Origin of the sequence: Anaerostipes faecis, assembly GCF_910574135.1 — a bacterium.
In the GTDB taxonomy this organism is placed as follows: domain Bacteria; phylum Bacillota; class Clostridia; order Lachnospirales; family Lachnospiraceae; genus Anaerostipes; species Anaerostipes hominis.
This window is the reverse complement of record NZ_CAJSYK010000009.1, coordinates 57,055-114,725: the sequence shown is the minus strand read 5'-3', so window position 1 is coordinate 114,725 and position 57,671 is coordinate 57,055. Positions and strand designations below refer to the sequence as shown.

Sequence of the window (57,671 nt, the reverse complement as noted above, 5' to 3'; positions counted from 1 at the left end):
TTTGCTTTGTCAAAATGCTTTTACATCGTTATCTATTCATCATTCCCACCGTCAAATTCTAATCTGCAAGTATCTTCTCTGTTTCCGCAATATCCCTTTCAATTAGCGGACGCATACTGTCTTTATACTTGGATAAATCAGCACTGCGTAAAGCTGATAGTATCATCGGGATATATTGGCGTTTTGTCTGCCCTATTTGCCTAAGTGCCTTGATACATTGTCTTGCTGTAATTGGCTTTTCGTCTGTAATATGAGATAGGAAGTCAGAAATAATCAAATCAAAACGCTTTTCATCATCCCATTGGACATTTGCCGCAAGAATATACAGCACTCTATTTCTTACCAACGATTTCGGATGATTGATCAGGGAGGCAAAATCATCAAAATATTCATACCACTCGTCTGTCTCCTTACTTTCTGATATGATTTTATCTGCAATCGCACAAGCGTACTTATCGTCTTTTGATGTCAGCTTCGCTATAATATCCAATTACATCACCTCCGTAAATTCATATTTGTGTCTTATCAGACTTCAAATTTATTTAACTTTCATTATTCACAATATAACTCTGTTTTTAAAAATGCACAAGAAAAACAAAGTATAATTAATAATTCTTTATGTTATATAGTGAGGTGCTACATAGTTAATCTAATTTACAAATACACAAATTCAAAGACAAAATCAACAGAAACAAGTCATAAAATCCCTTCTATAATGTTTCAACTGTCTTTGACGGAAACAAGCCCACAACCTCAGTTATTTAATGGGACACAGCGAGGCAGCAACCACGCTTCACTATCTGCGAAACGTCAATAGAAGGGATAATGATATGCTTGCTTTTCAAAAACTTGGGATTTCATCATAAGGTATTCAAACTTTTTGAAGCAAAAAAATAAGAGAAACGCTGTAAATTCAACATTTCTCCTACTTTTACTTAATGCCGTTGACCGGAATCGAACCGGTACGGGAGTATAAGTCCCGCAGGATTTTAAGTCCTGTGCGTCTGCCAGTTCCGCCACAACGGCTGATGGTGGGAGAAGGATTCGAACCTTCGAAGGCGTTGCCAACAGATTTACAGTCTGCCCCCTTTGGCCACTCGGGAATCCCACCGCGTTCCTGACAATTTAGAATTATACTGTATGAAATATGAAAATGCAAGTACTTTTTGAGAATTCCGATGAATCCCATTGTTTTTTCCGCCCTTTTCCTTTAAAATATTTCGTGGCTATACTACAAATTTAGGAGAAAAGAAAGTATGAATACAAAAAAACAAAAAAAGAGATTATCCTTGACCGTGATGATCCTGACGGCTCTATTCTTAGGTATCCTGTCCGGTCTTCTGCTTCAGAGTCATCCGAAGATCGCTGAGAATTACATTCAGCCTTTCGGAACTATTTTCCTGAACCTGATCAAAATGATCGTCGTCCCTGTAGTCCTGTTCTCCATCATTCAGGGAGTCGTCTCTCTCCAGGACATCAAAAAGGTAGGTTCCATCGGAGGAAAGACCATCTGCTTTTACATCGTTACCACGGCGTTTGCGGTTACATTCGGTCTGCTGTTCGCAAATGTACTTAACGTGGGAGGCGGCTACGTGATGAACAGTTCTTCTCTGGAGGCATATGAAGGTGCCACCAAGGCCCCTTCCCTTATAGAAACACTTGTAAATATCTTTCCGTCAAATGCAGTCGAGCCTTTAGTCAGTGCCACAATGCTCCAGGTTATTGTCATCGCACTGTTTTTCGGATTCGGCATCATCATTGCCGGTGACAAAGGAAAACCTGCGGCAGACCTTGTGGAGAGTCTCTCAGAAGTCTGCATCAACATCATGGGCCTCATCATCAATCTTTCGCCGATTGGCGTGTTCGCACTGATCACTCCGGTCGTGGCCACAAATGGTCCGTCCGTACTGCTTCCTCTTCTGAAATTGATCGGAGTAGCCTATCTTGCCAGCATCGTGCATATGGTTGTAGTTTATTCAAGCGCGGTCAAAGGATTCAGCGGCATCAGCCCACTCAGATTCTTCAAGGAACAAAGCCCGGCCATGCTCTTTGCATTTTCCAGTGCCAGCAGTGTGGGAACTCTGCCGTTTAACTATGAATGTACAGAAAAGCTTGGTGCCAGAAAAGAGATCGCAAGCTTCGTCCTGCCTCTGGGTGCTACGATCAACATGGACGGAACCGCTATTTACCAGGGGGTCAGCGCTATTTTCATCGCTCAGATTTTTGGAATGCATCTGACTTTAACCCAGCAGCTGATGGTCATTCTGACTACGACCCTGGCTTCCATAGGCACCGCAGGAGTTCCGGGGTCCGGCGTTATCATGCTTGCCATGGTGCTCCAGAGTGTCGGTCTTCCTTTAGAGGGAATCGCCCTCGTAGCAGGAGTCGACCGTATCCTTGATATGGCAAGAACCACAGTCAATATCACCGGGGATGCAGCCTGCACTATCTGTGTGGATGCCATGGAAAAACGGAAAGAAGCACGGAGAAAAGTAGACATCTCCAACAATCTTTAAATTCCTATCCAGCAGGATTTATCCATATTCGTGCAAAAAAACTGCCACACCTTTTTAGTGCGGCAGTTTTTTTACGCTTCTGTCCCCTCGAACAAGGTTTCAAATTCACTCTGATTGATTCGTTCTTTTTCCAATAACAGTTTTGCACAGCTGTGGAGTACTTCCATATGCTCTTCAATGATCGCCCTGGCTTTCTTATAACAGTCATCCACGATGTCTTTCACTTCCTCATCGATAATGGTTGCCACCCGCTCTCCGTACGGACGGGGCTGGCCGATTTCTTTTCCGAGGAAGACTTCATCCCCTTCACCGCTATCGTAATTGATCAGACCGAGCCGGTCTGACATGCCGTACTCAGTGACCATAGATCTGGCAAGCTGGGTAACCTGCTTGATATCCTGGGAGGCACCGGTCGTGATATCTTCAAAGATCAGCTCTTCTGCGATCCTCCCTCCGAGACTTACCATGATATTATGCAGCATTTTATTTTTTGTATTAAAGATATTGTCGTTTTCAGGGAGCGGCATCGTATATCCCGCCGCCCCAACGCCGGTCGGTATGATGGAAACCGTATAGACCGGTCCCATATCCGGGAGCACGTGAAACAGGATCGCATGGCCTGCCTCGTGGTAAGCCGTAATCCTCCGCTCGCTCTCAGGGACAACACGGCTCTTTTTCTCTGTGCCGATTCCCACTTTGATAAAGGATTTGTCGATATCTTCTTTTACAATGTATCCGCGGTTATTTTTAGCCGCCTGAATGGCCGCTTCGTTCATCAGGTTTTCCAGATCTGCGCCCACGAATCCCGCCGTCGTCCTGGCGATCTCGTGGAGATCCACATCATCGCCCAGAGGTTTCTTCTTGGCATGGATCTTTAAAATGTCCTCTCTTCCCTTGACATCCGGCCTTCCCACGCCGACCTTCCGGTCAAACCTGCCCGGACGGAGAATCGCCGGGTCGAGGATATCCACACGGTTCGTAGCTGCGATGACAATAATGCCTTCATTGACGCCGAAACCGTCCATCTCCACAAGCATCTGGTTCAAGGTCTGTTCTCTCTCGTCATGTCCGCCGCCCAGGCCGGAACCTCTCCGTCTGGCCACCGCATCGATCTCGTCGATAAAAATGATACAAGGTGCGTTCTTCTTAGCCTCTGCAAACAGGTCTCTGACCCTGGCAGCCCCGACGCCGACAAACATCTCAACGAAATCAGAACCTGAAATGCTGAAAAACGGGACATTTGCCTCTCCGGCCACGGCTTTTGCTATCAGTGTCTTACCTGTTCCCGGAGGTCCTACTAAGAGGACTCCCTTTGGGATTCTTGCCCCGATACCGATAAACTTCTTCGGATCTTTTAAGAAATCCACCACTTCTTCCAGTTCCTCTTTTTCCTCGGTAAGACCCGCCACATCGTCAAATGTAACTTTCGGGCCGTCCGGATTTGCCATCTTGGCACGGCTCTTTCCGAAATCCATCATTTTTCCGCCGCCGCCATTCTGCTTCATCATCATGATCAGGAAAAATACAAGAATTCCCACCATCAAAAGGTTCGGAAGCAGGGTCGTGATCCAGTCTCCGCTCCGGTCGATCGGCTTCACTACCATTTTTTTATAGAGATTCGGGTATTTATCCTCGATCTCTTTTACCGCCGCGTCAACGTCAGTGATATTACAGTTTTTATACACTTCATTCTTTAATTCTACCGTCATAGTGCCGGTTGGGACCTCTTTATTCTGCTTCATGGTGATCCCCACAACCTGCCCCGCTTTTGCGTCCTGACGGAATTGTGCGTAATTATAATTGTCCTCGGTGCTGTTCATCATTCTGGAAAAATAAATAATCCCCAGACATAAAATGACTGCAAGGAACAAAAAATTGCTGTTTCCTCTTCTTGGGTTCAACTTACTGTCTCCTCTCTGCTATTCTTCTGCGACTCCGATATATGGAAGATTCCTGTAATTTTGTGCAAAATCCAGGCCGTAGCCCACGACAAACTCATCCGGCACGTCAAAACCTGTGTATGCCACTTCCACATCCACCTCCCGGCGCTCCGGTTTATTCAAAAGCGTACAGATACGGAGGCTCCTGGGCTTCCTGCTCAAAAGCATTGGCTTTAAGTGGTTCAGTGTTTTCCCGGAATCAATAATATCTTCCACGATCAGAACTTCTTTATCCTCGATCGGTTCATCCAGATCCTTGGCAATCTTTACGATACCGGAAGACTCTCTGGAATCCCCGTAGCTGGACACGGACATAAAATCAATCGTTACCGGGACTGTGATCCTCTTGGCCAGCTCACACGCAAAAAAGACGCCGCCTTTTAAGATCGCGATCAAATGTACTTCCTTCCCCGCATAATCTTTGCTGATCTGGTCCCCCATCTCCTTGATTCTCTTATCCACAGCTTCTTCTGAGATCAACTCTCTAATCTCTGCTTGTTCCATATTTAATGTTTTCCTCCTAATTGTATTCCAATCTTAAATATCTTTTGGTTTTTTCAGAAACCTTATAAAACTCGCTCAGGCGGCGACCGATGATCCATATGATCCGGTTTCCGTCTGCCGCAAGCGGTATCCGGTCCCGCTCTTCTCTCGGAATTTTCTGGTCAATAAAATACCGGCTCAAAGACTTGCTCTTTCCATCTTTTGAAAATACAAAAAAGTCTCCCGGCTTTCTGTACCTCAGTTGGATGTCTTTGTCTATTTTATCATAATCAATGATTTTGGTAAAATCTTTTTCATCCATTTTTTCAAACCGGTTTGTCTCCGTCAGGACCAGCTGTCCCACAGCCGCTTTTTCTGCTGTTGTCTGCTTAGCCTCCACCAAGAGTCCTCCGTATGTTTTCTTTCCAGTAAGTCCATATGGAAGATCAATGGATTTCCCGGTTTCCCTGAAAGCCAGATCACAGAAACTCTGGATATGGATCTTCTCAATATCCTTTTTTCTGCCTGCGGTCTGTTCTATGGCCTGTTTTGCCAAAAGTCTCCTGATCGGCTCCGATTCCTTCAGAAACCGGCCTGTATCGATGAGACATCCCTTTTCATCCTGCTTTACACAGGCTTTCCACGCCTCAGACAACTGCTGTTCCAAATAACGGCTCCACTCTTCTATTTCTTCGGACAGTGAAAATATATGTTCCACAGCCCTTGAATTGACTTCTGTGAGCACCGGAATGACCTGATTGCGGATCTTATTCCTGGCAAACGTATTATCTTCATTACTGGCGTCCTCCATCCAGCTTTGGCCCTTTTCTTTTAAATACTTAAGGATTTCCGTTTTCTTAAGGCACAAAAGCGGCCGGATCACATCTCCCCGGACGGCTTCCATCCCTTTCAGACCCTGTATTCCGGTCCCCCTGGACATCCGGTAAAGAATTGTCTCCGCCTGGTCATTCTGGTGATGAGCCACTGCAATTTTTCCGCCTCCGTGCATATCCAGAACTTTTTGAAAGCATCGGTAGCGGATTATCCGTCCTGCCTCTTCCAGAGACATGGATTCTTTTTCAGCCATGCCTTGCACATCTTCCGAAAAAGTTATCCACGGCACCTTCAGTCTCCGGCATAAGTTTTCCACAAATTCCTGGTCTTTGAAAGCTTCCCTGCGGATACCGTGATTGACGTGGACAGCATGCAATTCAAGTCCATACTCCTGCTTAAGCTCACATAAAAGCAGGAGCAGGCACACAGAGTCTGCTCCTCCGGAGACTCCCACAGCGATGAAATCTCCCTGGCTGATCATATGATGTTTTTTTATAAACCTTAGTACTTTATCCATATCAATACTTTATCATTCCCAATCCAAGGATTCAATACTTATCCCAAATCCCGAGACCAATCATCGTCATGTCATCCTTTTTTTCGTATCCCTCGGTCTTTTCGATCTTCTCCATCAGTTCATCCACAAATCCCTGCGGACGTGTCGTGTGGATCTGCTTCATATACTCCATCAGCAGTTCCACTCCTTTTTCGCCCATGGAGTCGATGATGCCGTCGCTGACCTGTAAAATGAAATCTTCCGCCTCCAGCTTCTTCCGGTGTATAGGCAGTGACTTTTCCTTTAAAACACCTACCGGCAGACTGGGAAGCTGCACCATTTCCACCTGTCCCTTCCGCTTCAGGAAACATGGGCAGGCACCCAGCTTCAGAAAGCTTCCGATCCCCGCGTGCAGGTCAATCTGCAGATAATCAAGGGTCGAATAGCGCTCCTTCTCCGGCCAGAATACAAAAATAGACTGCAGAAGCTGGACGGCTCTTTTCTCATCCAAGCCTACCTCCAGAAGTTCCTCCAGTGTCTCAATAACCGCTTTACTGTCCCTGTTTGCAGCGGTTCCTGTGCCCATGCCGTCGGAGATCATAGAGACAAACCTGTGATTTCCCACAGTCCCCATAGAAAAATTATCCCCATTTTTCATATCTTCTTTCTCTGCCCTGGAAATCACCCCTGTCAGCACATGAAATTTTGTAGCCGCCTGCACCCCCATCATTTCATAGTTCTCCCCGATGGCCTGCTTACCGTTGGGCAGCGGCTGAAGTTTTTCCTGGAGAATGACCGACAGCCACCGGGCTACTTCTTTGGTCGTTACCTCCCTGCCCTTCTGGGCTTTTAAAAACAGGTAAATCTGCTTTCCCCTCATGTCATCTTCATATATATAAACCTTTTTCACTCTCAGATGATGGGCTTTCAGCCCTTTCTCAATAACTTCCTGCATCGGGCGGACTCCGAACAGCTGATATTTCTGGGCCGAGAAGCTTCTGAACATCCTTCCGGCCTCTATGTACTGTTCCCCGATCATCCTGCGCATTTCGATAAACCGCTGTTCACAGGCATACAAAAAAAGCTCCCTTTCATAGATCGTATTGATCTCTTCCACCCACTCCTTCTCTCGCTGGCATTTGCAGACAGAGCGGATATTCTGCACACTGAGGCCTCCCTGCTTCTCCAGAAGTTCCCCCAGCTTGTCCCTGTCATCCAGCGTCAGCCGGCACTTATCTTTTTCCCGGCACAGCATACATTCTTTTAAAATCGTACTCTCTATGATTGTTCTTCCGGTCTTTTTTTCCAAGTCTTCATCCTGCTCTGCACACATCCGCTTTCCGATTGTAGTGAGGCAGTGCTCCATCTGTTTCATATTATATGATATGATATCTTCCAGCTCATTGAAAAATATCTCTTCTACTGGTTCTTTTTTCTTTATAATCGGCATCCTGGACCCTCCTTCAGCTTCTAATTATACAAGGATCTTGTGTCATAATTTGCTGAAACGAATCTAAGGGACCGATTTCCATGCAAACAGCTCTTGTTATTTCTCTTTGGGACAGCTAAAATATATGAAAAGTATTAATTGGAGGTATAGAATGGAGCATGCAGATGAAATCATCCCTATCTTAAAGTCGTCCCTTCCTTTTTGGGAGCACCTGAAAGAAACAGAAAAGAAGACTCTCTCCCAGTGGTCTCAGCTTGTCCGCTACGAAAAAGGAGGGATCATCCGGTGCCAGAACTGTGAATGTACCGGCGTGCTGATCATCAAAAGCGGAAGTGTGCGGACTTTCATGCTCTCAGAAGAAGGAAAAGAGATCACTCTGTACCGTCTGGAACAGGGAGATGTCTGTGTCCTTTCTGCTTCCTGCGTACTGTCTGCCATCACTTTTGAAGTACAAATGGAGGCGGTAACAGAAAGTGAAATCATACAGATCAGCGCAGGAGCATATTCGGAAATCGTTGACCGGAATATCTATGCGGAAGCATTTACCTATAAGCAGGCCACCGAGCGTTTTTCCGATGTGATGTGGACCATGCAGCAGATTTTGTTCATGAGTTTCGATCAGAGGCTTGCGATCTTTCTCCTGGATGAGAGCGGAAAAACGGGTTCTGACGACATCCATATGACTCACGAACAGATTGCCAAATACACCGGAAGCGCCAGGGAGGTTGTAAGCCGTATGTTGAAATACTTTTCATCGGAAGGTTTGGTAAAACTGTCCAGAGGCGGAGTCACAATCCTTGATAAAAAGGGCTTAAAACAGCTGATCAGCTGAAATAAAATGCAGCAAACGGACAGATACCGTTTTGCTGCATTTTGCTGCTTAGATAAAAAGGTTTACATCAGAATTCTCCGCATCTCCCAAATAGGAGGCTACACCTGCGAATTCCACACCGTCGATGATCTCTTCTTTCCTGATACCCATCACATCCATGGACATGGTACAGGCCACCAGCTTCACACCGTTTTCAATGGCCTGTTTCATGAGATTTTCAAGAGTTTCCACATTTTTCTCTCTCATGACCCTCTTCATCATCTTTGTTCCCATACCGCCCATGTTCATTTTTGATAGTTTGAGCTTCCTGCTTCCTCTCGGCATCATGACTCCGAACATCTTTTCCACAACTGATTTTTTTACCCGCTGTTTTTCTGATTTCCTCAGAATGTTCAGCCCCCAGAAGGTAAAAAACATTGTGACCGGCCTGCCCATGGCTGCGGCACCGTTGGCGATAATAAAGGAAGCGAGGGCCTTATCCATATCTCCGCTGAACACGACCATCGTTTTGCCCTGCCCGCCGTTTGTGTCAGCGGCTGCCGCACACAGTTCCTGCCCTTCTTTTCCTTTTTTTATAAAGACTACATTTTGTTTTCCGTCCCGCTCCTTCTTTACTAACGTATTTCCTGTTCTCTGGCACCAGGATTCAATATCCCTTGGGAATCCCATGTCTGTGGCCGCCACTTTGACCGTCTCTCCATCCTCCATGGATTCTAAAGTCTCGTGAACCTTCATGATCGGCCCCGGACACTGCAGACCGCAGCAGTCAACAAGCCTTACTTCTTTTGGCTCTGCCTCTGCTGCTTTCAGCTGTTTTTCTTCCCGGCAGGCAGATGGCTCTCCGTCTTTGTAGTGCATAGACTGATAAAAACTCGTTCCTCCTTCCAGCACCTTTACATCTGAAAAACCATTCTGCTTAAGGATTCTGGCTGCGTTGTAGGAACGGACTCCAACTGCACAGTAAGTTACGATAAGCCGGTCCTTCGGCAGTTCAGCCATTCTCTGCCTCAGCTGCCCCAGCGGAATGTGAACAGAGCCCGGAATATGGAATACCATCCGCTCCATCTCTTCGGTTACATCCAAAATGGTTAAGTCCTTCTCCCAGCCTTCTGTTTCGATCCTGTCATCCAGTTCCCGGCAGCTCATGAAGGAGACCATCTTCTCCAAAACATTCTCTGCCGTAAAGCCGAGCATATTTACCGGATCTTTCGCTGAAGAATAAGGAGGAGCATAGGCGAGTTCCAGTTCTTCCAGATCATAGATTGTATTTCCGGAGCGTATGGCGCCTGCGAGCACGTCGATCCGTTTATCCACACCTTCCTGCCCCACTGCCTGTGCGCCAAGAATGTTTCCATCAAGGTCAAACAACAGCTTTAATGTAACCGGAACAGCACCAAGGTAATATCCCGCATGGGATTTTTGATTGATCAGTACAGTTTCATAGTCCTTCCCCCGGACCTTCCCCTTACGGATCAGCGTTTTTTCATTGACCCCTGCTGCCGCGGCTGTCAGGTCAAATACCTGGACAACTGAAGTCCCAAGAGTTCCCTTATATTTCTTCTGTTCTCCTGCAATATTATCCGCACAGATCCTTCCCTGTTTGTTGGCCGGTCCGGCTAAAGGGATCATTGCAGGTTCTTTCAGTACATAGTTTTCAACCTCTATGACATCGCCTACCGCATATATATTCTCTTCGGAAGTCCGGAGCATCTCATCCGTTAAAATACCGCCCCTGGCGTTAAGTTTCAAACCCGCTTTCCTCGCAAGCTCACTGTTTGGACGCACTCCTATGGACAGCAGGACCATATCTGTCTGTAATACCTTCCCGCTGTTCAGCGCAATAAACGTTTTCCCGTCTTTATATTCAAAAGATGCCACGCCATCTCCCAGTATCAGGCTGACACCGTTCATTTCTATGTTTTCATGAAGAAGCTGGGCCATCTCGAAATCCAGAGGGGCCATGACCTGGTCCTGCATCTCCACAATGCTCACCTCAAGTCCAGCCCTGTTAAGATTCTCCGCCATCTCAAGGCCGATGAATCCGCCGCCGATTACCGCTGCTGTCTTCGGCTTTTTTGTCTCTATGACTTTCTTTATTCTGTCTGTGTCCGGAACCGTCCAAAGAGTATAAATATCCGGTCCGTCAATGCCAGGAATCGGAGGCACGACCGGAGAGGAGCCTGTGGCGATCACCAGATAATCGTAGCTCTCCTCATACGCTCTGCCCTCCTTTAAATCTTTTATGGTCACTGTCTGATCTTCCGGGTTAATTTTCACAGCTTCATTCCGCACTCTGACATCTACGTTAAATTTCTTTTTCATGGCCTCCGGAGTCTGAAGAAGCAGAGACTCCCTGTTTTTGATCACATCCCCTACATGATACGGAAGCCCGCAGTTGGCATAGGAAATATATTCACTCCGTTCCAGAAGAACAATTTCCATGCTCTCATCTTTTCTCCGAAGTCGGGCCGCTGTCGTTGCCCCGCCTGCCACACCGCCGATGATCACTGTTTTTTTCCTCATATTTTCCACCTCATATTTTTTAAAATATCATATCTGGTGTTATCATATCTGAAATGAAGTGATCATTCTGTGACCATGTCACACAGGAAAATATTATTCATGTCTGAAATCATAGACATCTTTATGGATGTCCAGTGTTTTTCCGTTAATTATCTATTTTTAACATATGATAGAAATCATCTTTATCATCTGGATAACCACAAAATAACAAGTCATCTACTACAAGCAAAGCATACCAATCATTATTTGGCATTTTAATCTTTTGTTCCTGCTCAGAATCCAAGTGATAGATTTGTATATGCCTTTCCTCTGAGCTATCCCAATGAGTATTATATCCAACAATCATAGAGGAGTTATAAACAAACTCATAAGAATTGTCGGAAAAACCATGTTGTATTTTGTCTTTCTTATGATCTCTATATTGGTATAATCTCACCTTACCATCCTCACCCCAGCAAATATAATATACTTTCCCTTGATTCTCTACAATTCCCTTATATAGAACTATATTATCCTCATACTGCAGTTTATTTTTCCATGCTTGTCCTCGTACAATCTTACTCTTTCGAGTCTTTAAATCAACCTTATTTATTCCTACCTCCCCATGTTCTATATAATATAAATTGTCCCCAGAAAAACATGGCTTTCTTATATCTTCTGCAATCTTTTCCATTTTCTTGTTCTTAGGAAAGAATCGAAAAATAGTATTACCTTCATCACCTTCGGCTAACAAGTATATTTCATTGTTATATAATTTAATTCCATGGATCCACTCTATCTCTTTTTTATCTTTTGCAGAAAGAAGTTTTTAAATGTTTTTTCCATTCAGATCACTTTTAAAAACACAATTATTATGAACGTAATATAAACTGTCTTTTGATAATTCCAATCCGCCTTCACTAACATTCCACCCTCAGACTGTATACAATCGACCTCCTTTTGGAGGCGGTTGTCTATGTCTCCCCAAAGTCCTCATAACGATAAGACACATCCGCTTTTCCATCGTCTTTCAGAAGATTGGTCGTACTGCTGTGGACATCCTTGTTATATACGTAATACGCAGCATCCAGAACTATCCTCAAGAATCAGAAGGTGAACGTGACTGCTTTTATATTGTCTTTGTGCTGCAACACATCAGAAAACTAAAGATATTTCCTATATCAAGCCAGAGATCAGCACTCACAATAATAGTAATATTAACAACAACAGCAGTAATATAATCCAGAGCTGAGGGATATATCTATCTCCTAGCTTTGGATTATGCTGTCCACCTAAAACTTTCAACCCTCATATGCCGATACATTTTTAATGCAGATAAATTTATCCGTAGTTTAAATATAAAATATATAATTCCATTTAAAAACCCATAGCACGGTGTTTAATACCATGCTATGGATAATCTTATGTTGTAGATCCTTTTATCAAATATTTTGTCTTTACTCATGTCTAAAGTCGTATACATCTTTGTGAATATTTAATTTCTTTCCATTTATTCTGATTTTATTATCTGACAGCCATTTTATATCTGCCTCTTCACAGTGATATTCAAAGTATATATTTTTCTTTTTATTTTTTATTGTATCTTCAATTTCTACAATAACAGAAAAATCTACTGTAGCATTATCCTGCCCATGAAACGCATTAGCAATATATTGGCCATTCGGAGATTTTACACTTTTAAACATCTTTCCCTTTGGAACGGCCTGAGTATCAAGAGTAAAATGATATATACCCCACCCGATACTGGCTAACACAATAATAAATATAAATACCTTTTTCTTTTTCATTTATTACACTCTTACACAAACTAGTTTAAAAGCAAACTTTAAATAATTTGTCATCTATAAAAATAATAATTATCCTCATTAACTTTAATTTTTCTTATTTTAAAGCTTCTTGGATAATCTTTAAACCCTTCGACTGATGACCGATACTTTTTCATTATGATTCTTGCCTTTTTCCAACTGCTAAAATAGCCTATCAATTTAATATCTCCGTCGTGGTTATGCATTAACTGATATATATACATATTTACACCCCATTCTATTAATCTATAATCATCCATTTTTCATTTTGAATGTTATAATTTGTTTTCAAATAAGAAGATATCATATCTATACTTTTTGTCTTCTGTTCTACCCTTTTATGCTCTTTATTGATACAATACATCCATCCTGTTAACTTATTTTTCAGAAGTATACATTGTTCCATCAGTTGATAAAAATGAATAGTTCCTGTAAACAGCTCTTGTTGATTTCCTGTTTTATCGTTCAAAATAATTTTTATAACATGATCTTCAAATTTTTCTAATGTAAACCCATCTCCTAAATCTATATAATAATTTGAAACATCATCTATAAAAAATCCCTCTGCCCAGAAACTATTTTCAACATTTAACTCATGTTCACTTATAAACAATGCTTCTCTCTTACCTTTAAATCTAGGCTGTTCTGCAAATTTCTCTAATCCTTTCTGAGCAAGTTCATATGAAGAATATACTGCAATAAAAGTCTCGTCATCATTTTCAGGATTTTCATCCCAATAGTAAAATGTCAATTCATAAATTGTCATTCCTATCACCCCACCTTCATTTGACTCTATTCTCCCCCTTGTTTTCCTCTCTTTTCATCTCCTTTAATATAAATCCTCATCAGTGATAAAACCTTCTTTCCATTCCGGTTCATTTAATTTGTACTCATCAATATAAAACTCATGTTCATGTGTAATAAATCTGGGATGCTTTTTAAACTTTTCTCTCGCCTCTTCAGCCAGTTCCAATGAAGAATACACTGCAATTGTTACTTCATCCTCCTCATCATTTTCTTCTTCCTGATACCAAAAACTTAGTTCATAAACATTCATATCCCTATACCTTTTTGTATTTACTAACCTAAATGCAGTTTGCTCCTCGCCTGAAATGTTTTTGTTCTTCTGATAGTGATAAACTCAATATGACTTCATTTTTCTTTTTTACCAGCCTTCTTCATTTTTTTAAATATACAGTATATAACAAATAAAATAGCACTAATAAGAATTAGGCAAATAATTAATGACATGGCCTGAACAAATATATCTACTATAAGCTCTTTATCAAACTTTGCTATTTGTGTATTACGAATTTCTTGATACAAGATTATGACCTCCTTATAAATAATTTTATTCTCACTAAAAAGAATGAAATTTGCCTTTATTTGTATAGTAAAATAATCTTCAATTTATCATAAAACCTACAAATTTATTCATACCATTTGTAGGTTTTATGATTACATTAAGCCCCTAAAATCTGGTTTATAAGAATTCTAAATTCCAAATACATCCTGCTTTTTTCGCTATTTCTTTGCATTCTCTTCCTTTAGAATCTTTTTTATGAATATCTCCTCCATGTCTTTTTAAATACGTAACAATTTTTGAACTTTCTCTTCCGGATGCCATATGCATTGATGTATAGGAATAATCTTCTGTCTTATCGTTTAAATGTCGATTTACATTAGCACCGTTTTCTACAAAGTACTTTACCATTGATAAATCTCCAATATTTATTGATTCCTGGAGAAGCTCCTCTTTTCTGACTACCCCTTTTGTTTTTTTGCTTTCTATTATCTTCTTAACTACATCACCTTTTCCAATCCATATTAGAGATTTAAGATTAGACTCCGAAGCATATAAACCTCGTTTACAAAAAGTCCAGGCTTTATCTGGTGAATCCAGACAGACACTGTCCAAGATATTATCGCCATCTTCCTGTACATAAATTGAATAATCCTTATGAAGTAAATATTGAAATGTCTCCATATCAGAGTTTTCATAAGCATGAAATACTTCCAAATCCGTAGGTTTGTATCCAAGCTTTTGAATTGCTCTAAAAGACTTTTTATTACCTAACGCACAAATAAAACTCCATATAACACATTCTCCGTCCTCCCGGTTCTGTGTATAGTCCACCTTACCATCTCTTATCAAAATTTCAGCATTACTATATGATCCGCCAAGAATTGCAAATGAAACAGAATCTGCCTTATAAAAATCCGTTTGATTATTTCCCTCTAAATTTTGCTGTAACAAATTATATATCTAATTTTAGAATATGACCAAACTCTCCATTATCATCAAGATAAGTACAAACTACCAGATTATCTACCACAAACTCAGCCGACCAAGTATCATTCGGCATTTTAATCTTCTTTTCTTGTTTAGAATCTAAGTTATAGATTTGAATATACCTTTCTTCCGAGGTATCCCAATGGGTGTTAAATCCAACAATAATGGATGAATTATAAACAAAATCATCCGAATTATCAGAAAAGCCATGTTGTATTGTGTCTTTCCCGTGATCTATATATTGGTATAGTTTCACCTTGCCATCTTTACCCCTACAAATATAATATACTTTCCCTTCATTCTCCACAATCCCCTTATATCGGACTAAATCATCCTCATATTGCAATTTGTTTTTCCATACTTGTCCACGTATAATCCTACATTTTAAAGTCTTTAAATTAACCTTATTTATTCCCACTTCCCCATGTTCTGTATAATACAGATTGTTTCCAGAAAAGCATGGATTCCTTATATCTTCTGCGACTTTTTCAAGTTTTTTGCTTTTGGGGTAGAATCGAAAAATACTGTTATCCGATTCACCATCGGCCAACAAGTATATTCCATTGTTATATATTTTAATTCCATTAATCCATTCTGCTTCCTTCTTATCCTTTGCAAAAATAAGTCGTTGAATGTTTTTTCCATTCAAATCACTTTTAAAAACACAATTATTATGAACGTAATATAAACTGTCTTTTGATAATTCCAATCCACCTTCACTTTGTACTTTCGACTTTTTCTCCGGTCTAAAAATTGTAATTCTTTTATGATTCTTCTTGTTAATTCGAATGATTTCCTGATTTTCCGTTTCATAAAAAACAAACTGATCATTTTGAACGATTGTAGATGAATATGCTGAATCATAAGCTAATGCTAATTTGTCATTCTTTAAATCGAACATATCTGATAAATGTTCTTTTTCCCTCTGACACCCTACAAAAGTTAAACTAATTATTAATGAAAATAAGATATTGCTTTTATATCTTAATCTTTTCATATCAATACCTCTTACTTCTTTTTTCATCATTCACCATTGTTTCAAATACTTTTTACTTAAAATAACTCCATATCTTTCTTATTGTGGGCCCGCCATAGCGAATCTCTGGTTTTAAAACAGCACTTTTTGATGTTTTTCCTTCCATCCAATTTATTTTTAAAATAACTTCAGGAATATCGACACCTCCAAATTCCCACACTAGATAATATTTCTCCTTATTTTCATTAATAAATCGATCTTTTGTTATTGAATCGCCTTTTCCATTAACTCTTGGTTTTATTTTACCTCCGTATTTTTGAGCATCACCATTGTAATTTATTTTTACATCTATTACTCCGATATCTCCTGTTTTATTTCCTTCATAATATAAATCTCCAGTCCAATCTCCCCCTTCATAAACAATGTACCCATACAATCTCCATTTTCCATCGCTGCTTTCCGCATAACAATATGGGTATTTTTTTAAATCCTGTATATATATTACTACGCATATTCCTAGAATAAAAATTATTCCGATAATCAAAGATTTCTTTTTAATCATATGATTTTAACTCCTTTAAGTTTAAATTAAGCAACTTTCTGCAATTTAACATACATTTATAATTTATTTGTATACGAATTCTACAGAAAGTTGCTTTATATAAAATTACATGATACTCAAATTACACAAGAGCGCTATCTGCTATATTTCACCATAAATAAATTATATTTTTTAATTATTCTTACATAATTTATCTTATTCTTATAATTCGATATCCATTTTGATTTTTTATACTATTTATTGACTTTGCTTTATGTTTATTAGAATGTCCCGCATATTTCCATTTTCCTTTAGAACCACGTGAAATAATTATAGAATGATGCCAACCGTTCTTACGTTCTCTTAACTGTACAACATCTCCTTTTTTCGCTTTTCTTTGTAATATTTTTTAGAACTACAAAATATAATTTTTGCTCCATGTTTCTTCCAATAAGTATAAAAATCTTTAACCGCTGTCCAAGAACTTGATTCTTTCCAATAGGTTGGTGGACCATAGTTACCATGATACTCTTGGCGCTTTATAGAATACCAATAGCTTGTAGTTCTAGAAATACGACGACGATAAAAAAGAAAAAGTGGTTTCTTCATACTTTTACCACCTGCATGTACACATTGTGAAACAAAATTCGTGCAATCACCTTGTCCAGTATGATTAGCATATTGAGGATTAAATTTCATTCCCCATTTGTATGCATAGTTTGCTGCTTTACTTGGTGAATACTTATGTCCACTGGGATCTACATAATTTATCGGATTATCCGCACAATACGCATACAAGTGATGTGTATCCGGCTCGTTTGTCTCCCCACGATAAGTATCCTCAGATAAAAACCTTCCATCCTCCGGATTATAATACCGTGCATTCAGATAATAAAGCCCCGTTGTCTCATCATATCGTCCGCCAGTATAACAAGTCTCGTTTCCGGATGTATTTTCTCCAACACTTGTTGTCTCCCCAAAGTCCTCATAACGATAAGACACATCCGCTTTTCCATTATCTCTCACAAGATTGGTCGTACTTCCCTGAACATCCTTGTTATACACATAATACGCAGCATCATTGCCTGTGTATCTCTGGGTTCCTATCACATTCCCATCAGTTTCCAAAAGATCCTGAGACGTCTGCTCTCCTTTTCCATCAGTCGTATAAGAGGCCACGCCATCCTGATAATAATAGTTGGTCGTCTGATCTCCTTCCACTCTCTGGATTCTCTGCCCGTCTCCATTATAGCGGTTTTGCTGCACAATGGCATTCTTTCCGTCTTTGTTGACAGAGACTTCGGTCAGCCGGTTCTCCGCATCATAGGTACGGTAAAGGATCTCCCCTGTTGTTCCATTGGTCTGTCCGATCTCATTTCCGTTCTTGTCATAGACATACTGCTTATTCTCTTGTACGGTACCATCTTTCCATGTGGTCGAAGTTTTCACCTTTGATCACAGACAGCCAGCCGTCACTGGTGTAATGATAAGCCGTTTTTGTATTTCCACTGATCTGGAAATCTAACATTTCTATGAGGTGGTCATTGTCGCCATAACTTTATTCTGTTTTCAAAAATCGACGACCTGCTCAGGAACATTAAGTCTACTAATCAATAAATCTTAGTATGTCTACAGTTTAAAACTATTTTTTTGCCCCGTTCTCCAATAAATATTTTATAAATTTCTTACTTTGTTTTTTGTCCTGCTTATTTTTATCCTTTTTATAACTCCTATATGCGCCAGACAACAAACTCCTGCCTTTGCTATCTTTATAATTTATGTTATAGCCATTTTGAATATAAAGCTTAACAACGTCATAATTTCCTTCCGTAACACAATAATAAGGTACTGTAACATTTGTCTCTTCATCTTCATTATTATTTATTACTTGATACATATTTGTACCTCTATCTATCAAATACTTAATCAGCCTTGGTTTACCATTCTCATAATGGACTGCTGATGCATAGAATAAAGCATTTCTTCCTTCTTTGTCTATCTTATTGACATCTGCTCCATTATCTATTAATAATTTACACATTTTTAATGCTTCATCATCAAATTCTATCGTCGAAGCTATCATCAGAGGAGTTACACCTGTTGCTATACTATTAACATTATCATTTTCTCTAATCCTAGTGCGTACCTTATCATATCTCCCCATGGCGATATCATATTCAAGCGAATCTTTTTTTAACTCCAAAGATTCAATCCATGGACCTGCTAAATTATCATCCAAAAAAGTATCATGGCCATTGACAAAACTATAGACTGTAATTCCTATTATTAATAGAACACTTATAACCATCATTATAATATTTTTTTTAATCACTGACTTCTCCTTATTTCTACAATTTTTAAGAGTTGCTATCTTAATAAAAGATAACAACTCTTGTATTTAGTTATATACCTGTTTTACTGGATTAGCATACATTAAGTGAAATTTTTTCTTTGGTTTTACATACTTTTTCCATCCATATCTAGGTTTATATCCTCGATATGTTTTGAAAAATGATACACCTACTTTAGAAGCATAAATGGTAGCATTCGGTGCAAGAATATGAAAAGCTTTTGCTACACTATTATTGCCAGCAGCTCCACTACAGCTTAAAAGATGAATTGACCGCAAAGTCTTGTTTCTTTTGAATCGTTTTTTCTTCCCCTTTCCAAATGATTTTTTTCCAATTAATTGATTATACGAAATGCTTTGCCCTCTAAAATGTATATTTCCTTTATCTCCATGAATATACAAGTACAAATTTTTTATTCTACCCTTTATAGAATTCCATGCTTTATAAAAATCGTTTCGTTTCCCTACTTTTTTAAAATCTACATAATAATTTGAATAATACCATGAATTCTTTGCAAATTTTGTAAGGGAACTTCCAATTGAATAGTAAATAGATAAAACAACATTCCTTCTATGGCCGCTTGGATCCACATAGTTCACCGGATTATCCGCACAATACGCATACAAATGCTGTGTATCCGGCTCGTTTGCCTCCCCACGGTAAGTATCCTCAGATAAAAATCTTCCATCCTCCGGATTATAATACCGTGCATTCAGATAATAAAGCCCCGTTGTCTCATCATATCGTCCGCCAGTATAACAAGTCTCGTTTCCGGATGTGTTTTCTCCAACACTTGTTGTCTCCCCAAAGTCCTCATAACGATAAGACACATCCGCTTTTCCATTATCTCTCACAAGATTGGTCGTACTTCCCTGAACATCCTTGTTATACACATAATACGCAGCATCATTGCCTGTGTATCTCTGGGTTCCTATCACATTCCCGTCAGTTCCCAAAAGATCCTGAGATGTCTGCTCTCCTTTTCCATCAGTCGTATAAGAGACCACATCATCCTGATAATAGTAGTTGGTCGTCTGATCTCCTTCCACTCTCTGGATTCTCTGCCCATCTCCATTGTAACGGTTCTGCTGAACAACCGCATTCTTTCCATCTTTGTTCACAGAGACTTCGGTCAGGCGGTTCTCCGCATCATAGGTACGGTAAAGGATCTCCCCTGTTGTTCCATTGGTCTGTCCGATCTCATTTCCGTTCTTGTCATAGACATACTGCTTATTCTCTTGTACGGTACCATCTTTCCATGTGGTCGAAGTTTTCACCTGATCCAGTCCATTATAATCGTAGGTGGTCTTCGTATCCCCTTTGTCTTCGGCCAGACGATTTCCAACCTTATCATACGTATAGGTCACGGTCTGTTTGCTGTCGTCTTTCCTGTGATCTGTGGTAACCGTCTTTACAAGCCTTCCTAAAGAATCATAGGTATAGGTCTTTTTGACTGCCTTATCACCATCCGATAAGAGATTTCGGTAATCCTTGATCTCTGTTACTTTTCCATAGCTGTCATAAGCATAAGTCCGCACAGTTGCTTCTTTTACATCACTTCCTTTATATACATCTGCTTTGATCACAGACAGCCAGCCGTCGCTGGTGTAATGATAAGAAAGGCTTCTTACCCCATCTTTTTTCGTTGGATAGGTAACTTTCGTAAGTTTGCCTTCTGCGTCGTAAGTATATTTAATCGCATGGCTTTTGATCTCGTCAGCTGTTGGCCTCTCTGACTGACTCAGTTCCGCATAAGTTGTCTTTCTCTGAAGCCCGTCATACTCACACTCTGTATAGCGGTAAGCTGTTTGCGTGTTTCTTGGCTATTTAATTAGCGATGAATATTATTGAATCAATGGAGATATCTTCACTTTATGTTTCTTCCATTTTCACACTTGCCTTTTGATATTTTGATTTAATAAAATTCTTCATTTTATTTTCAGTTTTACATTTAAATATACATTTTCTCGTTCGTTTATCAATACAATAATATGTCTGTTTTTCTTTTTCATAAACAATGATAAAATCTTTATTACTAAAATATTTTTGAATATTCCCTTCAACTATGCTCTCTCCTTGACCATCCATCGCTGATTTGTTATTCTCAAAATAGCATAGTTGCCAGCATTTTGAACTAGAGGCTATTAGTTGATATCCATCTTTTAAGTCATAACTGGGATCTCGTCCTGTATCATCTGTAACTAACACATAAAAACACATTGCACCAAAAATCAAGACAATTACAGCCATTACTTGTACTACTTTTTTCATATATATCCTTTCTGCAATCTTATGCTTGTTCTATATTATATGGCCTTACATCAAAATAGATCATTTTTGATGTAAGGCTCTTTTACAATAACTGTTATTTACGATAAAATTTTGTTGTAAATTTCCATTTGTATGGACGAACCACTTTACCTCTTTGAGGATAATATCCGAAAATATTGTTGACTAATGTTTTTATTATCCCTTGCTTTTTAAAACTAAATTTTGCAAAATCATAAGTGTCTTTTAATGCTAATTTAATCTTATATCCTTTTTTCGTTTTCTTATATACAGTCATCCTTATATTTCGAATGTGACCTACAGAATAAGCTAAATCTCTATCTTCAGAAAATCCAAATGTACCTTTTGGTTTCCAGGTAGCTTTTTTCTTTTTATTAGCTTTCTTTCTTAATCCTTTAAAAATTCTATATAATTTTTCAGAATTTTTCAGCCTGCTCTTAAACACCTTTTTAAAATTAAGATACGAAACATTTGATAAATTAATTCTCTTTGAATGTTTACTCAATGCAAACCAATACATTTTAACTGAAAGTTCCATGGGATAATGTCCACTTGGATCTGCATAGTTAATCGGATTATCTGCACAATAAGCATACAAATGCTGTGTATCCGGCTCGTTTGTCTCCCCACGGTAAGTATCCTCAGACAAAAACCTTCCGTCCTCCGGATTATAATACCGTGCATTCAGATAATAAAGCCCCGTCGTCTCATCATATCTTCCGCCAGTATAACAGGTCTCGTTTCCGGATGTGTTTTCTCCAACACTTGTTGTCTCCCCAAAGTCCTCATAACGATAAGACACATCCGCTTTTCCATCATCTTTCACAAGATTGGTCGTACTGCCCTGAACATCCTTGTTATACACATAATACGCAGCATCATTGCCTGTATACCTCTGGGCTCCTATCACATTCCCGTCAGTTCCCAAAAGGTCCTGAGACGTCTGCTCTCCTTTTCCATCGGTCGTATAAGAGACGACACTATCCTGATAATAGTAGTTGGTCGTCTGATCTCCTTCCACTCTCTGGATCCTCTGCCCGTCTCCATTGTAACGGTTCTGCTGAACAACCGCATTCTTTCCGTCTTTGTTGACAGAGACTTCGGTCAGCCGGTTCTCCGCATCATAGGTACGGTAAAGGATCTCCCCTGTTTTTCCATTGGTCTGTCCGATCTCATTTCCGTTCTTGTCATAGACATACTGCTTATTCTCTTGTACGGTACCATCTTTCCATGTAGTCGAAGTTTTCACCTGATCCAGTCCATTATAATCGTAGGTGGTCTTCGTATCCCCTTTGTCTTCGGCCAGACGATTTCCAACCTTATCATACGTATAGGTCACGGTCTGTTTGCTGTCGTCTTTCCTGTGATCTGTGGTAACCGTCTTTACAAGCCTTCCTAAAGAATCATAGGTATAGTGTTTTGTCTCATTGACCTTTTCTTCATCCTTTTGAGGATAGTTGTTTACCTGTGTCTTTTCGACGATGTTGGAATTTTTATCATAGGAGTAGGCATAGGACTCCATAACTGTTTCTGGATGTTCCAAATCTGTGTAGACCATCTTTGCCACACGGTCAAAAGAATCATAGGTATAGGTCTTTTTGACTGCCTTGTCGCCATCCGATAAGAGATTTCGGTAATCCTTGATCTCTGTTACTTTTCCATAGCTGTCATAAGCATAGGTCCGCACAGTTGCTTCTTTTGCATCACTTCCCTTATATACCTCCGCTTTGATCACGGACAGCCAGCCGTCACTAGTGTAATGATAAGAAAGGCTCCTCACCCCATCCTTTTTCGTTGGGTAGGTAACTTTCGTAAGCTTGCCTTCTGCGTCATAGGTATATTTGATTGCATGGCTCTTAATCTCATCCGCCGTTGGCTTTTCTGACTGGCTCAGTTCTGCATAGACTGTCTTTCTCTGAAGCCCGTCATACTCACACTCTGTATAGCGGTAAGCTGTTTCTGTATTTCCGCTGACCTGATAATCCACCATCTCTATGAGCTGGTCGTTGCCGTCGTAGCTATATGTAACAAATGATATTATCTTTATAATAACTTTTGTCAAAAGCAGTCAATTTATTCCCCTAATCTTTAGGCATCACCTCTATATGTGGCTAAATAAAATATTAAATATTTTTTTACACTCCAGTTTGTTAGAGTTCCTTCTGTATCTTTCTCAACTGGTGGATTGTATAGAACATATACTTTCTCATTTTCCTCTTCCTCAAGAGATCTTTCACGCTTTCCTATTGGATACACCATTGCTTTTAATGGGTATCCATTACAGGCAATGCTAAGCCTTAAAGCACCTAGTGGTGTCATAAAAAAATAAATAACAATTATCAATAACAAAATTTTTACTATCAAACTTTTTTTTACATTCCATACTTTTTTACTCAACTTATTTCATCCTCCTAAATATTTTAATAATCTCTCGGAATCCTCAGCCCAGTAAAATCAAGGCTTGTAGATTCCATTTTATTAAAATCCCCCACTTTTTTGTCAAAAAAGAAGTGGATTACGGAATGTGTAAATGAATACACTCCTGAATGTGCCCGCTGTGTGGATTCATTCCATGTAGTCGAGTGGGCTATGGAAGCTCTTGATGAGGTCAGACGTGATGTCTGGCATGATGCCTATGATGAATACAAACAACTCAAGAAAGAGAATCCACGTAAGCCTGGCAGACCTAAGGAAGATGACACTTCCAATGCCATTGTAAAGGTTGCTAAAGCCAAGGCTGATGAAATCAAAGGTTCTGCATATGCTCTCAGAAAGGCTCCTGAGCACCTATCTGAAAAGCAACAATACCGTGTTGATATGATTGCTTCTGAGAATAAACGACTCTACCGGGCATACCTGTTAAAAGAGCAGCTTCGCCTTCTGCTTAAGATAACTGATGTAGACGAAGCGGAGGTACAATTAAAGCAGTGGTTGTGGAAATCAAGCCACAGTAGGATACCGGCATTTAAAGAATTGTATCTGAAAATCAAGCGCCATAAGGTGCATATCTTAAATACGATCCGCTATGGCATGAGCAATGCCAGGATTGAAGCAACCAATAACAAGATTAAGCTGATTATTAGGAAAGCATATGGCTTCCGCAACATACAAAATATGCTGGACATGGTGTACCTTGTATGCTCTGATTTGAGGGTGCCACTTCCTAACAGAAAATCTGTAGCGGATTAATCAGCATAAACATTGGGGTTGTGGGTGTTTTTTACCCACCATTACCCCTGAAGAGCCTTATTTTATTTCTATATTTCATCTCGTTCCCCTCATGCTTGATAATTCATATTTAGGTTGAATAGCTGAGAGAATACTCTAAAATTTTTCTCCCAGCTATTAGTATTAGCTCCTATTAATTTTAATAAACTCTTTTTACAGGGTTTTTAGTGCTAAAAAATATTTTTTCCCTCCTTGACTTGGATACCATTTTCCGTTTGTTCCTAACCTATATGAAATTTTGCATCCAGCTGCATACACTTTTGCTTTTTTTAATTTACAGTGAAAAGCATACGCAACACTTGCTTTTCCGCCTAATGCACCTTTACAAGTTAATACATTTACACTTTTTAATTTTTTGAAGCTTAGCTTTTTTATTGCATTTGTATTCATTGTTTTACCTTTAAAAGCCCCAGAGCCTCCATGTAAGAATAAATAGATTTCTCTAGTATTACTAGCCAATCCATTCCAAATTTTTTTAAATTGCGAAATATATGTTACTTTCAAATTTTCATTTGGCTTTTTTTACCCACCCAAAGAAAATTAGAATTAAGATAATCAATGCAATCATTGATTCTATTACTGTAGCATTAACTGAGTTTATGTCTTTGGAATAATAAGTTGTTATAGTAGAAAATATCGCTCCACCTATCGGAAATATAGCTATAAGTTTATAAAATATTCCGTGTTGATATGAAAATTCTATTACAAATCCGATGAATAAAAAAAATGCAGTCATCATCATCATATTTACCATTCCAACGATAAGAAATTGATATTCATTGTCTCCTACTTCTAAAAACAAGAAAATTTTAGGTAATAATTCTAACCCTACAGCAAAAGCCAGACCAAATATTCCATAACTTACTGTTATCATTTTTCCCTTTTTTGCAATAACAGCTATTACTACCAGCAAGAATATAATGAGAATTCCACTTTCTAAAACATAAGCAAAAGTTTCGTTTAAATTTGTTCTAATTGATATTAAATAACCCAAAAATATTCCTATTATTAAATTTATTATTTGTAAAATAATATTTTTAAACAAGTAACTTATTTTCATACACATATTCCCTTCTACGGATTATATTTTTTTAAAGGATTTTCTTTATTCCAGCGATTTTGCGGTCCTCCATACCTAGGATACCATTTGCCTCTTTCTTTTCTATATGACAATCCATATGGATAGTTTGATGCATAAACAACACATTTACACTTTTTAGCTAATATTTTTGCAACACTATTTGGTCCTCCTATTCCACCTTTACAAGATAATAATACAATTTTTTTGCTTATTTTATGTTTTTTTAATTTCAATAATTCCTTTAACACTAAATCAGAACCATCAAAATACAACGCACTTACTCCTCCATGCAAATATAAATAAAGTTCCTTTGTCCCATTCGGAATCTTATTCCATTGTTTCTTAAAATCCTTTTTATACCTTACAGAAATTAATGTTACATCTTTATTCTTATAATATGGAGAATTTGTTGCTTGCATTTTAAATCCATGCCCTTTTTTATTATAATAAATAACTCTTTTAGATTTATGTCCACTCGGATCCACATAATTTGCAGGATTATTTGAACAGTATGCATACAAATGCTGTGTATCCGGCTCGTTTGTCTCCCCACGGTAAGTATCCTCAGTTAAAAACCTTCCATCCTCCGGATTATAATACCGTGCATTCAGATAATACAGTCCCGTAGTCTCATCATAACGTCCCCCTGTATAACAGGTTTCATTCTTAGCCGTACTCTCTCCAATGCTCTGTGTCTCTCCAAAGTCTTCATATCGGTAAGACACATCCGCTTTTCCATCGTCTTTCAGAAGATTGGTCGTACTTCCCTGGACATCCTTGTTATACACATAATACGCAGCATCATTGCCTGTATACCTCTGGGCTCCTATCACATTCCCGTCAGTTCCCAAAAGGTCCTGAGACGTCTGCTCTCCTTTTCCATCGGTCGTATAAGAGACCACGCCATCCTGATAATAGTAGTTGGTCGTCTGATCTCCTTCCACTCTCTGGATCCTCTGCCCGTCTCCATTGTAACGGTTCTGCTGAACAACCGCATTCTTTCCGTCTTTGTTGACAGAGACTTCGGTCAGACGGTTCTCCGCATCATAGGTACGGTAAAGGATCTCCCCTGTTGTTCCATTGGTCTGTCCGATCTCATTTCCGTTCTTGTCATAGACATACTGCTTATTCTCTTGTACGGTACCATCTTTCCATGTGGTCGAAGTTTTCACCTGATCCAGTCCATTATAATCGTAGGTGGTCTTCGTATCCCCTTTGTCTTCGGCCAGACGATTTCCAACCTTATCATACGTATAGGTCACGGTCTGTTTGCTGTCGTCTTTCCTGTGATCTGTCGTAACCGTCTTTACAAGCCTTCCTAAAGAATCATAGGTATAGGTCTTTTTGACTGCCTTATCACCATCCGATAAGAGATTTCGGTAATCCTTGATCTCTGTTACTTTTCCATAGCTGTCATAAGCATAAGTCCGCACAGTTGCTTCTTTTACATCACTTCCTTTATATACATCTGCTTTGATCAAAGACAGCCAGCCGTCGCTGGTGTAATGATAAGAAAGGCTCCTCACCCCATCCTTTTTCGTTGGGTAGGTAACTTTCGTAAGCCTGCCTTCTGCGTCATAGGTATATTTGATTGCATGGCTCTTAATCTCATCCGCCGTTGGCTTTTCTGACTGGCTCAGTTCTGCATAGACTGTCTTCCTCTGAAGCCCGTCATACTCACACTCTGTATAGCGGTAGGCCGTTTCTGTATTTCCGCTGACCTGATAATCCACCATTTCGATGAGCTGGTCGTTGCCGTCGTAGCTATAAGAAGTTTTGAGAGTCTTCGTGCCTGATTCACTTCCTGCCTCAGGGGCTTCATAGGTATTAGTCTCTGTCAGACGGTTCTTTTTGTCATAATGATACGTCTTGTAAGCCCCGTTTTCATAGGTTTCTTTTGTTTTATTTCCATTGGTATCATAAGTAAACTTGGTGGAAATGCTCTCGCCCAGGTTTCCTTTGCTCGTCGTGGTTTCTGTCAGTCCGGCTGCATTGGTCACTTCGATCTTCTCATGACCCATGGCATCTGTGATGCTTGTAGTGTTTACCCCGTCCGTTCCCATAGTATAGGATATGGAAGTGCTGTTATCCCCCTGAGATACTTTGGTCACCCGATTCTGGTCGTCATAAGTGTACGCCACTGTGTTGCCGTTTCCGTCTGTCTTGGCCGTCTCATTTCCCTTGTCATCATAAGCGGTCTGATTGACAATGGACTTTTCAGGATCAATGGAAACATCCTCACCGGCAATCACAGGATTCTGGACTGTATGTGTCTGTTTTCCATTTCGGTCATACAGGTTTAAAGTAATCTTTCCTTTGACATCCGCTCCGGCTTTTGTGCCGAGAAGAATGGACGCTGTCTCCTTGCCGTCTTCTGTAAATACATGGTCCGTATAAATGCCGTTGCTTTTCTCCCGGACGGTATTGCCGGAACCATTGGTATACGTCTCTCCCTGGATCTTCCCGTTCACGGTTGTGGTGACGACGGAAAGATTCTGATAGCTTTTCATTCCGGAAAGTGTGTGGATCTCCTGATCGGCGTACCCATAATCAGTCTTTGTGGTTTTCGTGATGCCGTCCTTTGACACTTCGACAGCCTCTTTTACCCGGTTGATCGTGTCGTAGCTGTAAGAGGTGGTAACTCCTGTGTCTGAAGTCTCTGATAACAGAGTACCGTTGGCATCGTAGTTCTTTTCCTCTGTCTTTACCACTCCGTTCAGTTCTTTTTGGATCTTGACCTGCTTTTTAAGAAATTTTAAATACAGAATAAGTAAGTTGACCCTTATCTGACCGATATAATAAAATATCATCGACAAGCTGCTCTACCTGAGAGAAGTCCTTTGGCAGATCTATTTTTCTTTCTTTTCCAGTATCCAAATCATAAATTACTAAAATAAGTTTGATTTCTTTGGGATGTGTATCATAGTAAGCAATTTTTCCTCCATCATATACAAGATTATGTAAATCTGTACTAGCATTGTATTTTTTTATATCATTTCCACTATCTTGATACAAATATACTTTCGATGGTGCACCACCCTCTGATGCCCATTTACCTTGGGAACGAGTATAATATAGCTTTCCTTTAATATTCATGATCGTTTGGTAATACACTGTATCCTTTATTTTCAATAATTTTTTTGAATACTTCTGACCTCTCACAAGCGTCCTTTTTAATGTCTCCAAATTCACTTTATACAATGCTGTGTAATCAACGTAATAAAAATCATCTTTATAAAAAGTCCCGGACCCAACTTCCTTGGCTACTGTTTGCAATTCCTTTGTATTAAAATTAAACTTTACTAGTACATCACACCCTATAATTAAATACATCTCGTTTTTATAAAACTTTACTCCATTAACTGTATCCTGAATATTTGTATTTTTTGTAAACTGTTGTAATTTTTGTTTTGAAATAATTTGAGTTTCATTATCTCCGTTAAAATCACATTGATACAGACAAGAGTCATATATATAATATAACCTATTGTTTAAAAGAGTCATCCCAACATCATAAGGAGAATCACGAAGTTTTGTAAGTTTTTTTATGATTGTTTTCTTATGGTTATTTTTATCAACTCGTATAATCTCCCAATCTGAATTTTGATAAAAAACATAGGTTTTATTCTGAACAAGGGCGGGTGCCCATTCAGGGTACCCGCTTTCAGCTATCTTTTCCTTGTTCCAATCAACAAGATCGGAAAATCGAACTTGTTTTGACTTGTTTTGACATGCTGCAAACAAACCACAAACGAATGTCAGTGTGATTATAAATATTATTGAAACTTTCAACTTTTCCATGCATACACCTCTTCCAACAAATATAGATTAATTTAAGCATTTTCCTGTTCCTTTATAACATTTCTGTCCTACACTTTTTATCTGGGGATTAAGTGTACTCGTTTTTTTATATTTCCATCCACTTTTTGCTTTTTTAGAGTTTGGAGCAGATTTTTGGAAAAGAATAATCTTCCATCTTCCATTTTGACTTTTATTTCCGATTCTATGATTTTCGTATACTTGATGGTTTTTCGGTGGCGTTATGTAATTCATTTTCCATGCCGCATATATGGATACCTCACCAACTGGTTTGGTACCACCTGTTTCACCAACTACAGCGTACATATAATCCCCATTTTTTCTATTCACAATTACTCCTGAAGAAAATTTATACTTTTTCATACTGGAAGGTATTACAATATACGGAACCGCATCAGATGCAACTACATTACCAAAACATGCTGTTTTTCCCTGATGATTTTTATCTTCATAAGGTCTCTTTTTCTTTTTTTCATATTTGTTTGCAATTCTACCATCCGTACATATACGCATTTCTTTAAAACTTCTCTTGTATACATTTCCTTTTTTCTTACTAATCCATTCTTTCTTATGTCCACTTGGATCTGCATAGTTAATTGGATTATTAGCACAGTACGTATACAAGTGATATGTATCTTGATCATTTGGCTCCCCACGATAGGTATCTTCCGTGGCAAATCTTCCACCTTCAGGATTATAGTACCTTGCATTCAGATAATAAAAAGCTGTAGTTTTATCATAAATCCCACCTGTATAACAAATTTCATTTCTGGCCTGATTAGCTCCACTGATCGTTGTCTCTCCGAAATCTGTGTATTGATAGGTTGCATCAGCACTTCCATCTTCTTTTACAAGACTTGTCGTACTTCCCTGGATATCTTTATTATACATATAATAGGAAGTCTGGTTACCATCATAACGCTCTGTTCCAATGATGTTTCTTTCCAGTCCAATTAAATTTTGGCTTGTTTGTGTCTTGGCTGCATCTGTCGTATAGGAAACCACTCCATCTTGGTAATAATAGTTCCTTACGGTATCTCCTTCTGTCTTCCGTATCCTCTGTCCTTCCCCATTATATTGATTTTCCTGAATGGTCATAGTCTTCCCATCTTTTTCTACAGACACTTTACTCAGTCGATTCTCTGCGTCATAACTTCTCCTTGTAGTTTCTCCTGTTTTCGTACTATGCTGGCTTATTTCATTTCCATTCGCATCATACTCATACTGGATCTGTTCAGAAACGCTGACACCTTCATATTTTGTCGCCGTCAATGCCTGGTCTAACCCATTATAATTATAGCTTGTAGCCTTCTCGTTTACATTCTCCAAAGTACGGTTTCCAACCTTATCATACTCATAGGTAGTCGTTTTCTTTTCATCATCTTTTTTATGATTGGTTGTTATCGTTTTTGTGAGTCTTCCCAAGGCATCATAGGTATAATCCTTTGATTCATCAATCTTTTTTTCACCTTCTGGTGGATAGTTGTTGACCTCTGTTTTTTTTGTGATATTGGAATTCTTATCATACTCATAGGTATAAGATTCCATCACCGTATCGGGATGCTCAAGATCTGTGTATATCATTTCTTTCACGCGGTCAAAACTATCATAAGTATAGATTTTTCTTACTGCCTTGTCTCCAGCAGAAAGAATATTCCTGTAATCTTTGATTTCTTTTACTTTTCCAAAGGAATCATAGGAATAGCTTCGGATCGTCTTTTCGGTACTGCTTTCTCCAGTTTTTACATTTGCCTCAACTTTTATAAGCCATCCATTCTCATTATATTCATAAGTTAATCCTTGTACCCCGTCTTTTATGGTTGGATAAGCAACTTTTGTGAGTTTTCCTTCACTATCATAAACATAACGGATCTTTTTCGCTGATATCTCTTCAGCCGTTGGTTGGCTCTCTTGACTGAGTTCTGCAAAGCTTGTTACGTTTCCCCGGCTGTCATATGTATATTCTGTATAGCGGTAAGCCGTTTCTGTATTTCCTACAACACTATAATCAATTGCTTCTAAAAGCCTGTCCTGTGCGTCATACCGATAAGCTGTTTTTAATGTCCTTGTTCCACTACTTTCTCCTACTTCCGGTGCTTCAAAAGATTCCGTTTTGGTTATGCGGTTCTTTTTGTCATAACTGTAGGCTTTATATGCTCCATTGTTAAAAGTTTCTTTTATCTTATTTCCACTGTCATCATAAGAATATTTTGTAGAAATACGCTCTTCTGCATCTCCTTGGTCTATACTACTTTCCGTAAGTCCCGCCTCATTTGTCACTTCCATATTCACATGACCTTTGGCATCCGTGATACTTGTTGTTTTTTTTCCATCTAACATGGCATAGGATATCGTACTGCTGACATTTCCTCCATCCTGGGACACTCCTGTGATCCTGTTTTGATCATCATAGGTATAAGTAGTCTCATTTCCTTTTCCATCCGTTTCTGCTGTTTCATTACCATTAGCATCGTAGGCTGCTTTTGTAACGATCGTATCCTTTTGTAATGTAATGTTTCCTGCCGTTACATTTGGATTTCGAATGATGTGTGTCTGATTCCCTTCTTTATCAAACAATTGAACTGTAACCTTTTCTTTCCCGGTTTTGTTTGTCCCCAGAACAATGGATGCTATTTCTTTTCCATCTCCTGTAAATACATAATCCGTATAAATTCCGTCATTCAGAGTACGCACTACATTTCCCTCTGAATCTGTATAACTTTTTGATGTAACTGTCCCATTGGTCGTAACGGTCTGTACAGCTAGATTCTGATATACTTTTGTACCATCTAAGGTATGGATATTCGCATCTTCATATCCATACGCTGTTTTTGTAGTCTTTGTTTTTCCATCGGCACTTTCCGTAGCTGTTGTCACACGATTTAGTGAATCATACTCATAAGAAGTAGTAATCCCTGTATTAGAAGTTTCAGATACCGTCATTCCATTGGCATCATAAGACTTCACCTCTGTTTGACTGATTCCATCAAGAGACTTTACAGATTTCGTAACTCTCCCCATGAAATCATAAGAAATCGAAGTCTCTTCCCCTGTCTTTTCATCTTTGCTGTAGATCTCACGACCCATGTTATCCTGTTTTGCTGTAGAAATTTCTTCTATCTTCCCCTGGGTCAAAGTACTAGATTCTTTTACCTCATGATCCAATTCCTCGCTGTCTACTTTTTCATGTGAGATCTCTTCTCCCTCTTCATACTGCCATTCATCTGTCATCTCCCAGTTATTTTTATTATCATATAAATATTTTGTCTCAGTATCAGCAACTGAATCTTTCTCTGTTAAAGGATTTCCATTTTCATCATAGGTTGTTGTAACATTGGAGACCTTCCCATCTTCATTGCTGGTCACTTCATTGGTCGGCAGATTTTTATTTTTGCTGTCTCCATAGGTTGTGGTTGTTACCTGTCCAGTCTCATCTACTTCTTTGACTACATTTTCATCGGCATTATATGTCGTACTCGTTGTAATCTTATCATCAGATGCAAAGTTTACCACCCCATCTGTTAAAGTTTGATAATAAACTTTGGCTGTGGTTCCTGTCTGCAGCAAATTGTTGGATGCATCTGCGTAATTATAAGTCGTTGTAATCCCATTGACATCCGTGGCTGATAATAATTTACCATTGGATGTATCATAAGTAATTGAGTCTTCGGAAAGCTTCACTCCCCCATTCTTATGATTGGATACCGCTGTTGTTCCATCTCCATAAGTGAGTTGTTGATAAGATCCATTCGGTTTTGTGACTTTACTCGCCTTTTGTCCTTGGTAAGAGATTCCATAGTCATTCCCTTTTGCATCCTGGATGTTTATTAAGTGGTCTTCTGAATCATATGCATAGTGATAGACAACAGAGTCTCCTCCATCTTTGGAACTGTGTGTGGCTTTGATCAGATTTCCTTTTTCATATGTATAGGAAACCTTTGTCTCATCCGGCAAGACAATCTCTTTTAACCGGTCTGCATCCTCACCGTCTCCTCCGTTATATTTTAAAGTTAATGTTTGATTCTTATTGCTGGTTACTGTTTCTAATTGTCCTTTTTCATTGTATCCATACAGAACATAGTTTCCATTGGCATCTTCCATTCCTGTCATATGACCATTGGCATCAAACTGATATGTTGTGTTATTTTTATCTGTCAATGTACAAACGACTATTACACTCTTTTCCGAAATTACGGGCTGTATTTCCCCTGTTTCTGTCTTTGTATTATGGCTTGGATTATATGTTGCTGTTCTTGATGTACTTCTTCCTAATATGTTATTTGCTCTCGTATTGACCAAAACGGTGCTTTTTGCGGCATTTTTTAAAGTGGACGCCTTCGAATTATTTTCAGTCAGTGACAGTGTATAATCTTTTGTTTCTTTGGATGTGTAAGAGTTTCCATTTTTCTCAAAGGTAATATAAGTTCCATCACTATCTTGAAAGATAAGGTTATCTCCCACTTGATATAACTGCTTATGAAAGGTATCATACCATCCATTTCCAAGCATACCTGCTTTCTTACTTTGGCTATTATAGGTTCTGGTCAAGGATAACCCCATTCCACCCACATTAATATCAAAGTCATCTCCTGAATAAGTCAGATTTCCGCTGGCTTTATCAATAGTACCAGTTCCATTTGGTGTCGATAGTTCTAGTGTGTCCCGATAGTCTTTTTCTCCCAGATACTGCTCAAACTCTCTTGCTTCTTGCTGTCTTACTTTTCCCGTTGTAACATAATTGCTTCTTGATAGTACCTTTCCTGATTTTGCAAGTTTCACTGCACATACTTTATAATAGTATTCTTTTCCGTCACCTGTATTCATATCAGCGACATAGGTATCTTTAACAGCACTTCGTACCAGATTGCTGTCATCTGGAGTAAAGTCTGCACTTTCTCCCCAATGCACTTCATAATAAATACTTCCCGGAAGATTCGCCGAACTTTGTTTCCATGAAATCAGTGCTTTCCCATAAGATGACTTTACCTCTGGTTCGGTTGGCTGATAATCAGATACTTTGGCTTTATCTTCATAGTAGTACTGTACTGTTTTCTCTGTTTGATTTCCCACTTTATCAGTAACTCGTATAGTAACAGTGTAAGACCTATTTTCATTAAAAGATGCACTGTTAATAGCAATGCTTCCGGCTGAACTATTTCCTAAATTAATATAGCTTCCATTCTCTACCTTATATTCGACCTTACTTAAATATGTATCTGAAACATGCCAGCTCAAAACCGGAGCAATGTCAGAAGATGGATTATCTTCCGTTGTTCCTTTTGCTCCTTCCCCTTGTACGATCACGTCATGGATCACTGGTTTTGCCCCGCCTACATAAAATATATATCCTTTTCCAGTACCGTTGATCCCTCCGTTGTCCACACCTCGGATGACGAACTTATAGCATCCCTCCGGCCAGTTCTTACTGTCTGCTACCGATGCACTTCCGCTTCCTGTTGTCCCAAGCTTTGTGCTTCCGGAATAAGCGCGGTAGTTGGAATTCACTTCCACATTTTTAGCAGGATCAAAGGTTGCAACTCTGTATTCTACCCTGTTTAAGGATTTGGAACTGATGCCTGCCCATTTCGCTGTCAGTGTCTGTCCCTTCTTCATATACTGCGGAGTCACAGAAGCAGAAGTCGGAGTTGTCGGCCCGTCATAATATGTAACACTCATTTTGGGTCTATAACTTGCATTTGAATACCTGGAACTGTAAAACTGCCCGTATTTCTTTGTTTCATCCGCATTTTTCAGCATGACGCCGTAGGAGGTGATAGATCCGTTTGCACACTCCCTGGCATATTTGGTCAGGTTGATGCTCCTTGCTTTATGGGTGGTTCCCGTTGTCGTCACACTTCCATAATTTGTGGAATATCCGGGACGGTTACTCCATGTAAGTCCGGGTCTTGACCAGTTAGAAGTGACTCTCCTTGCCTCAATCGTCTGGCCGCTGGTGCTGTCACCGGTTTCATACATGGTCAATGTGGCAGTGTCCACGTACTTATTTTTAATCTTTGCCGTGAAATCCTTAAATCTCAGGTATGTACGGTATGTTCCCTTGCTGGCTTTTCCCGCCATCATAGCCGTTACGCCGGAATCATAAAAATTGGTGTTTTTGTAACTTCCGTTGATCACATACACGTCCCAAAAATCTGTTGATCCGTTCCATGTGACTGTGGGATCAATCGTAATCGGATATTTGCGGTCTTTGTCTTTCAGATACTCCTCATCCAGTGTCAGGGTCAATTCATAGGTATCTTTCTCATCTTTGATCGGTTCAATATCATAGGACAATTTTTCACTGTATGCTTCTTTCGTGTCGTCATTCATTGACGGGGCTTCCAGTGAGGCAATGATGTCTTCACTTTCTTTGTCATAGAACGTGATGCCGCCGTCCCCGATGTTTTTCTTTGCTGTCAGGTTTTTGGCATAAAACCGGAACTTCAGCTGATTGCTGTCCGGGATCTCTTTTAATGTGACACTTTCTTTCACTCCCGTGTCCAGTGACTGATATAAAAACGTACAGTTTTTATCTTCTGACTCGTATGCCACACTGACCGGCAGCTCTTCTTTTTTGTCTTCTGCCGTCAGGACTTCCTCTCTCTGGAGTTTTGTCCTTTTTAACTTATTAATACAAGAAAATGCATTCTCCTCTGTTTTTTCTTTCTGCTGGTCCTGTGTCATAATGCCGCTTTCTTCTTCTCCAGTGATCGGTGCAAAAGAGATTTCATACTTATCATGCTCCATCAAAACCGGAGTGGATTCCGTCAGCTTCTTGGGCAGATACTGCTTTTTATCCCCGTCTTTGTTTTCGTATTGATAGTCTTTCAGATTATGTCCGTGCCCGCTGGTCTTGTCTTTAATCTCCACAAGGGTCGGATCATAGTCTTTCAGATTTCCATTTTCATCTTCGTACCTTACATCCTGTCCGTAAAACACAGATTCCTTCTTTCCGTTGGACAGGCGGAATGTAGTTGAATTTTTTGTGCTCTCGCTGTCAATGACTTCTTTTACATCTTTTGATGCCTCGGCATTTACCCGCCTTGGTCCGGCAAGAATGCCGCTCCACTGAACAGATGTAAACATTAAAACAAATGACAGAGCCGCACAGATTGTTGGCTTTACCAATTTCTTCATTATAACTCTTCTCCTTTCATCCAGTTGTACTGTCTGTTATAATAAAGACGTCCATGTGATACGCTATCTGCATTTGCAGATATCTGGTTTGGCCGCCATTTGTATTGCATGGCTCTTTATTATAACCGCCTTCTTATGTGTCGTTGCTACTGCAAGTCCTGTCTGTTTTTTCTTCGGCATCACCGCCTTTCCATCTATCTCATCACTACCGCCGGTAATTTCCTTTGACAGTAATGGTCTTCCCTGATTTGTTCTCAACAAATACTCTGTATTTTCCTGGCTCTGTAATTGTAAAAGTTCTATTTACAGTACTGGTTGCTTTAGATGGACACTGTACTCCCTGATGTTTTGCTGAATTCTTTTGTCTGTTTTGAAATTTTATTTCCCACAGACCAATTCAGTGCATACGCTGTAGAATATGTAGTCATTAGCACTTCATCCACAGTCTCAACAGTCACATCCGGATCGTCTTCCATTGAAAAATATTCTGTCTCTCCGTCCACTTCTTCTGCGAACACAGGCATTGGGGCAGCGATCAATGCACAGGCCGCTGCGATTGCCATAGCTTTTAATAATATTTTTCTCATTCCTGCTCTTCCTTTATCGTTTTTTTGTAATAAGTTCATAATCTCCTGCCAGCTGAATCTTCTTTGTTGTCTGATTTTCTACAAAAAACTGGTATTCTCCGCTTTCCTTTATCAAAAAGCTGTGCTGTAGCTTGTCTTTATCACAGACAAACTTCTGCGTTCCATCCGGTGTTATGACTCCTGCGAGTATTTCATTATTGTTAACATTTGGGTTATCATTCTCCGAACATAACAACATCATCTGGATTCTGTCTCCTTTTTCTGCCTGAAATTTCTTACTCATCAAAAATTCGTTTGCTTTCGGCCACCAGTCTATCCATATATCTTTTTCTTTGCCAGGTACTTCGTCTTCCATCATCCTCTGTTTCGACAATGAGGTCCCCTTCCTCTGCTTTTCCTTCATTAATTTGGGTGCATCCATTTCTTTTAATATTGTTTTGCTGCTGGTCTTATCTTCTAAATATATGTATCCTCTATAATATCCATAAGATATTGCAGAGATCGTTGCCGCTCCCAGAGTGCAAAAACAGATGAAAAATATTTGTGCGCTTTTCCACGGGAATCCCTTCATCTTCCTGATAGAGGCGGTTCTCCGCATCCGCAGTTCCAGCCCTCTGCTGTTTTCATAAAGTGCAGAGGCCAGATACTGCCGGTATCCGCTTTTTCTTGCGGCGATCGAAATGATCGTGCTGAAATACTGTTTCAGGCTTCCGAACACCTTCAGCACATGGACATCACAGGACACCTCACTCCAATCCTCCACCTGACTGCAGATCTGCTTTTTCAGCGGATTAAACCAGTGAACACAGGCCAGGACATTACACATCAGTTTCCAAAAAATATCCCTCTGTTTATAATGTTCCATCTCATGCAGAAGAATGATCTCAAGTTCCTGCTTCGTGTAACGTTCCTCCGGCAGTATAATCTCAGGGCTGATTACCCCGCAGATAAACGGCACGGGAACCTGGTAGCTTTGGTAAACAGTGATTTTTCGCCGTACACACAGTTTTTTTCTGCACTCATCCGCAATTTTCTGAGTCTGTCTGCTGCAAATACAGAAATTCTCAAGTGACTTCCTCAGACGCCTGTATTTCAAAAAATAAAAGCACCCCGAAGCTGCGGCTCCAGCAAGCCATATTACGCCTGTTATCTCCGTAATGTTTCTGATCACAGCAGTAGAAGAAAACAGCCAGGACTTATGTGACAGATCCTCAAATATGACAGAAAGCACTGGAATAAAAAATGCACAAATAATAACCTTTAAAATCGCATAGTTGAGTTTTGCATCCCCTTTTTTCTCCAAATATTTGCTGACAGGTTTCCAGTAAAGAAATAAAACGCTTCCTGTCGCCGAACACAGGAAAATTCCTGTGAATACCCGAATCAGGACCTCAATCGTCTCCCAGCTCATCTAATACCCCCATAAGATGATCCACTGAATCTTCGGTCACTTCATTTGTCAATGCGCTTATCAGCTTTTGACTGGACCCGTCAAACCAGAAATCCAGCATCTTTGCTGTCTGGGTCTTTTTATACTCATCTTCCTCGGCCAGCACCTTTATATAAGAATGCCTCCCCCTCCTTTCGATCGCTATAAATCCTTTTCCTTCCATATCCACAAGAAATGTACGGAGCGTAGAACGCTTTGCATCCCAGCCGAACTGTTCTTTCAGCCTTCCCTGCATCTCCTGCACCGACAATTCTTTTTCTGAGCTCCATGCACACTTCATGATCAGTATTTCCCTGTTTGTTAATTCCCTTTCTCTCATACGTAAAATCTCCTTTTGTTATTCATTTAATGATTTAGCATAATTATAGCACAGCAGAAACGGAATTACAAGAAACCTAATAGACTAATCGCAGTTTTTCACAAAAATTTACTAAAACAAAGTTGTGCACAATCCGCGGAGCTTTTTTTCATGGGGAAGGTCGCAGAACTTCCCCATAAAATAAAAAACCCCATCCTAATTATAGAATGAGGTTTATGGCTGTCTCTAAAGCCACTTTTTCAACTGTCCTAATATTTTATCGTAGTCTATCTTGCTGTAATCGGTCACGTCTACTTCGATGAGTTTCCCCAGACAGAATTCTCCGTAACCCCGGTTCCTGCACCGGTCCATGAAGATATCATAATCCACAAAGCAGTCGCCTTTCGTCCGGTCCAGAAGCACATCCCCTTTGTGATAACGGCTCACCACATGACCCAAGTGACGGCTTGTATCCAGATCTCTCTGCTTTGACCGCCCGAAAAGGACATCCAGATCACCCACCAGGCGGATCGTAACAGGCTGATATCCGTATTCTTCACAGAGTCTTTCGAGCTTTCCTCTCTGTTTTTCGCTGAACGGATAATCCGAGATCAGCCGTTTCCCCTGTTTCATGGCCTCTTCTGTCCGCTCATAATAAAGTGTCCAGCTTTTATTCTCCAGAGCCGTCTTTTCTTCCATGTTGTCAAAGCCAAACTCATCCCAAAGCTGTTCCTTCATGTCATCCTGAGAGATCACCTGAAAATCCTTCTCCTGCTCCAAAATCTTATTGCACATATAAGTCTTTCCGGTGCCTGGATACCCTGCCAGTAAAATCAAAGTCCTTTTCATCTTTCCTGCTCCTTTAGCTTTCGTTCCGTCAAATCCAGAGACGGTATGGAACTCTGCCCTCCCAGACTTTCCACTGAAATAGCAGAGGCCATGGAGCTCAGCTTTAAAATATCTTTAAGAGGCATCTTTCTTGCCAGTCCACAGGCAAATGCCCCGTGAAAGATATCCCCGGCTCCGCTCGTATCAACGGCCCTGGCAGGATAGGCGGGAAGGTGTTTCAGTTCTCCGTCCTCTTCGTACAGCAATCCCTTTTCCCCCAGAGTGATCACCGCTTGCTTCTGGTTGATGCTCTGAATCCGGCCGAAAATCTCTCTGCACAGTCCGGGGTTATTCAGATCCACGACCTTCCCTGTATACTGTCTGGCAAAGTCTTCTGAACAGACAATATAGTCCACATATGGCGCCACCTCCATGGTACTTTCACGGCAGGTTCCCGCATCCAGTACGGACAGTGCCGACGGATATTTCTCAATGGCCCCGATGCTGAGTTTGGGAAGGTGTCCGTCGCTTAAGATCACACTCACATTAAGCTTGGGATAGGTATACTGCCGGTACCGTATTTCTCCTGGGAAATTAAAGATTGTCCTGGCTCCGTTTCCTGTATTGGAAAGGATAATGCTGTAAGGTGTCTCTATCCCGTCTTCCTCTACGAGATGGGACGTATCGACCCCCGCTTCTCTGAGGATTTTTTTAAGCTTTTTTCCATAGTCATCGTCACCGATACGGCTGATGAGGCTGGTTTCCTCTCCCCACAGGGCACAGAGATAAGCCGCATTCATGGCAGGGCCTCCCCCGCACTCCAGCCGGTCTCTGACACGGTACTTCTGATTTTCTGTCAGCTCTCCATCGTATGGAATTACAATATCATAGGCAGACTGCCCTACACAGACTACTGCCATAGGCTATTCCTCCTTCATGATCTTGATCAGCCTGCTGGTTCCAAGGCGGTCTGCGCCCAGTGAAAGAAAGCGTTCTGCATCGTCAAAAGAAGCAATTCCGCCTGCGGCCTTGATCTTTACTCCCTCTCCCACATGCTTTTTAAACAGCTCCACATCCTCAAACGCAGCGCCTCCCGTGGAAAATCCCGTGGATGTCTTGATGAAGTCAGCTCCTGCTTCCGTTACTGCCCGGCACATACGGATCTTTTCTTCTTCCGTCAGCAGACAGGTCTCCACGATCACTTTCAGGATCTTGTCACCGCAGGCTTTCTTCAAAAGACGAATTTCTTCAATAACCTTATCATCATTGCCTTCCTTTACATCTCCCAGATTCACGACCATATCGATCTCATCAGCACCGTTTAAAAGGGCATTCTTTGTCTCAAATTCCTTTACTTCACTGGTGGAATAACCGTTGGGAAAGCCGATGACCGTACAGAGTTTCATCTTGTCCCCCACATATTCTTTGGCTTTTTTAATAAAAGACGGCGGGATACAGACGGAAGCCGTCCCGTAGGCAATGGCATCATCACAGATCACTCTGATCTCGTCCCATACGGCTGTCTGTGCAAGCAGTGTGTGGTCAACAGTTTTTAAGATTTCATTTCTCTTCATAACAAGGCTCCTTCTCTCTGAAACTAAAGCGGCTGTTTAACTGGTTTCTTACTTACTATTGTAACAGATAAAACCGGGAAAGTAAGATGCGTTTTCCCGGTTTTATCTTCTGCCCCTTAGATTCTGAATAAAGATGCTTTCTCTTTTACAACATCTGCGACCTTGTCATTTGCAGGCCCGAGAAGATTTCTCAATGAAGTCAGAGGGGTCACATCCTCTCCGGTAAAAGTTTCTCTCACTACTTCGATATAGGATTTGTTAAGTTCTGTGCCTACATTGATCTTTTTCATTCCTTCTCTGACACAGCGCCTCATATCTTCGTCGGACACTCCGGTGCCTCCGTGAAGAACCAGACCGGTATCCCCAAGTTTCGCTTTCAGTTCGGCCAGCAGTTCATAGTTGATCTTTGCCTTGGATTTGTACTGCCCGTGAGTTGTCCCGATGGAAACAGCCAGTGCGTCCACCCCGGTGTTCTCGGCAAAATAAAGGGCATCTTCCGGTTTCGTATACATGGCGTCATCCTTGGCAACGACCACACCTTCCTCCGCACCGCCGATGGAGCCGACTTCACCTTCCACGGATACATTTCTTTCATGGGCATAGGCAACCACTTCTTTTGTATTTTTGATGTTTTCTTCTAAAGACAGAGAGGACCCGTCATACATGACAGAGGAATATCCCTTGTCAATAGCTTCCTTCAGTGCATCAATATCTTTGCAGTGATCCATATGTAAGGCAACGCTTACAGCAGATTTTTCAGCGATTGCCTTCACTGCGGCGATCAGCGGTTCAAATCCGATGTATCTGGCAGTGCCGAGAGAAGTCTGTAAGATCACAGGCACGCCAAGTTCCTCTGCCGCTCTGACCATAGCCGGAAGCATCTCGAAACAGTGCACATTAAAAGCACCCACAGCCCCCTTTCCTTCATTTTCTTTAAACAAGTCAATTAAATTTCTATACATATCGGTTATCTCCTTTACGCTTTTCCACGAATGACATCCTTAGACAGTTTCATCAGCCCGTCAATTTTATCCATGTATTCTTTCATCTTTGCATCATCTTTTGCCTCCGAAGCTTCTCTTCTTTTTATGTTGTAGAGCTTCAGCAGATCGGTATATGCCTTACCAAGGGCTTTGCTCTCTGAAAGGCTGGTCTCATATGCTCTGATTGCCTTGTCTGTCTCTTCAGCCTCAAAGTACAGGCTCCCAAGCTCGTTCAGCGCCTTGTTCCGCTCCTCCCCGGAAAGATCCGGAAGCTCTTTTTGTATGGCCTCGGCCTTTTTTAAAAGCTCTTCCCGGCTGATTTCAGGTACAGCCTCTTCTTTCGCCGCTTTCTCTTTTTTCTTTTTAAACAAAAACATTTTTATTTCCTCCTGCCGCATCATAAACTATTTATTTACGAACTAAAATATTGCAGCTATTGACTTAAACAGCATGAACAGGAAACCGGTCACTACCGTATCCACGTCCGTACAAGTCGTATTGATAAATCCAATGTCGGCAAGCATCGGTGAGAGCATAGCCGGCAGGAAGGTAATAAAGATTCCGTGAGCAATACATCCGATCATGGCTCCCCGTCTTCCGCCTACCTGGTTTGCAAATATACCTGCTGTTCCGCCTGCGAAGAAGTTGGACAGTACTCCCGGCAGGACCATAGGAAGTCCGAATACCGGAGTCAGGAACATTCCGATAATAGAACCGATCGTTGTAAAGACAAATCCGAAGATGACCGCATTCGGCGCATATGGGAACAATACCGGGCAGTCCAGTGCAGGCACTGAGTTTGGAACCAGCTTCATGGAAATTCCCTGGAATGCAGGAACGATCTCGGCCAAGAGCATGCGGACTCCTGTCATCAGCACATAGACACCTACGACAAACTGCATACCCTGTAAAAATGCATGAACGATAAAGTTCGTATTTCCCGCATATTCTGCACATGCGGCCGGCCCTGCAAATGCAGCTGTAATCACATAAAGCGGTACCATGACAACCATGACAGAAAGGTAAGTATCCTGTAAAAATTCCAGGCTCTTTGGAAGATTGATGTCCTCTGTGGATTTTGATTTTCCGCCGGTCAGTTTTGCAATCAGCGCTGTGAACATATAACCGATTGTGCATAAGTGTCCGAGTGCGATATCTTCACTGCCCGTAATCTTCTTTACAATAGGCTGTGCAAAGGCAGGCATGAAGGTCGCAAAGAATCCTCCCACGATACTTCCGATGATGATCAGAGGTACACCTGTTAATCCACAGTAATAAGCGAATACCACACAGAGTGTCGCCTCCCAGAGCAATGCCTGGCCTGTCAGGAATATGTATTTGAATTTTGTAAATCTTGCAATGATAATATTGACGATAAAGATTCCCGCAAGGGTGATGGCGATCTCGCTTCCCAGCCCCAGCTCATTCATGGCCTGGCCGTTGATTCCCTCGATGGAGGCAACCAGACCCTTCAATCCGAATGCAGCCTTAAATATGTCTCCAAAATAAGTCAGCGATGAAACGATGACAGCAGAACCTGCGGACAGTACAAGAAATCCGAGCATGGTTTTCATTGTTCCTGAGATGACGGCTCCCACCGGTTTTTTCTGCAGGACCAGACCGAGCAGCGCAATCAATGCGATGATGATGGAGGCCTGCGTTAAAATATTATTGATGATAAAATTCAATACTTGCATAGTTTTTCCTCACTTTCTTTTTCCTCTTGTTTTCAAAGTTCTCCCAGTTCTTTTAACACCGGTACAAGCTTCTCCCGGATTTCATTTTTGTCTACCAGGCGCTCTAAAAATACTGTCGGGCAGCTGATCGTATAACGCTCAAACTGCTTTTCAAAATTCTTTGCGGCGATTATGATGTCTGCCTGTGCCCCGGATACACTGGAAATGTCCGTGTGATCCATTTTTGCGTCTACTCCCAGGTCTTTCAATACCGCTTCCGCACTCATCTGGCATGCAAAACTGCTTCCGAGCCCTGCCCCGCACACTGCTAAAATCTTTAACATGTTCTATCCTCCTTTTAAAATGGTTGTCGTGTTTCTTTTTATAGCAGCCTTATCAGGCATTACTATTCTTATTGAGAAAATCAAACAATTCCTGCTTATCCTTCATTGCGGCGATCTCCGGAATCCATCCCTTTTCCACGAAGCCAACGATCATTTTCAGAATGTCCAGATGGCTTTCGCTGTCCACCGCCGAAAAACAGATCAGGACCCTTACCGGTTCCTTATCCCCGTCAAAGAAGACCGGTTCTTTTAAGGTGATCAGGCTGCAGCCGATGCCGGTAGCCCCGCATTCCGGCCTTGTATGCGGCATAGCCAGGCCGTCGGCCACGATGATGTATGGCCCCAGTTCTTTGATGGCACTTATGATTCCTTCCACATAGGACTTTTCAGCACATCCCTGGCTGACCAGCATCTCCGCTCCGATCCTCACTGCCTCTTCCCAGTTTTTTGCTTCTATCTGCAGCTGCACATTGTTTTCGTTTAAGATTAGCTTTTCCACTTCATATCCTCCCTGCTGTTTCTTTAAGCTTCTCTTCCTGTTCTAATAAGTCTTTGATAAACTGCCCATAACAAGGGTGCTTCACCAGTTTCGCCACGCCGGAATTTCCGATCAAAAACTGATATAGGTTTTTAAATACAACTTCCCAGACATCGTATTTGCTCTGGGGAATGTTTAACATCAGGACTACCTGGACTTTTTCATTTTCCCAGATGACTGGCTTTTTCAGGACCATGACGGAAACAGCCGCCTCCTCCATATCGTTAAAAAGGGCATGTGGTATGGCCACCAGACTTCCCAGTTCTGTAGTTGACATCTCTTCCCTTTTAAAGATGGATTGCTTGATCTCCTGGTTGATATAGCCCTTTTCGACCATGACGTTGGCCATAAATTCAAGAATTTCCTGTTTGTCCTTAAACTCCATATTGGTGAAGAAGAGGTCTTCCCGGAAGATGCTGCTGTAATCAATGACTTTCATCTGGTTTCCACTGTCTGTGATCACCGTAGCCAGATGGTTCAGGTCATCATCATCCAGAAACAGTTTGATCTTTTTTATTTTTTCAGACTGAAAATCGGGAAGCTCTACCGTGGTCAGCACCAGATCGGCGCTGTCAATCAGTTCTTCGTTCACTTCCTGTACCGGACAGGATTTTACGATCTCTATGTACTGCCCAAACTTATGCTGTAATTTCTCTTTTAGGAGCAGCGCCGTGGCAATGCCTGCGATACAGACCAGAACTACTTTCTTTGGCTCCTGTTTCCGATTCAGCCCTTTTCTCTCCAGTGCCGCTCCGAAATGCATGGCCAGAAATCCGATTTCCGACTCTTTTGCCTTGAGCTTATGTTTTTTTTCAATCACCTCCCCGGCTACGACTGCCAGTTCAAAGGCAAGCGGATACAGGTTTTTGATACTGTCCAGAAACTCATTTCTTATATTCATGTCAAACCGGAGCCTCTGCAAAGCCGCGCTCAAATGCATGGCCAGCCCGTTGATCAGCTGATTGTCGTCGGACAGATCGATCCCTGTCCCCGAGCGGATGGTATTTAAAATGTCCTCAATTTCATCCTTATACTCGTAATCCCCATCCAGATTCTCGATCAGAAAACGCTGGCTGGAGATCAGATGCTGGGTCAGATAATACACTTCATCTCCCAGGGAGATGCCCAATTTCCTGGAAATCTCATTTATAATCTGCTGGGCACAGCGGAACTCCTTTGTTCCCGAAAACAGCTCGATCTCTTCTTCATCGTATTTCACATGCCGTTTTTTCTCGAAACGCTTAAGCATGATCAGGCTATGTACGAGCAGGTTACGGAAAGCGATATCCGTAAGCCGCAGGTTAAAATCTGTGATCGCTTCCATGAGGATGATCCTCAGATTTTCCACCTCATCGGATGAAAAAATGTCCTTGTAAAACTGGTTCCCTATATCTCCTGTATCCTTTTGGTTGTTGAAAATGTATTCCGAAATACAAAACCGGATCTTCGTCTCCTGCCCTACGACTCTCATTCCTTCCTTTTTTGTATCACTGATCCGAAGGTCATGTTTTTTAAGTATCCCGTCGATAGTTCTCAAATCTTTTTTCAGAGTGGAAGTACTCACAAACAATTCTTCCTCCAGATCAAAGAAGTCGATCCTCTCCCCGCTGTTCAGAGAGTTCAGCAAAAGCCTGGAAATAATATAATAAACCCGTTCTTCCGAATCTGACGGAATGATATTTTGAAACGGCTTTGAACTCTCTTCTTTCCGGATCTCTTTTTTCAGGACGTCAAATTTCCGGCTGTCGTTCACAGCAAGCTTATATCCCTGCCCGATCTCTGACGTGATCTCTGCTCCCCTGTCCGCAAGCATCTGATTTAACTCTTTGATGTCATTCCTGACCGTCCTTGTAGAAACGCCCACAGACAATGCAATGCTTGCCCCGGTAATCCTTTTTTCATTTTCCAAAAAGAAGCGAAGGATCTTGATCAGCCTCTTATTGTATCTCTCCATAGTTTCCTCCTCTTTGTTATACATTATAGGTAAATGGTATTTTTGATGATAGTTCGTAAATTTCCGCTTGAAGCGGAAAGAGGAACAACGAATTTATGACAAAAAAGAAAGCCTGACATCCATGTCAGACTTCTTTTTGAATCCATCAATTTGATGGTCTAACTACATACTCATCCGGATAAAACAATCCGAATTTTACACGTGCAGTTTTTTCTATAAATTCTTTGGTCTTAATATACTCCTTCTTATCCTTCAGTTCCTGCTTTTTATCTTTCGCCTTTTCTATCTGCTGTTCCAGCTGGGCCTCCTCTTTCTGAAGGGCCGCCGACTTTTCCGACAGCCTTCGGTAAGCAATGGACATCACAATGACAAACATAATGACGACAAGTAAGATCACCCTTGTTCTCTGCCTGAGTCCTTTTTTATAACTGCTTATCTTTCTCCCCATGTGTATCACCTCTTTTGTGCCCCTTCCTCATTAAGGCTATTTTAACGTTTTTTCTCTCCTGTTTCAATCTCCATCTCATATTTATTCCGGCTTTGGCAAACGGATGGCGGATAATACGAAATATTTTCCCAAAGACCTTTCTAATATTATGTAACAAAAACACAAGACCTTCTAATACCTTCGGGCTGATGAGCATATAATAGACTGCCATGCCGATGATCAGACCTAAAAAGAAAAATCCACGGAGTTCTCCCCAATTATACCAGCAGAGAAACCGGAAACACAAGAAGCCCACAAAGATCCAGTAGAGCACATCCTCCACTGATACGACCCATAATTTGTGCCGGAATACGACGCGGAAACTCCTGATGCCGTCATAGACAAGCAGCAGGCATGCTCCGAACCAGACAGCCCCCAGGAAGAAATAAAGCTGGCCTAACACTGCTTCCTGCATTATTTTAACAGCCTTCCGAGCAGCCCTTCTTTTTTGCCTCCGTTATGGTCATCCACATCTGAATATAGGAAACTGTCGACTTTACCGTCTATCTCCACCTCGCCTTTTTCTACCAAAAGCTTTTTCACATGCAGATTAAACCCCTTGATCATCAGGAGTCCCTGCTCCGTATCGAGTATGATCTCATTCAGGTCGAAGGACACTACATCCCTCACTCCCGTAATGACACCCAGAGAACGGTTCAGCAGATCCACTTTATGTGTTTTCATAGGTTGTCTATCTTCTATCATGAAAAAATCTCCTTTCATAGTTTATACACTATATGAAAGGAGAACGAAAATCATGTGAAAAATATCAAATGTATTTGTATAATTCTGCCGCCTGGTCTTTTTTTACTGTGTCTTCCACCCGGAGGACTTCCACGGCCGCCTCTTTATTACCGAACGAGATGCGGATCTCGTCCCCCGGTTTTACGTCTGTCCCGGCTTTGGCGGTCTTGCCGTTGACGGTCACTCTCCCGGCGCTGCACGCTTCATTGGCGACGGTCCGGCGCTTGATCAGCCTGGATACTTTAAGAAATTTGTCTAGTCTCATTCAATATTACTCCTTTGATGTTGGTTTTCGAAAAACAAAACAGAAATCTGCAGAACTTCCCTGTAATATAATATAAAAGAAGCCGCCCTTATAAAAATTGAAGGGCAGCTTGATTTGTCGTTCTGTGATTATTTTTCGTTTACGATATCTTTCAGAGCTTTTCCGGCTTTGAACTTTGGAGCTTTGGATGCAGGAATGTTCATCACTTCACCGCTTCTTGGATTTCTTCCTTCTCTTGCAGCTCTCTCAGAAACTTCAAAAGTTCCGAAACCAACTAACTGAATTTTCTCACCCTTCTTTAATTCTTCTGCAATGACATCTGTGAAAGCTTTTAAAGCTTTTTCTGCATCTTTTTTAGATAATTCAGTCTTGCTTGCGATAGCCGCAACTAATTCTGTTTTGTTCATTGATTATATTCCTCCTAATTTCGTCATAAGCATTTTCTGCTCTTCGATTACATGAGTTCATTGTATAATTAAGGTGCCTGCATGTCAAGCCAAAATGCGCTTTATTCCTTATTTTCAGCCAATTCACGGGCTTTGCGCTTCTTTTCTATCTTTTCTAATTCCTTGATCTTCCTCCAGCTGGATAATTGTTCCTCCCGAGTGGAAAATGTCTCATCTCCGAACACATGAGGATGCCTCCGAATCATTTTCCTGCACACTCCGTTCACCACATCCGAAAAACTGAAATCTCCCCGTTCCTCGGCGATCCTTGCATGCATCACCACCTGAAGGAGAACGTCTCCAAGCTCCTCTTCCAGATTCTGCATATCATTATGTTCAATGGCCTCCACCACTTCCCCGCTCTCCTCCACGAGACAGGGGATCAGGGATTCATGTGTCTGCTTCCTGTCCCACGGGCATCCGTTTTCTCCCCGCAGTTCTTTTACTACCTGGATAAAATCTTCTATTGTATAGTATTCTTTTTCCTGCATTTTAAGACTCCCTCCGTTTTCTTTTTATGGTATCACATTTTCTGCAAATGAAAAGCGATTTATGCTATAATAATGAAACAAAGAAAGGAAGAACTATGATTAAATTAGGAGAAAACCAAGAACTTTATATTGTAAAATTTGCCGATTTCGGCGCATATTTAAATGACGAGGAAGGTGTGACGGAACAGAGTATCCTTCTGCCAAAAAAACAGGTTCCGGAGGGAGCCCGGGTCGGAGACCGCATTTCCGTCTTCGTCTACAAGGATTCAAAAGACCGTCCGATCGCTACGACTTCCCATCCTCTCATTACGATGGGACATCTGGCCGTCCTCAAGGTTAAGGAGATCACAGATATCGGTGCATTCCTGGACTGGGGACTGGAAAAAGACCTGTTCCTCCCATTCAAAGAACAGACATCCAAGATCAAAACGGATCATTCCTATCTGGTCAGGCTTTATATTGACAAGAGCCGGCGTCTCTGTGCTTCCATGAAGATTTATCAGGCACTGAGCAGTGAACATGACTATGAGAAGGATGACTGGGTCACAGGCACCGTATACAGCATTAACCCTGAGATCGGTACGTTTGTAGCCGTAGACGACCAGTATTTCGGCCTGATCCCGCTCAACGAAGTCCACACCAGACTGTCTGTGGGAGACTCTGTAAATGTCCGGGTACTCCGCGTCCGGGAGGACGGCAAACTGGATCTCTCACCGAGAGATAAAGCATATCTTCAGATAGATGCAGACAGCGAGCTGGTCATGGAAACGATCAAAAGCTATGACGGGGTACTCCCATTCACCGACAAGGCGAGCCCTGCCATGATTGACAAAGAACTGGGACTCAGCAAAAATGCCTTTAAGCGAGCCGTCGGCCGATTACTGAAACAGAATAAGATCGAGATCACCGGCGGAACCATCCGGGCAAAATAAACTTACAAGGAGCTGGATATTATATGAAATATTTTAAGACACCGGGCTGTTTCTGTCTGATGTATTTGTTTGTCTACTTTTTTGTTTCCCCTCTGCTGCAGTTTGCAGTACAGGACCGATATTTGTTTATGATTGTATTTTATCTGGTACTTCTTGGCCTTGGCATCGGTTATCTGAAGATTGGCAAAGAAGATGTGAAAGCGAGACTTCATCTGAAACCTCTGAGACCGGCCGCTGCATTGCTTTCTATCCTTTTAGCATTTACGGTCCTGCCTTTTATCAGCCTGATCAATAATGTAAGCCAGCTGATTTTCCGGGACTTTATTACCTCCAGTGTATCCACGGCCTCGCAGAATCCCTGGCTTTCCGTCCTGGCACTGTCTATTCTTCCGGGGATCGTAGAGGAAGTGCTGTTCCGGGGCGTTATTTATTCCGGTCTCAGAAAAGCACGCCCTATCAAAGGAATCCTGCTGACCGCATTATTTTTCGGCATCGCACACATGAATTTCAACCAGTTCAGTTATGCCTTTGTCCTGGGACTGGTCTTAGGTCTGCTTTTAGAGGCTTCCGACAGTATTTATTCCTGTATGCTGCTCCATGCCACATTTAACGGCGTCAGCGTCATAACCAGCATCATCTATGGACTGATCGGCAATTCTTCTCTCATGACCCAGACCGTATCCACGGCCCAGAGGCTTCAGGCCATCGCAGTCCTGGTTCCTGTAAGTATTGCCTTTCTGGCGCTGAGTGTTCTGATCCTCATTGCCATTTCCCGCCTGTGCGGCCGTTCCGGTTATCTGAAGACATGGCTTGACAGGGATATCCGTCAAAGCTGGCCAAATGAAAAAGCCGCCGGTATCTCATACTATGCGGCTTTGATCATCAGTTTCGGCTATGCAGTATTGCTGGAATTTGTATCCTATGCGTCATCCTGTTTGTGATCCGGCTGGTGGTCATTCCAGGTTTCCAGGGTTTTGATACAGTGATAAAACATTTGATTATAAGGAGTTGGGATACCCAGCTCCTTTCCCATTCTTATGACCGCTCCCGCAAACATCTCCACCTCCGTCTTCCTTCCGGCCTCGATATCCTGAAGAGTCGAAGGTTTCCCATAGAATGGGGCGCTCTCAAAATAGGTCCTGTGTTCCAAAAGATCTTCCTCTGTCAGATGGATACCTTTCTTCCCGGCAATAGCGATGACTTCCCTGGCCGCCTGCTCCCTCAGCTCATTGGCATCTTCACTGATGGTCCAGATGCCGTAAGGGACACGAAGGATAGCAGCGCTCTGATTCTCGCTTACATTTGTCATAAACTTATGCCACATATTTCTCAGCATATCTTTTGGCACTTCATATGGAATTTTGCCCTTTTCAAATACATCCCTCACGGAACACACGGTTTCCGACAATGTATCGTTATACGCCTGGCCGAAAGAAATCTTGCCGGCCCCCACCGGAAAAGAGATTTCATTTCCATGGTGAAGGGCCGGTACACGTATTACGGAATACAGCACCTCATTGTCGGGGTAGGCCGCTTTGATCCGCTCTTCACTCTCCACTCCGTTCAGCAGTGACATGATGACAGTGTGTTCCCCTACCTGGTTCCGGATATCTTCGATGGCCTGGTCAAGCGCCGTATACTTCACACTCAAAATAATAAGATCCGCCGGTCTGCTCTCCCATGAGGGCTCAGCCGTCTGGAATTTCCATTGTTTTCCGTTGATGATGACGCCGTCCCTTTCCAGACGCATTCTGCGCTCTCCTCCTGCGATGACGCAGAAATTCTCGCTGCCGAGCGCTTTGCAAAGCCCGGGTGCCGCGAATCCGCCGATGGCCCCAAGGCCTATCAATGCTGCTTTTTTGATTTCTCTCATAACAGGTTTCCTTCCTTATCTGTTAAATAGTAATTCAGATCGCAGTGGCCGCTTCCCGTATTTGCCCCGGGAACAGAAGCCTGATCCGTAAACTGCCACATGTGGTATTGATATGGGATATCCGGCTCATCCTCTTTTGTATAATGAGCCACCCACATTTTATATTCTTTAATACCGTCATAGTCAAAATAGTGTTTTAAAAAGTAAGCGTTGGAATAGACCATGGGCTCATAGCCCGCCCGTTTGATCTCTTCGCAGAAAGCCCTTGTCAGCGCCGTCACATTCTTTTTCCCGGTTTTCATGACTTCTTCTTCCTCTATGTCAAATACCACGGGAAGCTTCAGATCTTCCGGGTCAATATCATGCTTCTTCAACAGGGAAATACAGTGTTTTGCCTCTTTCACCGCTGCTTTCACGTCCCCGGCATAAGAGTAATAATAAACTCCGCAGTGAATGGATGAGATCTTTGCGTTCCGGTAGTTTGCAATAAACATCGGATCTTCTGTGCCCTTTTTCTTTTTTTTCGCACCGGAGCCGATCTTTAAAACAGCGTGGTTGATCTGGCTGTCCTTTACTTTCTTCCAGTTGACTTTATGGTTGTATTTTGAAACATCGATCACCTTGATATGGCCGTTTTCGACTTTTGTCTCGATCGGCAGTCCGATATTTTGGATGATCCATATAAAAATAAAAGTGACAATAAAAAGAAACGTGCAGATAACTGCAAGTTCCCTTTTATTTTTCTTTGTAAATTTGAACATATAAGTCCTCGTTAATCTTTGCTCTCAATCGCATGTACAAATGTACGGTTATCTTCCTGTTCATAACTGCACGTGACAAACGTATACAGCTTCTTTGTTTTCATCACAGTCTTCTTCGGTATCCTGGACTGGATATCACTCATGGACAAAATCTCCTCCAGATACTTCTTCATGTCCTTCCTGTCCCCAAAAGTGATCGGGATCAGCTTGTCGGCCTTTCTTGCATAAGAGGCAACGACCTTCAGGTCCCTTTTCCCATTCGGAGTATAAAGGGTGATCGTATCCTGTTTCTTGATAAAACTCTGCTCGCGAAACTTCATAAGGTCTGCAAACATCGATCCGTTCCTCATATGATGCCCGTATATGATATTGTGCTCCGCACCGAAATCCTTATCCCCGTGGCAGTCCATGAAAACTGCTCCGGAACTGTTCTTTGTCCCCTCAAATGTTGTGTGCAGATAATAATCGTTATCCTTCCCAAGGACGACCGGGTAATCGATATTGGTTCCCCTGGCATAGACCCAGCCGATGGTATCCGGATTGATCTTCCTGAGTTTCTCAAAATCAATGACTCGTTCTTTTCCTTTTGTTTTGACCACTTCCTGTGCTATCTTATCATATTCGTCATCTGCCTTTTTATATTCCAGATAATACCCCGCGAGTTTCCATCCGCTGAATAAAAAGACCACGATGCACACAGCCAGAAGAAGATTAGAAATTACTTTTTTCATGCAGCTTCCCTCACCTAAACCTTATTTTTATCAGTATAACACAAAAAGAACCGGTCTTCCTTAAAGAAAGCCGATTCTTTTCTTAAAATTTATTTAGCCGGACGAGCAATCATTTTAATGCATTTGGTGTATTTATATTTTGCCTCCACAACGCCTACTCTGCGGTTGGCCGCGTGGATGATCCTGCCGTTTCCTATGTACAATGCCACGTGGGAAATGTTCCGGTATCGCCCGTTTCTTGTGTAGGAATAAAAGATCACATCTCCCGGGAGAAGCTTTTGGGCCTTCACCCTCTTATAAGATACGACTTTTTTATGACGCTTCATGTACTTGGCTTCACTCGCTGCCACCGGAGCATAAGAACGGCTTCCGAAATGTATGCCGTACGGCTTGTAGCAGCGCCAGATCAGAGAACTGCAGTCATAATAGCCCTTCCTCATTCTCTTTGGCTGGCTGTATCGGCATCCCTTTGCTTTTTTAGCCTTCGCGATAGCTTTGACCGCCTTATAGGAAGTGACCTCCGCCTTATAGGTCTTCTGTTTTCCGTCTATCTTGACATAAAACCAGGTAATGCCTCTCTTTTTCGGGTATATGACCAGCTGATTATCCTGAATATAAACTTTCGCCCTGCTGCCGCTTACTGAGACAGATGATCGGCTGGTAGAACTCAATCCCCTGATCGGTATTTTCGCAGTCCGGTTCTTTGCCACAGTCCCGCTGCTCTTTGACAGATATGGATTTGTGACCTGTACGCCTGCTGTCACAACCTGGCTGCCCACTATGGCCTGTACATAAGTCCTTCCCGCCGCTTTTCCTCTTACGTTTCCGCTGCTGTCCACAGTGGCGATGCGTTCATCCCCTGACTTCCACACAGCCCTGGGCGACGAAGATTCTCTTACTCCCACCTTCGCCTGTGCAGAGACCGCCACAGTCACATGGGGACGGTCAAGCGTATATTCTTTTTCCCACACAGCCGTGAGGATCAGATCTCTCCGAGGCATCTCATCGGCACTGAAATTCCAGTATCCGGTCTGTCCTCCGCTCTGATCACTCCAGCCCTTAAATACATATCCGTTCCTGACAGGCGTCTCCGGCTCGGAAATAAGTTCTCCTGCTTCGATCTGGCGCACGGCCTCCCTCACCGTGCCGCCTGCTCCGTCAAACCTGACCTGATATGATTCTTTCTGTCCTATGTTTTTCTGAATATCTTCAGTGCTGCCGCTCTCTGCCGGCGCCGCTGAAACCGGCACAGATGCTGCTGCCATAGTCAATGCCATGGCCCACACTGTAATATATTTTTTATAGCTCCTCAACTCTCTTCTCCTCCGGCAGCTCATTCTATCGTAAGATTTTTGTAATATTATCGTTAAACCTTATTCATAATATCACAAATATTGTCATAGAACAAGAATATACGGCAGTAAATTCCAAAAAATACAATATAATTTCACAGGACTTAACAATGAGGCCTGACAGAAGTTGGCACACCTTTCCTGATGCGGTATACTGAGAGCAAAAGAAAGGAGCAGTGAGATGAAACAGACTTTTTTTGAACACCATTTAAATCACACCGGACGGGAGGATATGATAAAAATCACTTCCTTCCTGGAAGAGGACCTGAGAATTTCGGGGATCAAAGACGGCATCGCCGTCATCCATTCTCCTCACACAACGGCAGGGATTACAATCAATGAAAATGCGGACCCGGATGTGGTCCACGATATGCTCTTCGGGTTTGACAAGGTATATCCTCTGCATGACAAAAATTACCGCCACGCAGAAGGAAACTCCAATGCCCACCTGAAAACATCGACCGTCGGCCCGTCACAGACGGTCATCATCGCTGACGGAAAACCGGTACTTGGAATCTGGCAGGACATCTACTTCTGCGAATTCGACGGGCCCAGAAACCGGAAATTCTATATAAAGATCATTGAATAGTGGTAAAAAACTCATAAAAATGGTGCCGGAATATCTTCCGGCACCAACCTGCTTACAATATGTGCTCTGTTACCGGCAGAGCATTTTAAAAAAGAGAGGATTAAGTATATATGAAAAACTATATTTTCATTATAGCAACTTTCCCTTTAAAAACAATATATAGAAAATAAACAATTCTAAACATATTATAAACTATTGGCTGTCTACCCCTCTTTTCTTGTAGACAATATTAAACACTGCAATGCCGATGACAATCCATACAAGGCAGACCGCATAGTGTTTCATGTTGGCTCCGGAGAGAAAGGCGGCTTTGTTTCGGTATTCTCCGTTCATGATCTCCATAAAGGCGTTTGTTGGAAGACAAAATGCTATCTTTTCCAGTACCCTGTTCATCCCGGCAAATATCGGCGGCAGCATCAGCAGAAGCATCAGCGGTGTGGAAATCGTTCCTGTTGACATCTGATTTTCAGACAAAATCCCCACAGTTGCGCCTAAAAACAGGATACCGATCGAAGCCAAAGTGGAGATGAGCATATAGCCCGCAAAAAACTTCATGTCAAGTCCCACCAGCAGATAATTTGTCACAGAGATTACTTCCATTAATAAGAGTACAACAAACATCTTGCTGGCCAGAAACTCCATAGCCCTGACATCGGACATGATCAAAGTCCGCAGGGTATTTTTCTCTTTTTCCTCCGCCACCATCATGCTCAGCAGTGAGATCGGCGCGCAGATCAGATTCAGCACTTCACAGAGAAGCAGAGGGTATAACATCCCTGTCTCTTTTCCAATCGGCAGCACCTTTGTGTAAAGGACACAGAATAAAATTGGAAGCAGTAAAATAAAAAAAGTATTTTTATTACCCGCAAGCATTCTGAAATCCTTTTTCATCAGTGCTTTTATTATTCTCGCTCTTAATTTCATGCTAATTCCCTCCCCGTCAAGTCCAAGAATATCGTTTTCAAGTCGGGTTCCACTGAATGGATCGTCACAACCTCTTTGTCTGCACTTAAAAGTTCCTCTGCTATGGCCGTTTTGTCCTTCGGAATTTCTTTTACAGTTCCGTCTGTGTAAAGGATCTTCACCCTGTCTTTTGCATATTTGATCTTCAGTTCTTCCGGTACCCCGACCTCTTTGATGACCCCTTCGTTTAAGAATGCCACTCTGCTGCAGAGTTCATCTGCTTCCTCCATATCATGAGTCGTAAGAAAAACGGTAGTTCCGTCCCTGTTCAGCTGTTTGATAATATCGTGAACATCCTCACTTGTAGATGGATCAAGATTGGCCGTGGGTTCATCCAAAAACAGAAGCTTAGGTTTATGTAAGATCGCCCTGGCAAACAAAAGCCTCTGTTTCATTCCCCTGGAAAGTTTCTCAGCCTTTTTCTTTCCGTCTTCTGTTAAATGAAGCTGCTCAAGCACCTCCGGAATCCTTGTTTTCGGAAGCCTGTAAATCTCAGAAAATATTTTAAGGTTTTCCTCCACCGACATTTTTTCATACAAGCCGCTGTTGTCGGATAAAATTCCAATGTTCTGATACAGCTTGCTGACATCTTCAAACGGTTCCATTCCCATGACAGAAATTTGACCGCAGTCCTGCCGAAGCTGCGCGCTCAATAATTTGATCGTCGTTGTCTTTCCGGCTCCGCTGGGCCCTAAAAATCCAAAGATTTCTCCCTCCGATACCCGGATATTCACATCGTCCAATGCCATTTTCTTCTGAAATGAAATGCCCACATGTTCCATTGTTATGCAGTCTTGATTCATGTAAATACCTCCTCGTAATACTTACATTTTATTGGATTCGCCTGGTTTTGACAAGTAAAAAAGGACGAACGGAGATATAGGGCCATGAAAAGAGCCCATAAAATCCATAATACTCCTTCAATTCTTCAACTCTTCCTTTGCTGAGAGGGATATTTTCCTCTTCCCCTCCTTTCATCCTGAGGGAATAAGAATTCTTGGTCCATTTCATGACTTCCGAAACTTTTTGCATGTTGACGATGTAAGAACGGTGGCTCCTGAAAAAACCGAATTTTTTCAATTTGCTGCAGAGTTCATCCATAGTCATAGAACACTGGAATCTGCCTTTCTGACATGCAGATAATTTTTTCCAAATTGAATTTCATTTTCCTGTCCTTATGTCATAAAGATCTGTCCGGCGTTTTTTCAATA

The 57,671-nt window shown here is 41.4% G+C and carries 58 protein-coding genes and 2 tRNA genes (1 of these 60 running past the window's edge); 6 read left to right on the top strand and 54 right to left on the bottom strand.

Annotation, left to right across the window (positions count from 1 at the left end; all coding sequences use genetic code 11):
- Window positions 1–58: 58 nt before the first annotated feature.
- From QGT46_RS08200 to QGT46_RS08190, 3 genes are all read right to left on the bottom strand, one after another.
- Window positions 59–490: a SufBD protein gene (locus tag QGT46_RS08200; protein ID WP_301590327.1), complete on the bottom strand. Its 432-nt coding sequence runs from the start codon at window positions 488–490 to the stop codon at window positions 59–61.
- Window positions 491–939: 449 nt separating this feature from the next.
- Window positions 940–1,026 (bottom strand) — tRNA-Leu (locus tag QGT46_RS08195).
- Between the two features lie 3 nt (window positions 1,027–1,029).
- A tRNA-Tyr gene (locus tag QGT46_RS08190) sits at window positions 1,030–1,111 on the bottom strand.
- Window positions 1,112–1,256: 145 nt separating this feature from the next.
- Between QGT46_RS08190 and QGT46_RS08185 the strand changes: the two genes are divergently transcribed.
- Window positions 1,257–2,516: a dicarboxylate/amino acid:cation symporter gene (locus tag QGT46_RS08185; RefSeq protein ID WP_301590325.1), complete on the top strand. Its 1,260-nt coding sequence runs from the start codon at window positions 1,257–1,259 to the stop codon at window positions 2,514–2,516.
- Between the two features lie 71 nt (window positions 2,517–2,587).
- Here QGT46_RS08185 and ftsH read toward each other — a convergent pair whose 3' ends face one another.
- Genes ftsH through QGT46_RS08165 form a run of 4 tightly spaced genes read right to left on the bottom strand, consistent with a single transcriptional unit; the run spans window position 2,588 to window position 7,719 of the window.
- Window positions 2,588–4,417, bottom strand: a complete 1,830-nt coding sequence (gene ftsH, locus QGT46_RS08180) for an ATP-dependent zinc metalloprotease FtsH (RefSeq protein WP_024728678.1) — start codon at window positions 4,415–4,417, stop codon at window positions 2,588–2,590.
- Between the two features lie 18 nt (window positions 4,418–4,435).
- Complete coding sequence (gene hpt, locus QGT46_RS08175) at window positions 4,436–4,960, bottom strand: hypoxanthine phosphoribosyltransferase (RefSeq protein WP_024728679.1); 525 nt, start codon at window positions 4,958–4,960, stop codon at window positions 4,436–4,438.
- Window positions 4,961–4,976: 16 nt separating this feature from the next.
- A complete protein-coding gene (gene tilS, locus QGT46_RS08170) occupies window positions 4,977–6,290 on the bottom strand; it encodes a tRNA lysidine(34) synthetase TilS (protein ID WP_301590322.1) in 1,314 nt (437 codons plus the stop codon).
- A 31-nt stretch (window positions 6,291–6,321) separates the two neighbouring features.
- Window positions 6,322–7,719 (bottom strand): SpoIIE family protein phosphatase, encoded by a 1,398-nt coding sequence (locus tag QGT46_RS08165; RefSeq protein WP_024728680.1) that lies wholly within the window; start codon window positions 7,717–7,719, stop codon window positions 6,322–6,324.
- Between the two features lie 151 nt (window positions 7,720–7,870).
- Between QGT46_RS08165 and QGT46_RS08160 the strand changes: the two genes are divergently transcribed.
- Window positions 7,871–8,551, top strand: a complete 681-nt coding sequence (locus QGT46_RS08160; protein WP_148460287.1) for a Crp/Fnr family transcriptional regulator — start codon at window positions 7,871–7,873, stop codon at window positions 8,549–8,551.
- Between the two features lie 48 nt (window positions 8,552–8,599).
- Here the strand turns inward: QGT46_RS08160 and QGT46_RS08155 are convergent, their stop codons facing one another.
- The 15 genes from QGT46_RS08155 to QGT46_RS08085 form a co-directional block, all read right to left on the bottom strand.
- Window positions 8,600–11,074, bottom strand: coding sequence for a DsrE/DsrF/DrsH-like family protein (locus QGT46_RS08155; RefSeq protein WP_301590315.1), 2,475 nt, complete (start codon window positions 11,072–11,074; stop codon window positions 8,600–8,602).
- Window positions 11,075–11,219: 145 nt separating this feature from the next.
- A complete protein-coding gene (locus QGT46_RS08150) occupies window positions 11,220–11,747 on the bottom strand; it encodes a hypothetical protein (protein WP_301590313.1) in 528 nt (175 codons plus the stop codon).
- A 763-nt stretch (window positions 11,748–12,510) separates the two neighbouring features.
- Window positions 12,511–12,861: a DUF5412 family protein gene (locus QGT46_RS08145; RefSeq protein WP_301590311.1), complete on the bottom strand. Its 351-nt coding sequence runs from the start codon at window positions 12,859–12,861 to the stop codon at window positions 12,511–12,513.
- A 259-nt stretch (window positions 12,862–13,120) separates the two neighbouring features.
- Window positions 13,121–13,645, bottom strand: coding sequence for a hypothetical protein (locus QGT46_RS08140; RefSeq protein ID WP_301590309.1), 525 nt, complete (start codon window positions 13,643–13,645; stop codon window positions 13,121–13,123).
- 63 nt (window positions 13,646–13,708) lie between these two features.
- Window positions 13,709–13,936, bottom strand: coding sequence for a hypothetical protein (locus QGT46_RS08135; protein ID WP_024728686.1), 228 nt, complete (start codon window positions 13,934–13,936; stop codon window positions 13,709–13,711).
- 95 nt (window positions 13,937–14,031) lie between these two features.
- On the bottom strand, window positions 14,032–14,205 hold the full coding sequence (locus tag QGT46_RS08130) for a hypothetical protein (RefSeq protein ID WP_301590307.1): 174 nt from the start codon (window positions 14,203–14,205) through the stop codon (window positions 14,032–14,034).
- A 157-nt stretch (window positions 14,206–14,362) separates the two neighbouring features.
- Complete coding sequence (locus QGT46_RS08125; RefSeq protein WP_301590305.1) at window positions 14,363–15,136, bottom strand: ankyrin repeat domain-containing protein; 774 nt, start codon at window positions 15,134–15,136, stop codon at window positions 14,363–14,365.
- 1 nt (window position 15,137) lies between these two features.
- Window positions 15,138–16,169 (bottom strand): hypothetical protein, encoded by a 1,032-nt coding sequence (locus QGT46_RS08120; protein ID WP_301590303.1) that lies wholly within the window; start codon window positions 16,167–16,169, stop codon window positions 15,138–15,140.
- 52 nt (window positions 16,170–16,221) lie between these two features.
- Window positions 16,222–16,710: a hypothetical protein gene (locus QGT46_RS08115; RefSeq protein WP_148460417.1), complete on the bottom strand. Its 489-nt coding sequence runs from the start codon at window positions 16,708–16,710 to the stop codon at window positions 16,222–16,224.
- 342 nt (window positions 16,711–17,052) lie between these two features.
- Entirely contained in the window at window positions 17,053–18,138 is a 1,086-nt protein-coding gene (locus QGT46_RS08110) for an RHS repeat-associated core domain-containing protein (RefSeq protein WP_301590300.1), read from the bottom strand.
- A 193-nt stretch (window positions 18,139–18,331) separates the two neighbouring features.
- Entirely contained in the window at window positions 18,332–19,021 is a 690-nt protein-coding gene (locus QGT46_RS08105) for an ankyrin repeat domain-containing protein (protein WP_301590298.1), read from the bottom strand.
- A 66-nt stretch (window positions 19,022–19,087) separates the two neighbouring features.
- A complete protein-coding gene (locus QGT46_RS08100) occupies window positions 19,088–20,626 on the bottom strand; it encodes an RHS repeat-associated core domain-containing protein (protein ID WP_301590296.1) in 1,539 nt (512 codons plus the stop codon).
- A 286-nt stretch (window positions 20,627–20,912) separates the two neighbouring features.
- The gene (locus tag QGT46_RS08095; protein ID WP_301590294.1) at window positions 20,913–21,311 is read right to left on the bottom strand and encodes a hypothetical protein; all 399 of its coding nucleotides are present in this window, start codon (window positions 21,309–21,311) and stop codon (window positions 20,913–20,915) included.
- A 94-nt stretch (window positions 21,312–21,405) separates the two neighbouring features.
- On the bottom strand, window positions 21,406–23,391 hold the full coding sequence (locus QGT46_RS08090; protein ID WP_301590292.1) for an RHS repeat domain-containing protein: 1,986 nt from the start codon (window positions 23,389–23,391) through the stop codon (window positions 21,406–21,408).
- Between the two features lie 26 nt (window positions 23,392–23,417).
- A complete protein-coding gene (locus QGT46_RS08085) occupies window positions 23,418–23,726 on the bottom strand; it encodes a hypothetical protein (protein ID WP_024728689.1) in 309 nt (102 codons plus the stop codon).
- 162 nt (window positions 23,727–23,888) lie between these two features.
- Between QGT46_RS08085 and QGT46_RS08080 the strand changes: the two genes are divergently transcribed.
- Window positions 23,889–24,518: an ISL3 family transposase gene (locus QGT46_RS08080; protein ID WP_420360577.1), complete on the top strand. Its 630-nt coding sequence runs from the start codon at window positions 23,889–23,891 to the stop codon at window positions 24,516–24,518.
- A gap of 192 nt (window positions 24,519–24,710) precedes the next feature.
- On the opposite strand, the gene QGT46_RS08075 is transcribed toward QGT46_RS08080, so the two are convergent.
- The 24 genes from QGT46_RS08075 to QGT46_RS07960 all read right to left on the bottom strand — a co-directional run bounded on the left by QGT46_RS08075 (window position 24,711) and on the right by QGT46_RS07960 (window position 49,259).
- Entirely contained in the window at window positions 24,711–25,061 is a 351-nt protein-coding gene (locus QGT46_RS08075; protein WP_301590288.1) for a hypothetical protein, read from the bottom strand.
- A 4-nt stretch (window positions 25,062–25,065) separates the two neighbouring features.
- The gene (locus tag QGT46_RS08070) at window positions 25,066–25,617 is read right to left on the bottom strand and encodes a hypothetical protein (protein ID WP_301590286.1); all 552 of its coding nucleotides are present in this window, start codon (window positions 25,615–25,617) and stop codon (window positions 25,066–25,068) included.
- A 14-nt stretch (window positions 25,618–25,631) separates the two neighbouring features.
- Window positions 25,632–28,448, bottom strand: coding sequence for an RHS repeat domain-containing protein (locus QGT46_RS08065; protein WP_301590284.1), 2,817 nt, complete (start codon window positions 28,446–28,448; stop codon window positions 25,632–25,634).
- Entirely contained in the window at window positions 28,384–29,439 is a 1,056-nt protein-coding gene (locus QGT46_RS08060; protein WP_024728692.1) for a hypothetical protein, read from the bottom strand. The genes QGT46_RS08065 and QGT46_RS08060 overlap by 65 nt, the downstream gene beginning before the upstream one ends.
- Window positions 29,440–29,466: 27 nt before the next feature.
- Window positions 29,467–36,594 carry a DNRLRE domain-containing protein gene (locus tag QGT46_RS08055; protein ID WP_301590281.1) on the bottom strand — a complete coding sequence of 2,376 codons (7,128 nt, stop codon included), beginning with the start codon at window positions 36,592–36,594 and terminating at the stop codon, window positions 29,467–29,469.
- Between the two features lie 63 nt (window positions 36,595–36,657).
- Window positions 36,658–36,852: a hypothetical protein gene (locus tag QGT46_RS08050; protein ID WP_301590279.1), complete on the bottom strand. Its 195-nt coding sequence runs from the start codon at window positions 36,850–36,852 to the stop codon at window positions 36,658–36,660.
- Window positions 36,853–36,914: 62 nt separating this feature from the next.
- Window positions 36,915–37,181 (bottom strand): hypothetical protein, encoded by a 267-nt coding sequence (locus tag QGT46_RS08045; RefSeq protein WP_301590277.1) that lies wholly within the window; start codon window positions 37,179–37,181, stop codon window positions 36,915–36,917.
- Window positions 37,182–37,194: 13 nt separating this feature from the next.
- Entirely contained in the window at window positions 37,195–38,592 is a 1,398-nt protein-coding gene (locus QGT46_RS08040) for a M56 family metallopeptidase (protein WP_287520014.1), read from the bottom strand.
- Window positions 38,573–38,950 carry a BlaI/MecI/CopY family transcriptional regulator gene (locus QGT46_RS08035; RefSeq protein ID WP_024728696.1) on the bottom strand — a complete coding sequence of 126 codons (378 nt, stop codon included), beginning with the start codon at window positions 38,948–38,950 and terminating at the stop codon, window positions 38,573–38,575. Before QGT46_RS08035 ends, QGT46_RS08040 begins: the two co-directional genes overlap by 20 nt.
- Before the next feature lie 225 nt (window positions 38,951–39,175).
- Window positions 39,176–39,778, bottom strand: coding sequence for an AAA family ATPase (locus QGT46_RS08030; protein WP_287519988.1), 603 nt, complete (start codon window positions 39,776–39,778; stop codon window positions 39,176–39,178).
- Window positions 39,775–40,677 (bottom strand): PfkB family carbohydrate kinase, encoded by a 903-nt coding sequence (locus QGT46_RS08025; protein WP_287519986.1) that lies wholly within the window; start codon window positions 40,675–40,677, stop codon window positions 39,775–39,777. The genes QGT46_RS08030 and QGT46_RS08025 overlap by 4 nt, the downstream gene beginning before the upstream one ends.
- 3 nt (window positions 40,678–40,680) lie before the next feature.
- On the bottom strand, window positions 40,681–41,331 hold the full coding sequence (deoC, locus tag QGT46_RS08020; protein ID WP_024728699.1) for a deoxyribose-phosphate aldolase: 651 nt from the start codon (window positions 41,329–41,331) through the stop codon (window positions 40,681–40,683).
- Window positions 41,332–41,447: 116 nt separating this feature from the next.
- Window positions 41,448–42,293 carry a class II fructose-bisphosphate aldolase gene (locus QGT46_RS08015; protein ID WP_024728700.1) on the bottom strand — a complete coding sequence of 282 codons (846 nt, stop codon included), beginning with the start codon at window positions 42,291–42,293 and terminating at the stop codon, window positions 41,448–41,450.
- Between the two features lie 14 nt (window positions 42,294–42,307).
- Window positions 42,308–42,691 (bottom strand): tetratricopeptide repeat protein, encoded by a 384-nt coding sequence (locus tag QGT46_RS08010; RefSeq protein ID WP_287519984.1) that lies wholly within the window; start codon window positions 42,689–42,691, stop codon window positions 42,308–42,310.
- 42 nt (window positions 42,692–42,733) lie between these two features.
- Window positions 42,734–44,011, bottom strand: coding sequence for a PTS sugar transporter subunit IIC (locus tag QGT46_RS08005; protein WP_024728702.1), 1,278 nt, complete (start codon window positions 44,009–44,011; stop codon window positions 42,734–42,736).
- Window positions 44,012–44,043: 32 nt separating this feature from the next.
- On the bottom strand, window positions 44,044–44,334 hold the full coding sequence (locus QGT46_RS08000; protein WP_006567562.1) for a PTS sugar transporter subunit IIB: 291 nt from the start codon (window positions 44,332–44,334) through the stop codon (window positions 44,044–44,046).
- A gap of 52 nt (window positions 44,335–44,386) precedes the next feature.
- On the bottom strand, window positions 44,387–44,833 hold the full coding sequence (locus tag QGT46_RS07995; protein WP_024728703.1) for a PTS sugar transporter subunit IIA: 447 nt from the start codon (window positions 44,831–44,833) through the stop codon (window positions 44,387–44,389).
- Between the two features lies 1 nt (window position 44,834).
- A complete protein-coding gene (locus tag QGT46_RS07990) occupies window positions 44,835–46,826 on the bottom strand; it encodes a BglG family transcription antiterminator (RefSeq protein ID WP_024728704.1) in 1,992 nt (663 codons plus the stop codon).
- A 145-nt stretch (window positions 46,827–46,971) separates the two neighbouring features.
- Window positions 46,972–47,274 carry an FtsB family cell division protein gene (locus QGT46_RS07985; RefSeq protein WP_024728705.1) on the bottom strand — a complete coding sequence of 101 codons (303 nt, stop codon included), beginning with the start codon at window positions 47,272–47,274 and terminating at the stop codon, window positions 46,972–46,974.
- Window positions 47,249–47,728 carry a spore cortex biosynthesis protein YabQ gene (yabQ, locus tag QGT46_RS07980; RefSeq protein ID WP_024728706.1) on the bottom strand — a complete coding sequence of 160 codons (480 nt, stop codon included), beginning with the start codon at window positions 47,726–47,728 and terminating at the stop codon, window positions 47,249–47,251. Before yabQ ends, QGT46_RS07985 begins: the two co-directional genes overlap by 26 nt.
- On the bottom strand, window positions 47,728–48,018 hold the full coding sequence (gene yabP / locus QGT46_RS07975) for a sporulation protein YabP (RefSeq protein WP_009289329.1): 291 nt from the start codon (window positions 48,016–48,018) through the stop codon (window positions 47,728–47,730). The genes yabQ and yabP overlap by 1 nt, the downstream gene beginning before the upstream one ends.
- A gap of 64 nt (window positions 48,019–48,082) precedes the next feature.
- Window positions 48,083–48,322, bottom strand: coding sequence for an RNA-binding S4 domain-containing protein (locus QGT46_RS07970; protein WP_024728707.1), 240 nt, complete (start codon window positions 48,320–48,322; stop codon window positions 48,083–48,085).
- A 128-nt stretch (window positions 48,323–48,450) separates the two neighbouring features.
- A complete protein-coding gene (locus QGT46_RS07965) occupies window positions 48,451–48,729 on the bottom strand; it encodes an HU family DNA-binding protein (protein WP_006567569.1) in 279 nt (92 codons plus the stop codon).
- 101 nt (window positions 48,730–48,830) lie between these two features.
- The gene (locus QGT46_RS07960) at window positions 48,831–49,259 is read right to left on the bottom strand and encodes a MazG family protein (RefSeq protein ID WP_024728708.1); all 429 of its coding nucleotides are present in this window, start codon (window positions 49,257–49,259) and stop codon (window positions 48,831–48,833) included.
- Between the two features lie 95 nt (window positions 49,260–49,354).
- Here QGT46_RS07960 and QGT46_RS07955 point away from each other — a divergent pair, with 95 nt between their 5' ends.
- Both QGT46_RS07955 and QGT46_RS07950 read left to right on the top strand, forming a co-directional pair.
- Window positions 49,355–50,191: a S1 RNA-binding domain-containing protein gene (locus tag QGT46_RS07955; RefSeq protein ID WP_024728709.1), complete on the top strand. Its 837-nt coding sequence runs from the start codon at window positions 49,355–49,357 to the stop codon at window positions 50,189–50,191.
- 23 nt (window positions 50,192–50,214) lie between these two features.
- Window positions 50,215–51,132 (top strand): CPBP family intramembrane glutamic endopeptidase, encoded by a 918-nt coding sequence (locus QGT46_RS07950; RefSeq protein WP_024728710.1) that lies wholly within the window; start codon window positions 50,215–50,217, stop codon window positions 51,130–51,132.
- On the opposite strand, the gene QGT46_RS07945 is transcribed toward QGT46_RS07950, so the two are convergent.
- The 4 genes from QGT46_RS07945 to QGT46_RS07930 form a co-directional block, all read right to left on the bottom strand.
- Window positions 51,111–52,064: a ketopantoate reductase family protein gene (locus tag QGT46_RS07945; RefSeq protein WP_024728711.1), complete on the bottom strand. Its 954-nt coding sequence runs from the start codon at window positions 52,062–52,064 to the stop codon at window positions 51,111–51,113. The two genes, QGT46_RS07950 and QGT46_RS07945, sit on opposite strands and share 22 nt — an antisense overlap.
- On the bottom strand, window positions 52,061–52,825 hold the full coding sequence (locus tag QGT46_RS07940) for a glycoside hydrolase family 25 protein (protein WP_024728712.1): 765 nt from the start codon (window positions 52,823–52,825) through the stop codon (window positions 52,061–52,063). The genes QGT46_RS07945 and QGT46_RS07940 overlap by 4 nt, the downstream gene beginning before the upstream one ends.
- Window positions 52,826–52,836: 11 nt before the next feature.
- Complete coding sequence (gene srtB / locus QGT46_RS07935) at window positions 52,837–53,556, bottom strand: class B sortase (RefSeq protein WP_024728713.1); 720 nt, start codon at window positions 53,554–53,556, stop codon at window positions 52,837–52,839.
- A gap of 89 nt (window positions 53,557–53,645) precedes the next feature.
- Entirely contained in the window at window positions 53,646–54,869 is a 1,224-nt protein-coding gene (locus QGT46_RS07930; RefSeq protein WP_024728714.1) for an InlB B-repeat-containing protein, read from the bottom strand.
- A gap of 220 nt (window positions 54,870–55,089) precedes the next feature.
- On the opposite strand from QGT46_RS07930, the gene QGT46_RS07925 reads away from it, so the two are divergent.
- Entirely contained in the window at window positions 55,090–55,497 is a 408-nt protein-coding gene (locus QGT46_RS07925; protein ID WP_024728715.1) for a secondary thiamine-phosphate synthase enzyme YjbQ, read from the top strand.
- 192 nt (window positions 55,498–55,689) lie between these two features.
- On the opposite strand, the gene QGT46_RS07920 is transcribed toward QGT46_RS07925, so the two are convergent.
- The 4 genes in view from QGT46_RS07920 to QGT46_RS07905 are tightly spaced (at most 60 nt apart) and all read right to left on the bottom strand, a layout consistent with a single transcriptional unit that may run on beyond the window.
- Complete coding sequence (locus tag QGT46_RS07920; protein ID WP_024728716.1) at window positions 55,690–56,421, bottom strand: ABC transporter permease; 732 nt, start codon at window positions 56,419–56,421, stop codon at window positions 55,690–55,692.
- Complete coding sequence (locus QGT46_RS07915; RefSeq protein WP_024728717.1) at window positions 56,418–57,263, bottom strand: ABC transporter ATP-binding protein; 846 nt, start codon at window positions 57,261–57,263, stop codon at window positions 56,418–56,420. Before QGT46_RS07915 ends, QGT46_RS07920 begins: the two co-directional genes overlap by 4 nt.
- Before the next feature lie 28 nt (window positions 57,264–57,291).
- Window positions 57,292–57,561, bottom strand: coding sequence for a LytTR family DNA-binding domain-containing protein (locus QGT46_RS17255; protein WP_301590258.1), 270 nt, complete (start codon window positions 57,559–57,561; stop codon window positions 57,292–57,294).
- A 60-nt stretch (window positions 57,562–57,621) separates the two neighbouring features.
- Window positions 57,622–57,671, bottom strand: the 3' end of a protein-coding gene (locus QGT46_RS07905; protein WP_301590256.1) for a carbon-nitrogen hydrolase family protein. Its footprint extends 769 nt past the window's final position; 50 of the gene's 819 nt are visible here — the last part of the coding sequence; its start codon lies beyond the right edge, outside the window — the gene reads right to left on this strand; its stop codon occupies window positions 57,622–57,624.

Coding starts and splice junctions, on each gene's coding strand:
- QGT46_RS08185 (WP_301590325.1), top strand. CDS start 1,257: ATGAATACAAAAAAACAAAAAAAGAGATTATCCTTGACCGTGATGATC.
- hpt (WP_024728679.1), bottom strand. CDS start 4,960: ATGGAACAAGCAGAGATTAGAGAGTTGATCTCAGAAGAAGCTGTGGAT.
- tilS (WP_301590322.1), bottom strand. CDS start 6,290: ATGGATAAAGTACTAAGGTTTATAAAAAAACATCATATGATCAGCCAG.
- QGT46_RS08165 (WP_024728680.1), bottom strand. CDS start 7,719: ATGCCGATTATAAAGAAAAAAGAACCAGTAGAAGAGATATTTTTCAAT.
- QGT46_RS08160 (WP_148460287.1), top strand. CDS start 7,871: ATGGAGCATGCAGATGAAATCATCCCTATCTTAAAGTCGTCCCTTCCT.
- QGT46_RS08155 (WP_301590315.1), bottom strand. CDS start 11,074: ATGAGGAAAAAAACAGTGATCATCGGCGGTGTGGCAGGCGGGGCAACG.
- QGT46_RS08150 (WP_301590313.1), bottom strand. CDS start 11,747: ATGGAAAAGATTGCAGAAGATATAAGAAAGCCATGTTTTTCTGGGGAC.
- QGT46_RS08145 (WP_301590311.1), bottom strand. CDS start 12,861: ATGAAAAAGAAAAAGGTATTTATATTTATTATTGTGTTAGCCAGTATC.
- QGT46_RS08140 (WP_301590309.1), bottom strand. CDS start 13,645: ATGACAATTTATGAATTGACATTTTACTATTGGGATGAAAATCCTGAA.
- QGT46_RS08135 (WP_024728686.1), bottom strand. CDS start 13,936: ATGAATGTTTATGAACTAAGTTTTTGGTATCAGGAAGAAGAAAATGAT.
- QGT46_RS08120 (WP_301590303.1), bottom strand. CDS start 16,169: ATGAAAAGATTAAGATATAAAAGCAATATCTTATTTTCATTAATAATT.
- QGT46_RS08115 (WP_148460417.1), bottom strand. CDS start 16,710: ATGATTAAAAAGAAATCTTTGATTATCGGAATAATTTTTATTCTAGGA.
- QGT46_RS08095 (WP_301590294.1), bottom strand. CDS start 21,311: ATGAAAAAAGTAGTACAAGTAATGGCTGTAATTGTCTTGATTTTTGGT.
- QGT46_RS08070 (WP_301590286.1), bottom strand. CDS start 25,617: ATGAAAATAAGTTACTTGTTTAAAAATATTATTTTACAAATAATAAAT.
- QGT46_RS08065 (WP_301590284.1), bottom strand. CDS start 28,448: ATGATATTTTATTATATCGGTCAGATAAGGGTCAACTTACTTATTCTG.
- QGT46_RS08060 (WP_024728692.1), bottom strand. CDS start 29,439: ATGGAAAAGTTGAAAGTTTCAATAATATTTATAATCACACTGACATTC.
- QGT46_RS08055 (WP_301590281.1), bottom strand. CDS start 36,594: ATGAAGAAATTGGTAAAGCCAACAATCTGTGCGGCTCTGTCATTTGTT.
- QGT46_RS08045 (WP_301590277.1), bottom strand. CDS start 37,181: ATGAGAAAAATATTATTAAAAGCTATGGCAATCGCAGCGGCCTGTGCA.
- QGT46_RS08040 (WP_287520014.1), bottom strand. CDS start 38,592: ATGAGCTGGGAGACGATTGAGGTCCTGATTCGGGTATTCACAGGAATT.
- QGT46_RS08035 (WP_024728696.1), bottom strand. CDS start 38,950: ATGAGAGAAAGGGAATTAACAAACAGGGAAATACTGATCATGAAGTGT.
- QGT46_RS08030 (WP_287519988.1), bottom strand. CDS start 39,778: ATGAAAAGGACTTTGATTTTACTGGCAGGGTATCCAGGCACCGGAAAG.
- QGT46_RS08025 (WP_287519986.1), bottom strand. CDS start 40,677: ATGGCAGTAGTCTGTGTAGGGCAGTCTGCCTATGATATTGTAATTCCA.
- deoC (WP_024728699.1), bottom strand. CDS start 41,331: ATGAAGAGAAATGAAATCTTAAAAACTGTTGACCACACACTGCTTGCA.
- QGT46_RS08015 (WP_024728700.1), bottom strand. CDS start 42,293: ATGTATAGAAATTTAATTGACTTGTTTAAAGAAAATGAAGGAAAGGGG.
- QGT46_RS08010 (WP_287519984.1), bottom strand. CDS start 42,691: ATGTTTTTGTTTAAAAAGAAAAAAGAGAAAGCGGCGAAAGAAGAGGCT.
- QGT46_RS08005 (WP_024728702.1), bottom strand. CDS start 44,011: ATGCAAGTATTGAATTTTATCATCAATAATATTTTAACGCAGGCCTCC.
- QGT46_RS08000 (WP_006567562.1), bottom strand. CDS start 44,334: ATGTTAAAGATTTTAGCAGTGTGCGGGGCAGGGCTCGGAAGCAGTTTT.
- QGT46_RS07990 (WP_024728704.1), bottom strand. CDS start 46,826: ATGGAGAGATACAATAAGAGGCTGATCAAGATCCTTCGCTTCTTTTTG.
- QGT46_RS07985 (WP_024728705.1), bottom strand. CDS start 47,274: ATGGGGAGAAAGATAAGCAGTTATAAAAAAGGACTCAGGCAGAGAACA.
- yabQ (WP_024728706.1), bottom strand. CDS start 47,728: ATGCAGGAAGCAGTGTTAGGCCAGCTTTATTTCTTCCTGGGGGCTGTC.
- yabP (WP_009289329.1), bottom strand. CDS start 48,018: ATGATAGAAGATAGACAACCTATGAAAACACATAAAGTGGATCTGCTG.
- QGT46_RS07970 (WP_024728707.1), bottom strand. CDS start 48,322: ATGAGACTAGACAAATTTCTTAAAGTATCCAGGCTGATCAAGCGCCGG.
- QGT46_RS07965 (WP_006567569.1), bottom strand. CDS start 48,729: ATGAACAAAACAGAATTAGTTGCGGCTATCGCAAGCAAGACTGAATTA.
- QGT46_RS07960 (WP_024728708.1), bottom strand. CDS start 49,259: ATGCAGGAAAAAGAATACTATACAATAGAAGATTTTATCCAGGTAGTA.
- QGT46_RS07955 (WP_024728709.1), top strand. CDS start 49,355: ATGATTAAATTAGGAGAAAACCAAGAACTTTATATTGTAAAATTTGCC.
- QGT46_RS07950 (WP_024728710.1), top strand. CDS start 50,215: ATGAAATATTTTAAGACACCGGGCTGTTTCTGTCTGATGTATTTGTTT.
- QGT46_RS07945 (WP_024728711.1), bottom strand. CDS start 52,064: ATGAGAGAAATCAAAAAAGCAGCATTGATAGGCCTTGGGGCCATCGGC.
- QGT46_RS07940 (WP_024728712.1), bottom strand. CDS start 52,825: ATGTTCAAATTTACAAAGAAAAATAAAAGGGAACTTGCAGTTATCTGC.
- srtB (WP_024728713.1), bottom strand. CDS start 53,556: ATGAAAAAAGTAATTTCTAATCTTCTTCTGGCTGTGTGCATCGTGGTC.
- QGT46_RS07925 (WP_024728715.1), top strand. CDS start 55,090: ATGAAACAGACTTTTTTTGAACACCATTTAAATCACACCGGACGGGAG.
- QGT46_RS07920 (WP_024728716.1), bottom strand. CDS start 56,421: ATGAAATTAAGAGCGAGAATAATAAAAGCACTGATGAAAAAGGATTTC.
- QGT46_RS07915 (WP_024728717.1), bottom strand. CDS start 57,263: ATGAATCAAGACTGCATAACAATGGAACATGTGGGCATTTCATTTCAG.
- QGT46_RS17255 (WP_301590258.1), bottom strand. CDS start 57,561: ATGGATGAACTCTGCAGCAAATTGAAAAAATTCGGTTTTTTCAGGAGC.